General features: G+C 44.2%; 44 protein-coding genes (1 of these 44 running past the window's edge). 32 read left to right on the forward strand and 12 right to left on the reverse strand.

From position 1 onward, the window contains the following. Positions 1-215 precede the first annotated feature (215 nt). A complete protein-coding gene (locus tag AC6CIF_RS11410; protein ID WP_498199704.1) occupies positions 216-2,534 on the forward strand; it encodes a glycoside hydrolase family 95 protein in 2,319 nt (772 codons plus the stop codon). Between the two features lie 117 nt (positions 2,535-2,651). Here the strand turns inward: AC6CIF_RS11410 and AC6CIF_RS11415 are convergent, their stop codons facing one another. Next, positions 2,652-3,503, reverse strand: a complete 852-nt coding sequence (locus AC6CIF_RS11415; RefSeq protein ID WP_498199705.1) for a helix-turn-helix domain-containing protein — start codon at positions 3,501-3,503, stop codon at positions 2,652-2,654. Between the two features lie 159 nt (positions 3,504-3,662). Here AC6CIF_RS11415 and AC6CIF_RS11420 point away from each other — a divergent pair, with 159 nt between their 5' ends. The 8 genes from AC6CIF_RS11420 to AC6CIF_RS11455 all read left to right on the forward strand — a co-directional run bounded on the left by AC6CIF_RS11420 (position 3,663) and on the right by AC6CIF_RS11455 (position 17,112). Next, positions 3,663-5,645 (forward strand): hypothetical protein, encoded by a 1,983-nt coding sequence (locus AC6CIF_RS11420; RefSeq protein WP_498199706.1) that lies wholly within the window; start codon positions 3,663-3,665, stop codon positions 5,643-5,645. A 101-nt stretch (positions 5,646-5,746) separates the two neighbouring features. Continuing rightward, positions 5,747-7,333, forward strand: a complete 1,587-nt coding sequence (locus AC6CIF_RS11425) for a response regulator (protein ID WP_498199707.1) — start codon at positions 5,747-5,749, stop codon at positions 7,331-7,333. Continuing rightward, positions 7,315-9,054, forward strand: a complete 1,740-nt coding sequence (locus tag AC6CIF_RS11430; RefSeq protein WP_498199708.1) for a sensor histidine kinase — start codon at positions 7,315-7,317, stop codon at positions 9,052-9,054. The genes AC6CIF_RS11425 and AC6CIF_RS11430 overlap by 19 nt, the downstream gene beginning before the upstream one ends. Before the next feature lie 121 nt (positions 9,055-9,175). Next, the gene (locus AC6CIF_RS11435; protein WP_498199709.1) at positions 9,176-10,837 is read left to right on the forward strand and encodes an ABC transporter substrate-binding protein; all 1,662 of its coding nucleotides are present in this window, start codon (positions 9,176-9,178) and stop codon (positions 10,835-10,837) included. A 42-nt stretch (positions 10,838-10,879) separates the two neighbouring features. Next, entirely contained in the window at positions 10,880-12,556 is a 1,677-nt protein-coding gene (locus AC6CIF_RS11440; RefSeq protein WP_036671156.1) for an ABC transporter substrate-binding protein, read from the forward strand. Between the two features lie 321 nt (positions 12,557-12,877). After that, positions 12,878-13,819, forward strand: a complete 942-nt coding sequence (locus AC6CIF_RS11445) for an ABC transporter permease (RefSeq protein ID WP_051153902.1) — start codon at positions 12,878-12,880, stop codon at positions 13,817-13,819. A gap of 15 nt (positions 13,820-13,834) precedes the next feature. Further along, complete coding sequence (locus AC6CIF_RS11450) at positions 13,835-14,755, forward strand: carbohydrate ABC transporter permease (protein WP_340935975.1); 921 nt, start codon at positions 13,835-13,837, stop codon at positions 14,753-14,755. 95 nt (positions 14,756-14,850) lie between these two features. Further along, positions 14,851-17,112, forward strand: coding sequence for a glycoside hydrolase family 3 N-terminal domain-containing protein (locus AC6CIF_RS11455; protein WP_498199710.1), 2,262 nt, complete (start codon positions 14,851-14,853; stop codon positions 17,110-17,112). Between the two features lie 91 nt (positions 17,113-17,203). Here the strand turns inward: AC6CIF_RS11455 and AC6CIF_RS11460 are convergent, their stop codons facing one another. Continuing rightward, positions 17,204-17,848 (reverse strand): TetR/AcrR family transcriptional regulator, encoded by a 645-nt coding sequence (locus AC6CIF_RS11460; protein ID WP_498199711.1) that lies wholly within the window; start codon positions 17,846-17,848, stop codon positions 17,204-17,206. Beyond that, on the reverse strand, positions 17,841-19,043 hold the full coding sequence (locus AC6CIF_RS11465; protein WP_498199712.1) for an MFS transporter: 1,203 nt from the start codon (positions 19,041-19,043) through the stop codon (positions 17,841-17,843). Before AC6CIF_RS11465 ends, AC6CIF_RS11460 begins: the two co-directional genes overlap by 8 nt. 137 nt (positions 19,044-19,180) lie before the next feature. On the opposite strand from AC6CIF_RS11465, the gene AC6CIF_RS11470 reads away from it, so the two are divergent. The 4 genes from AC6CIF_RS11470 (at position 19,181) to AC6CIF_RS11485 (ending at position 23,077) form a co-directional block, all read left to right on the forward strand. Then, positions 19,181-19,603, forward strand: a complete 423-nt coding sequence (locus AC6CIF_RS11470) for a DUF3237 domain-containing protein (RefSeq protein ID WP_498199713.1) — start codon at positions 19,181-19,183, stop codon at positions 19,601-19,603. 242 nt (positions 19,604-19,845) lie between these two features. Next, complete coding sequence (locus tag AC6CIF_RS11475) at positions 19,846-21,426, forward strand: histidine-type phosphatase (protein WP_498199714.1); 1,581 nt, start codon at positions 19,846-19,848, stop codon at positions 21,424-21,426. Positions 21,427-21,611: 185 nt separating this feature from the next. Then, entirely contained in the window at positions 21,612-22,103 is a 492-nt protein-coding gene (locus AC6CIF_RS11480; RefSeq protein WP_036615805.1) for an RNA polymerase sigma factor, read from the forward strand. Beyond that, positions 22,103-23,077, forward strand: a complete 975-nt coding sequence (locus AC6CIF_RS11485) for a hypothetical protein (protein WP_498199715.1) — start codon at positions 22,103-22,105, stop codon at positions 23,075-23,077. The genes AC6CIF_RS11480 and AC6CIF_RS11485 overlap by 1 nt, the downstream gene beginning before the upstream one ends. An 88-nt stretch (positions 23,078-23,165) precedes the next feature. On the opposite strand, the gene AC6CIF_RS11490 is transcribed toward AC6CIF_RS11485, so the two are convergent. Together AC6CIF_RS11490 and AC6CIF_RS11495 are read right to left on the reverse strand one after the other, a co-directional pair. Further along, positions 23,166-23,732: a GNAT family N-acetyltransferase gene (locus AC6CIF_RS11490; RefSeq protein ID WP_498199716.1), complete on the reverse strand. Its 567-nt coding sequence runs from the start codon at positions 23,730-23,732 to the stop codon at positions 23,166-23,168. A 30-nt stretch (positions 23,733-23,762) separates the two neighbouring features. Next, positions 23,763-24,638, reverse strand: a complete 876-nt coding sequence (locus tag AC6CIF_RS11495; RefSeq protein ID WP_498199916.1) for a LysR family transcriptional regulator — start codon at positions 24,636-24,638, stop codon at positions 23,763-23,765. Between the two features lie 109 nt (positions 24,639-24,747). On the opposite strand from AC6CIF_RS11495, the gene AC6CIF_RS11500 reads away from it, so the two are divergent. The 10 genes from AC6CIF_RS11500 (at position 24,748) to AC6CIF_RS11545 (ending at position 38,950) form a co-directional block, all read left to right on the forward strand. After that, a complete protein-coding gene (locus AC6CIF_RS11500; RefSeq protein WP_498199717.1) occupies positions 24,748-26,142 on the forward strand; it encodes an MFS transporter in 1,395 nt (464 codons plus the stop codon). Positions 26,143-26,474: 332 nt separating this feature from the next. Continuing rightward, positions 26,475-27,839, forward strand: a complete 1,365-nt coding sequence (locus AC6CIF_RS11505; RefSeq protein WP_498199718.1) for a cytochrome ubiquinol oxidase subunit I — start codon at positions 26,475-26,477, stop codon at positions 27,837-27,839. After that, positions 27,839-28,852, forward strand: a complete 1,014-nt coding sequence (locus AC6CIF_RS11510) for a cytochrome d ubiquinol oxidase subunit II (RefSeq protein ID WP_339170232.1) — start codon at positions 27,839-27,841, stop codon at positions 28,850-28,852. The genes AC6CIF_RS11505 and AC6CIF_RS11510 overlap by 1 nt, the downstream gene beginning before the upstream one ends. A gap of 14 nt (positions 28,853-28,866) precedes the next feature. Continuing rightward, on the forward strand, positions 28,867-30,690 hold the full coding sequence (cydD, locus tag AC6CIF_RS11515) for a thiol reductant ABC exporter subunit CydD (protein WP_498199719.1): 1,824 nt from the start codon (positions 28,867-28,869) through the stop codon (positions 30,688-30,690). Further along, positions 30,687-32,414, forward strand: coding sequence for a thiol reductant ABC exporter subunit CydC (gene cydC / locus AC6CIF_RS11520; protein WP_498199720.1), 1,728 nt, complete (start codon positions 30,687-30,689; stop codon positions 32,412-32,414). Before cydD ends, cydC begins: the two co-directional genes overlap by 4 nt. 167 nt (positions 32,415-32,581) lie before the next feature. Beyond that, positions 32,582-33,205, forward strand: a complete 624-nt coding sequence (locus tag AC6CIF_RS11525; protein WP_498199721.1) for a hypothetical protein — start codon at positions 32,582-32,584, stop codon at positions 33,203-33,205. A 354-nt stretch (positions 33,206-33,559) separates the two neighbouring features. Continuing rightward, on the forward strand, positions 33,560-34,255 hold the full coding sequence (locus tag AC6CIF_RS11530) for a response regulator transcription factor (RefSeq protein WP_498199722.1): 696 nt from the start codon (positions 33,560-33,562) through the stop codon (positions 34,253-34,255). A 2-nt stretch (positions 34,256-34,257) separates the two neighbouring features. After that, a complete protein-coding gene (locus AC6CIF_RS11535) occupies positions 34,258-35,505 on the forward strand; it encodes a HAMP domain-containing sensor histidine kinase (RefSeq protein ID WP_498199723.1) in 1,248 nt (415 codons plus the stop codon). A 105-nt stretch (positions 35,506-35,610) separates the two neighbouring features. Next, positions 35,611-36,300 (forward strand): ABC transporter ATP-binding protein, encoded by a 690-nt coding sequence (locus tag AC6CIF_RS11540; RefSeq protein WP_347387283.1) that lies wholly within the window; start codon positions 35,611-35,613, stop codon positions 36,298-36,300. Continuing rightward, entirely contained in the window at positions 36,293-38,950 is a 2,658-nt protein-coding gene (locus AC6CIF_RS11545) for an FtsX-like permease family protein (RefSeq protein ID WP_498199724.1), read from the forward strand. Before AC6CIF_RS11540 ends, AC6CIF_RS11545 begins: the two co-directional genes overlap by 8 nt. A 197-nt stretch (positions 38,951-39,147) precedes the next feature. Here the strand turns inward: AC6CIF_RS11545 and AC6CIF_RS11550 are convergent, their stop codons facing one another. Beyond that, positions 39,148-39,426, reverse strand: a complete 279-nt coding sequence (locus AC6CIF_RS11550) for a hypothetical protein (RefSeq protein WP_498199725.1) — start codon at positions 39,424-39,426, stop codon at positions 39,148-39,150. Positions 39,427-39,610: 184 nt separating this feature from the next. On the opposite strand from AC6CIF_RS11550, the gene AC6CIF_RS11555 reads away from it, so the two are divergent. Both AC6CIF_RS11555 and AC6CIF_RS11560 read left to right on the forward strand, forming a co-directional pair. Then, positions 39,611-41,227, forward strand: a complete 1,617-nt coding sequence (locus AC6CIF_RS11555) for a helix-turn-helix domain-containing protein (protein WP_498199726.1) — start codon at positions 39,611-39,613, stop codon at positions 41,225-41,227. 28 nt (positions 41,228-41,255) lie between these two features. Continuing rightward, complete coding sequence (locus tag AC6CIF_RS11560; protein WP_498199727.1) at positions 41,256-43,001, forward strand: cache domain-containing sensor histidine kinase; 1,746 nt, start codon at positions 41,256-41,258, stop codon at positions 42,999-43,001. Between the two features lie 104 nt (positions 43,002-43,105). Here the strand turns inward: AC6CIF_RS11560 and AC6CIF_RS11565 are convergent, their stop codons facing one another. From AC6CIF_RS11565 to AC6CIF_RS11580, 4 genes are all read right to left on the reverse strand, one after another. After that, complete coding sequence (locus AC6CIF_RS11565; RefSeq protein WP_100526293.1) at positions 43,106-43,996, reverse strand: carbohydrate ABC transporter permease; 891 nt, start codon at positions 43,994-43,996, stop codon at positions 43,106-43,108. A gap of 18 nt (positions 43,997-44,014) precedes the next feature. Continuing rightward, entirely contained in the window at positions 44,015-44,905 is an 891-nt protein-coding gene (locus AC6CIF_RS11570; protein ID WP_221821140.1) for an ABC transporter permease, read from the reverse strand. Positions 44,906-44,995: 90 nt separating this feature from the next. Then, positions 44,996-46,600: a type 2 periplasmic-binding domain-containing protein gene (locus AC6CIF_RS11575; protein ID WP_498199728.1), complete on the reverse strand. Its 1,605-nt coding sequence runs from the start codon at positions 46,598-46,600 to the stop codon at positions 44,996-44,998. Between the two features lie 186 nt (positions 46,601-46,786). Next, positions 46,787-47,797 carry an alpha/beta fold hydrolase gene (locus tag AC6CIF_RS11580; RefSeq protein WP_498199729.1) on the reverse strand — a complete coding sequence of 337 codons (1,011 nt, stop codon included), beginning with the start codon at positions 47,795-47,797 and terminating at the stop codon, positions 46,787-46,789. Positions 47,798-47,921: 124 nt separating this feature from the next. Between AC6CIF_RS11580 and AC6CIF_RS11585 the strand changes: the two genes are divergently transcribed. After that, positions 47,922-48,806 carry a LysR family transcriptional regulator gene (locus AC6CIF_RS11585; protein ID WP_498199730.1) on the forward strand — a complete coding sequence of 295 codons (885 nt, stop codon included), beginning with the start codon at positions 47,922-47,924 and terminating at the stop codon, positions 48,804-48,806. A gap of 111 nt (positions 48,807-48,917) precedes the next feature. Continuing rightward, a complete protein-coding gene (locus AC6CIF_RS11590; RefSeq protein WP_165980276.1) occupies positions 48,918-49,382 on the forward strand; it encodes an NUDIX domain-containing protein in 465 nt (154 codons plus the stop codon). A gap of 170 nt (positions 49,383-49,552) precedes the next feature. Here the strand turns inward: AC6CIF_RS11590 and AC6CIF_RS11595 are convergent, their stop codons facing one another. After that, complete coding sequence (locus AC6CIF_RS11595; protein ID WP_498199731.1) at positions 49,553-49,900, reverse strand: winged helix-turn-helix transcriptional regulator; 348 nt, start codon at positions 49,898-49,900, stop codon at positions 49,553-49,555. Positions 49,901-50,032: 132 nt separating this feature from the next. Between AC6CIF_RS11595 and AC6CIF_RS11600 the strand changes: the two genes are divergently transcribed. Both AC6CIF_RS11600 and AC6CIF_RS11605 read left to right on the forward strand, forming a co-directional pair. Continuing rightward, complete coding sequence (locus AC6CIF_RS11600) at positions 50,033-50,947, forward strand: DsbA family oxidoreductase (RefSeq protein WP_498199732.1); 915 nt, start codon at positions 50,033-50,035, stop codon at positions 50,945-50,947. Positions 50,948-51,063: 116 nt separating this feature from the next. Then, a complete protein-coding gene (locus tag AC6CIF_RS11605) occupies positions 51,064-51,636 on the forward strand; it encodes a hypothetical protein (protein ID WP_498199733.1) in 573 nt (190 codons plus the stop codon). A 613-nt stretch (positions 51,637-52,249) separates the two neighbouring features. On the opposite strand, the gene arfA is transcribed toward AC6CIF_RS11605, so the two are convergent. Continuing rightward, positions 52,250-53,758 (reverse strand): arabinosylfuranosidase ArfA, encoded by a 1,509-nt coding sequence (gene arfA, locus AC6CIF_RS11610; RefSeq protein WP_127548598.1) that lies wholly within the window; start codon positions 53,756-53,758, stop codon positions 52,250-52,252. 207 nt (positions 53,759-53,965) lie between these two features. Between arfA and AC6CIF_RS11615 the strand changes: the two genes are divergently transcribed. The 3 genes from AC6CIF_RS11615 to AC6CIF_RS11625 all read left to right on the forward strand — a co-directional run. After that, on the forward strand, positions 53,966-54,898 hold the full coding sequence (locus AC6CIF_RS11615; protein ID WP_076210729.1) for an ArsR/SmtB family transcription factor: 933 nt from the start codon (positions 53,966-53,968) through the stop codon (positions 54,896-54,898). A gap of 232 nt (positions 54,899-55,130) precedes the next feature. Further along, entirely contained in the window at positions 55,131-55,979 is an 849-nt protein-coding gene (gene licT, locus AC6CIF_RS11620) for a BglG family transcription antiterminator LicT (protein WP_498199734.1), read from the forward strand. 158 nt (positions 55,980-56,137) lie between these two features. Continuing rightward, positions 56,138-57,671: the 5' portion of a beta-glucoside-specific PTS transporter subunit IIABC gene (locus AC6CIF_RS11625; RefSeq protein ID WP_498199735.1), read on the forward strand. Its footprint extends 404 nt past the window's final position; only the first 1,534 of its 1,938 coding nucleotides appear in the window; it begins with the start codon at positions 56,138-56,140; the stop codon falls past the right edge of the window.

Here is a 57,671-nt window from a genome sequence, read left to right on the forward strand (position 1 = left end):
GCCAATAGATATGCATCCTTGCCCAGAACAAGAATTTGTACTGTCCGTTTCCGAATTTACGATTATACCTCTAATGCTGGGATAAGATTGTGATAATTCAAGTTAATTTTGTTCATTTAGATGTTGAAGAGATTACAGTACACTGAAAGAACATACAAACGGAACACACTTAACATGAAAAATGTGAGGAATTATAATTCGTTGGAGGTTTTAACGTGAAGACCAAAAATATCTGGTTTAATCAACCTGCTGGAACATGGGAAGAGGCATTACCTATCGGAAATGGAACTCTTGGAGGCATGATTTTTGGGAAAACACAGATCGAGAGAATTCAGCTTAATGAAGATAGTCTGTGGTATGGTGGTCCGATGCAGCGGAATAATCCTCAAGCACTTGAATCTTTATCTCAGATCAGAAGCCTGATTTTTGACGGTAAGATTAGGGAAGCAGAAGAACTCGCAGCAGATACTCTGGTAGGTGTTCCCGACGGGCAAAGACATTATGAGCCATTAGGGGACTTCTATATCGCTATGGATCACAGTGAACATGAACCAAATGAATATCAAAGACATCTCGATCTGGAACAGGGCAAGGTAAACGTGAATTATACCGCAGATCAATCCATTTACAGCCGAGAATATTTTGCCAGCTACCCGGATCAAGTGCTCGTTGTTCATCTCAAATCTAGCGTGCCTGGAAAGTTATCTTTCTCCACTGTTTTTGGCAGGGGAACCGTTCTGGAATCAACATCCTATTCAGATATTCTTAATCATCCTGTTGGTTTCCAATCCTATCTGGACCGGATCGAGAAGCGTGGAACGAATAACTTGATCATTCGGGGAAAAAGTGGGGGAGAAGAAGGAATCCGATTTTGTTGTGCGATTCGCCTTATATCTGAAGGGGGGCAGGTTCATTATTCAAGCGGTCAGCTTTCTCTGAAGCATGGTAATTCAGCGACTATTCTAATCACGGCTTGCACGGATTTCCGAGTACCCAAGGAACAACTCGAAGTGGAGTGCCTCCGCAGAATTGATGCTGCTTCCGCAAAACCATATAGCGAACTGCTCGCCGATCATGTCTCGGACTATCAATCCTTATTCGAAAAGATGGATATACATCTCGAAGATGAAAATAAAGATGTTGTATATTCCGAACTTCCAATCGATCAGCGCCTTGAGCGGCTTAGAGCTGGCAAGCATGATCCGGAACTGATGAGTCTATACTTTCAATTTGGTCGTTATCTGCTTATCTCAAGCAGTCGTCCAGGTTCTTTACCGGCAAACCTTCAAGGGATATGGAACAAAGACATGCTTCCTGTATGGGATAGCAAATATACGATTAATATTAATACACAGATGAACTACTGGCCTGCAGAAAGCTGCAATCTGTCTGAATGTCACGTTCCATTGTTTGATTTTATAGATCGACTGCAAGTCCGGGGAAAGGAAACCGCTAGAACCATGTATGGATGCAAGGGGTTCGTTGCTCATCACAATTCGGATATCTGGGCAGACGCTGCTCCGCAGGATGTATGCATGACATCGACGTTTTGGACCATGGGAGGAGCATGGCTTTCATTACATCTATGGGACCACTACGAATACAATAAAGATGTTCAATTTCTCAAAAAAGCTTACGCCACGATGAAAGATGCGGCTATGTTTATTCTGGATTATCTAATCGAGGATCCTTCCGGCAATTGGGTGATATGTCCTTCGTCCTCACCGGAAAATCGCTATATATTAGATAATGGAGAGTCGGGGGCTTTATGTTTTGGTGCTTCAATGGACAATCAGATTATTAGAGAACTCTTCACGCGTTGCATTGAAAGTACCCGAATATTGCAAGAAGATCAGGAATTTGGAGAATTACTTCGTAGTGCTTTAACCAAAATACCGGAGACCTCCATTGGCAAACATGGCCAGATCCAAGAGTGGAGTAACGATTATGATGAATTGGAACCTGGTCACAGACATATTTCCCATTTATTCGCTTTGCATCCTGGAACGCAAATTACGTTGCAATCAACGCCTGACCTGGCCAAGGCAGCTCGAGTAACACTCGACAGAAGACTGGAACACGGTGGTGGACACACAGGATGGAGCAGGGCGTGGATTCTCAACATGTGGGCACGATTAGAGGAGTCGGAACTTGCACACGATAACATCGTGGAACTTCTACGATCCTCCACGTTACCCAATCTGTTTTGTGACCATCCTCCATTTCAAATTGATGGGAACTTTGGAGGTACTGCAGGTATAGCAGAGATGCTTCTCCAGAGCCATAACGAAGTAATCAGATTGTTACCTGCTTTGCCGGCAGCGTGGCCAAAAGGATATATTCGTGGTATTCGGGCTCGGGGCGGATTTGAAATAGATCTGGAATGGGAAAATGGTCGTCTGTTAAATACCAGAATTCGTTCTATTGAAGAAACAAGAGTAACCGTGTCCTATCTGGACCAAAAAATAGAATTAACCTTTCCTGGCCCCAATGCTATGATTGAACTAAAAGGATACGACTGGAATAATCAATAAGAATTTACCGATTACCTGAGCGAATACCGGCTGACAAAATTGCCGGGTAAATTCGCTCTTTTTTTTGCTGAAATAAGATATAGGCAAAAGTTGGCGTGTTTTTGCTCAATGCAATGTTTAAAGAAGACTTCTATATTTAACAAATTTACCAGGTGAAGTGCCGACCTGCTTGGTGAAGCTGCGAATAAAATTGGCATAATCTCCAAAACCGGATTGATAACAGGCCTCTGTAATACTTAAACCTTCGATTAAATAAGATTTCGACAGCTCTATACGGCGACTAAGAATGTATGCTCGAATCGTGAGTCCGGTATGCTTTTTGAATTGTCGACTAATATAGCTGCTATTCGTGAACATAGCCTCTGACAATTGTTCGAGCGTCAGTTGCCTCGTCAGATTACATTCAATGTAATCCATCGTGTTTCGAACTAGTTCAGGCATAATATCCGTTGCAACAAAATCCGTATTTTGAAAAGTTAGATTCGTTAGAAGAAGTAGCTGTGTAATCAAAATATTCCCCAGAATATCCGCTCCATAGTCACTTGATGAGAGACACTGTTCAAGCTCGCCAGTTAATTGCAGCACTCGTTGAAGCTCTTCCTCTTCAAGATGTACGATATTACCCTTACCCTTGGGACGGTAGTCGAAACATGCGGATAAGTTGGTGCTTGAAGTAGACAAACGGTTCAGATATGACTTTTTCAGATTTATGGTAATTCTCTCATATTCGTTTTTGTCCAAGGCAAAGGAACGGTGCATCTCCTCCGGGCTAAGAACGAGCAGATCGCCACGTTGCAAATGGTAACAACGGTTCTCAATATAGAAGTTTACATTGCCACGAAGAAATATGTAAAGTTCATATGCATTATGCCGATGATAAAACGTTCCCATATTATACGTGGTGGTGCGATGAAGGTACAACAGCTCATTCTGGATTGGATCAAACAGGTATTCTGAATTCTCATTCATATCAGATATATGACCTCCTTGTCGTTTCGCGCAATAAATATAGCCGTTTGTGCAATGAAATTGCAGACGTGAACCTATAAAATGTAACCATCCTAGCATGATGGATACATAATTGCAAGCGTTTCCACTCAGGTGTGTACAACGCGATTGGAGGAAAAGATGGATCTGATTTTCACGGCTAGAAGTAGAGTGCAGGACAACGTAGAGTACACGGCATTGGACAAGCATGCTCTCAAGGCTGACGTAAAAGTGACAAGCGGGAACGGCAGTGCAGAAGACCCATGGCAAGCCGACATTCAGATTTACAACGAGGGCCAGAATGCCTGGGCAGGGGTTATTCATGTGGAAATGCCGTTGGACAAACAGAATCCGAGGTTTTTTTTGCCTGCATTTATGTATGGCCGCAACCGGGGCGAAGCACCTCAGAATGTTCCAAATGAGTTCCCCAGACTAAGGGAGGGGAGATCTTCTCGCCCTTCATCACCCTGGTGGATGGTAAGAAGTGATCGTCTGTCTCATCCAGCTGCACTTATCTATGATGAAGGTCGGATTGTTGGTCTAAGCGCAAGCCCCTACTGGATCAATACAGGAAACCAGAAGCAGCAATGGTATCCAGGAATGGAAGGAAACTTTGTGCAATATGGGGGATTCACATGTTCTATTGAAAAGGGTACGGTCGGATATACGTTGGGATATGAGAATGCTCCGTTGTTATTTATCAAATCCAGACTTGTTCATGAGCGAGCTGCCCTTGGAGAAAATTGTTTTGAACTTGCGGAAGGTGAATCGGTTCGGCTGACTCTTGAACTATATAACTACGAGTCTGAATCAGAACTGGGCATCAATTCTGCACTGGAAACAATCTATAAGAGGTATCACGAAAAACCAAGAGAAGGAAGTGACATTCAGACAACGGTAACGGATTTGTCCAATGCCATCTATGAGTATGCCTGGCTTCCGGAGGATCGTCATTATTCCACATTTGTATATGAAGATGCTGCTGAAACCAGTGGCTACCGATACAACAAAATTATCTCAATCAGTTGGACCAATGGTATGACCATCGCTGCACCAATGCTTATGGCCGCACTGCGCCTGAATAATGAGCCCATGCGACAGCAGGCGTTATCCTGCATTACCAATATTATCGAGAATGCGATGAATCCCGAATCCGGACTTCCGTATGACGCCTATCAGGATGGGATCTGGAGTGTTAAAGGCTGGTGGTTCGACGGCATGCGTACCCCAGGACATTCCTCTTACCTTGTAGCTCAAGCGATGTTCTACATTCTGAAAAGCTACGATTATGAGAAGCGCATTCGAAATGTGAGACACGATGATTGGCTTGCTTACGTCAAGCAAGTACTTGATCGTCTGGAGTGCACGAAAAATACGGATGGAGAATATCCCACTATTTTGTCAGAGCGGACAGGAGCGGGTCTTGAATATGATGCTTTTAGTGGGGTCTGGTGTCTTACTGCCAAGGCATATTACTGTTGGTTAACCCATGATGAATCTTCTCTGGAAGAGCTCAGACGAAGTGAATCCCACTATTATAATACCTATGTGCAACACATGGAATGTTACGGTGCTCCGTTGGATGCGGATAAAGCTGTTGATTCGGAAGGTATTCTGGCTTACATCAAAGCTGTTCGGTTTCTACACGCGTTGACTGGCGACGAGCTGTTTCTAGATCACATGAGAGATGCAATCAGCTATGAATTCAGTTTCAAATTTTGTTACAACTCACCTGTTAAGATTCCGCCGCTCAGTACACTAGGCTGGTCCAGTTCCGGGGGAAGTGTCACTTCAGTAGCTAATCCGCATATTCACCCCATGTCCAGCAATCTAGTGGATGAGCTGTTGTATTATGTTGGACAGCGGGAAGAGAATTATGTTCGTCAACGTATGATGGATACCATCGGGTGGGGGTGTCAGACCTATAATCGCTATGATCAAGAATTCGGCTATGGCAAAAAAGGGTGGATGTCTGAACGCTTCTGTCATTCGGAAGGACTAGTCACTGAAAAATATGCGGATGGTACACCAGCCAGCACCTGGTTTTGCCTGATGCCATGGGCCAGTGGATCGATCATTGAAGGCCTCGTTGGCGACTATTGGGATTATGCACGCCATGAATGAATTTATGTTGCACTAACTACAACAGTCACCATATTAGATGCCGCCGATAGGGAGACATGCTACCGGCGGTTTATTTTCGTTGGAGGAAAGGGGACACACGGATGTTAAAAGTATTACTGGTAGATGACGAGATGTATGTACGAAAGGGGCTGTATGAACTCATAAGCTGGATTGAACTTGATATGGAGATCATCGGAGAGGCAGAGAATGGTGTAGAGGCACTGAATCTGATTGAACGCCTGCAACCAGACGTGATTATTACAGATATCCGTATGCCAATCCTGGATGGCCTGGAACTGATACGTGCCGTAGAGAAAATGCCACATCTGGAACCTGTGTTCATTATCATCAGTGGTTATCATGACTTCAAATATGCACAGCAGGCAATCAGGTACGGTGTTCATGACTATATCCTGAAGCCTATTGATGATGAAGAACTGACGGCGACGTTGCAGAAGTCAGCTAATCTGATTTGCAATAAAAGAAAACATATTCTTTTGGCTGAGGGACAGGCCAGTAACATCATGCTGGAGGATGTGATCAAAGGCCATGTACAGAAGGAGGATGAACATCGATATGCCGAGATGCTTGGGATCAATCGTAACTCCAGTCTGCTCATGACTTTGATTGAACTTCAGACCGGATTAGATGCAATTAAAATTACGATTGAACAGCTACGTGAAGCAGTACATTCTCTGGAGAGTAATTTATGCAAAATGTTCATAAGTGAGCAACAACGCGGCACGTTTGCTTTATTACTGTTGTGGCCTGATCATCATCAAGGAGGCTCGGCGTTACAGGATAACCTGCATAATATTCATATAACACTGAGCAAAAGGTTCAACCTGGATATCGGTCTTTACGCAGGAACACTCGTCAAAGAAATTGGTGATGTCACACAATCCCTTATGGCGGCTGAAGAAGCAACCAAGCATAAATATGCTGAAACTGGTGGTGTCGTAAGTTATACGGAGATCAAGGACAAACCGCTGTTTGTTTTCAATGTATACCAGGACGAGGTGGATCAATTAATTTTGAGCCTGGAAGAGGGGAATAGACCTGCTTACCACAAGATTGTAGAAGAGAAATTCAAATTGTTTCATATGAATCGATTTTCTCCTCAAGCTGTATCGGGTTCTCTTTTGCGTTATATAACGGGTATTCTTGCTGTAGTCCACGAAATGGATGGTAATGATGAAGGGTTACAGCAACTGAAGGAGCTGGCACAACAAAGTCATGAAGGTTGGAATTTACGACTATTGAAAAATGCATTTCTCATCGCCTTGGAGGAAGCCGAGGATTATGTCTCTCATCTGCGGATGGAGCGATCCAAAGGAGATATCAGCAAGATCAAACGATATATTGATGCAAATTATACCGAGAACATCAATCTCAAAAGCATTGCTGCGCTCTTCTATATGAATCCCGTTTATCTTGGGCGGTTATTCCGCAAAAGCTACAATCAATACTTCAATGACTATCTGCTGAACCTGCGGATTCATGAAGCGAAGAAGTTATTGCGCCAGACGGATCTGAGAATGTACGAGGTTGCTGCACGCGTAGGATTTCAGAATGCGGATTATTTTGTAACCCAGTTTGAGAAATTGGTTAAGTTATCGCCTACAGAGTATCGCAATCTCCTTATGGCAAATGAGGAGCGAGGTGCACAATGCCAAGATGGAACCTGAATTACATGAAGCTTCGAGATAAGTTACTGCTCATGTATGTCTTATCTGTGTTTATTCCCATCGTTGTTACCAATGTGGTGTTCTACAATGTCACATCCGCCAATATTCGCAGTCAGAAAACGCGTGATGCCGGCATGGCCTTGAACAATCTGAAGAACGACCTGCGGGTAACCATTGATCAGGGCGTCGGCCTCTCTTATTCGTTATATACTGACCCTGTATTCAATGACACCATCTCCCGTTCATTTCAAAGTCATTTTGAGTATATTGACGCTTATAATTCCTATCTAAAAGGGCAATTCTCCGGTCAAATGAATCAGGGAATTCGCTGGTATCAAGTGTATACCGATAACTCTACCATTTTATCTTCCGGTTATATTGATCGTTTAACTGACGATGTCCGCAACTCGGACTGGTACGTTCAATTTCAGGCATACTCCGCCCCTTATCCGGCATTAATCTCATCGGATCAGATGTTAAGTCTGGTTCAAAGGCTCGACAATCTGGACACTGGGGGGAGAGAGCAGTTACTTAAAATTGACCTGAATATGGATATGATCAAGCAGTATTTCCACAACAGCGGATTTGATGGAAAAGTGTATCTTCTTGATCCGGGGGGACACATCCAATTTTCAAATGATCCTACAGCAGAAGAAGCTCAGATAGGGAAACGTTACAGCGATATCCAGTTTCCGAACAAAATGATTCCCTTTGAACTTACGTATACAGGTATTAACTATCTGGAAGGGTGGTCCCTACATGGAGTGATGGATGAAGAAATTGTGTTGAAGGAGGTGCGAAAGTCCCGTTCCTTCGTCGTATGGCTGGCTTGCATTAATTTTGTCCTGCCTTCTATTATCATCGCGGCGATGTCCAGATCCATCCATGTCAGGCTGGTGCGCATTCTGAAACATATGAAAAAAGTAAAAACACAAAATTTCCAGACGATTCCCCCTGAAGATGCAAGAGATGAAATAGGTCAACTCACGATGGAATTTAATCGAATGACCGAGACGATCCATAACCTGATTCATGAGGTATATCTCGCCGACATCCAAAAGAAAGACTTGGAGTTAAAGCAGCAGCAAGCACAGCTTCATGCGCTCCATAGTCAGATCAACCCACATTTTTTGTTTAATACGCTGGAGTCGGTACGTATGCGGAGCCTCATCAAAGGCGAGAAAGAGACTGCCAAAATCGTGCATAACATGGCCAAGATGTTTCGCAAGTCGATTAGTTGGAATCAGAATGATGTGACAGTGAAGGAAGAATTGGAACTCATTGAGAGTTTTTTGCAAATTCAAAAATACCGCTTTGGAGAAAAACTCCAATATACCATTGAGGCAGATCCTGCGGTACTGATGTACCGAATCCCCAAGATGGTTATCCTTCCCTTTGTTGAAAATGCAAGTATTCATGGAATTGAGTCATCTCCGGGTGTAGGCATCATTCAACTCTTTGTTTCAATGGAAAATGACCAGCTCCATATCAGACTAACGGATAACGGTATAGGGATGTCTCAAGCAAAATTGGAAGAGTTGTTAAGTTACCTGGATCATAACACCGATATGGGAGAGCATGTTGGCATGAAAAATGCGTATAGTCGCTTAAAACTTTGTTATAAAAATCACTTTACATTCGACATCCAGACATGGGAAGGAGAAGGTACGCGTATCCAAATTAAGCTTCCACTTGATCCATCAGCCATGCCGTGCGACTAAATACGAGGGATATACTTTTCAAAGTAGGAGGTACACTTTCATGGGTAACTTTGAAAGCGCTATCTTGGTATATTGAGAAGGCTTAAAGACACAAACAATACTTCAAGGGGGCATTTGCTACATGTTTAGAAAAAGAAACATTATAACAGGTCTGGCCATTTTACTGGCTGTAACCCTGGCAGGGTGTAATAAAGCCAGCCCGGAAGCCTCTTATCCTGACAGTAATGACAACACCCCGGTCACCTTTAAATATTTCACGTTTGGGGGTGGCAAGAAGGACATTCTGGCAAGCAGCACGACCATTGGCAAGAAGCTACAGGAACAAACAGGTGTTGACTGGAAGATGGAATATCTGGTCGGAGACGGTGCAACCAAGGCAGGAGTGATGATTGCGAGTGGGGATTACCCCGACATCATCGACTCCAGTGGTGAAATGGCCAAGTTGATGGATGCAGGATCTTTTATCCCGCTGGATGAACTGATCGATCAATACGGGCCTAACATCAAGCGGGTATACGGGCCTTATATGGACAAATTCAGACAGGAGGATGGAAAGATCTATTTCTTGCCATACACTGCCAACATCGGTTATGTGTCAGAGCCTAATTTTCAGACCGGCTTTTATATTCAGCGTGCTGTGTTAAAAGAGTTTAACTATCCCAAGATCAAAACACTGGACGAATATTTTGACTTGATTGAGCAATACAAGCAAAAGCATCCGCAGATCGATGGAAAAGAAACCATCGGCTTCGCCACACTTGCGGGTGAGTCGGGCAGCTTCTTCACCCTGCTAAATCCGGCTATGCATCTGGCAGGTTATCCAAACGATGGCAGTGTGATGGTGGATATGCAGAGTCATGAAGCCAAACTGGTAGCCGGATCAGATTATCAGAAACAATGGATTCAGAAGCTGAGCGAGGTTAACACACAGGGGATGTTTGATCCTGAATCCTTCACAATGAACCAGGATCAGTATCTCGCCAAGTTGACATCCGGTCGGGTGCTGGGATATTTCAGTTACTCCTGGCAGGTTGGAGACGCAACGAACAACCTCAAGAAGGCTGGTATTGACGATAAACGATACGTATCTCTACCAATCGTATTTGATGACAGTGTCAAAGACCAGTATGTGGACCCGCCAGGTTTTGTGAACAACTACGGTGTCGGAATTACCGTAAATGCCAAAGATCCTGTGCGAATTATTAAATATTTTGATAATTTGCTCAAGGAAGAAAACCAGATTCTGGTTCAATGGGGAATTGAGAACGAGACGTATAGTGTGAATGATGAGGGCCGCTTTTACTTTAAAAATGATGACCAACGCAAAGCACATGAAGATCCGGAATTAAGTCGTAAATTCGGCTTTGACTATTTTAATTACAGCTGGCCTCGTTACGGGAATAACTCCGTGCTGGAGGATGGCAACGCCTATGGACCGGGCAACCAACCAGAAGTGGCTACCTTTAGTTACACGGACGGTGACAAGCTGTTGTTAGAGGAATATGGTGTGGAGACATTCACAGAACTATTCAGCACACCGGATGAGCGTCCTTGGTCTCCTGCTTGGTCTATTGCACTGGAGCAGGGCTCTCCTGAACAGATTTTTATCACCAAGGCAGAAGACCTCCAGAAGAAATATTTACCCAAAATGATTATGGATTCGCCTTCCACTTTCGAGAACACATGGAATGAATATATGAGTCAATTGAATCAACTCGACAAGAAAACATACGAAGCTACGATAACACAGGCCGTTAAGGATCGTGTAGCTGGCAAATGGTGAGTGTAATCCATAAGAGAAAACACGGAACGGGGGAATATTCACATGTTAAAACCAAAATTTAGAACAGCAGGTTTAGCTGTATTACTAACAGCTTTGCTGGCTGGGTGCAGTCAGAACAGTTCGTCATCAGCGCCTTCAGCCACAGGTGATGATGAGAACAGTCCAGTCACGTTCTCGTATTACATGTTCTCTCCAGGCAAGAAGGATGTTCTGGCAAGCGAAACAACCATTGGTAAAGCGTTGCAAGAGCAGACGGGTGTGGACTGGAAGATGGAATATCTGGTAGGTGATAGTGCTACAAAAGCCGGTGTCATGATTGCCAGTGGAGACTATCCTGATGTCATTAGCTCCAGTGGTGAGATGTCCAAGTTGCTGGATGCCGGTGCCTATATTCCGCTGGATGATCTGATTGAGGAATACGGCCCTAATATCAAAAGGGTGTATGGACCATATTTCGATAAAATGAAAAATGCCGAAGACGGAAAAATCTATGCCCTGCCTTATACGGCTAATCAGGGTGAGTATTCAGGTAGTCCAAATGTTGGCGGAGGAGCTTTCTGGATTCAACGATCTGTACTCAAAGAGTTTGATTATCCCAAGATCACTACACTGGATGAATATTTTGATCTGATTCAGGATTACAAGGAAAAACATCCAACTGTCGACGGTGCAGAGACAATCGGATTTGTGTCACTTGCGGGTGTGGCTAATAACTTCTTCACACTGCAAAATCCAGCGATGCATCTTGCCGGTTATCCGAACGATGGCAGTGTCATGGTGGACATGACTACCCATGAAGCAAAAGTTGTCGCCGGAACAGATGCCCAGAAAAAATGGATTCAGAAGTTAAATGAGATCAATGCTCAAGGCATGCTTGATCCGGAATCCTTTACGATGAACAAAGACCAGTATTTGGCCAAGCTGACTTCGGGTCGTGTGTTAGGATACTTCAATTATGGCTGGCAGATTGGAGATGCTTCGAAAAACCTGCTCTCGGCAGGCATTGATGAGAAACGTTATGCACCACTTCCGATTGTGTTTGATGAAGGAATTAAGGATCAGTATGTTGATCCTCCGGGCTTTGTCAACAACTATGCAACAGGTATCTCGGTGAATGCCAAAGACCCTGTTCGTATCATCAAATATTTTGATAATTTGCTGAAGGAAGAGAATCAGGTTCTGGTGCAATGGGGAATCAAGGACGAAACGTACAGTGTGGATGAAAAGGGCCGATTCTATTATGCAAATGAAGATCAACGCAAGGCTCATGATGATCTGGAGCTCAGCCGTAAATTCGGGTTCACCTACTTTGGGACAGACTGGCCGAAATATGGCGGTGAATCTACACTAACCGATGGTAACGCTTATAGCCCTGGCAACCAGCCGGAAGTGGCCGCTGCATCTTACACCGAGGGAGACAAGAAGTTCCTCGAAGCCTACGGTATCCAAACCTTTAGTGAATTATTTAACAAACCGGAAGAGCGGCCATGGTTCCCCGCATGGTCCATCGCTCTTGAGCAAGGATCACCTGAACAGATCTTCACCACCAAATCGGATGATCTGCAACGTAAATACTTACCGGAAATGATCTTGGGAGCACCATCGAATTTTGATAAGCTGTGGGATGCCTACATGGCTGAATTGAACAAATTGGACAAAGCTGGTTATGAAGCGACCATTACCAAAGTTGTGAAGGATCGTGTTGCAGGAAAATGGTAACACAAACACTTTAAATGCGTGTTCAATAAGACCGGTTTTCAGTACCAAGAAGATGGGATGAAGCTAGAAATGGAGTAGCGGAGCGTAGGGAAAACTACGTGAGCAACGGACATTTCGGCTAAATTCCATATTCGATGCTGATGATGCCGCAAGGCGTCTTTCGTAATCAAAAGCGGACTTTTTGAACAACCTCTTTAAAATAAACTGTTACATGCGCAGGAGAAGATGACAGAGCATAAACTCTGGTTTCTCCTCGCATGAATAACAGCACAGGAAGGGAGCAGGTTCACCGTGGAGAAACCTAATGTCTCCCTTAACTCGATGCCTCCAGCCTCGAGTCCGAAGGGAACCAGAGCACACTCGTTCTTTAAGCGACTTGTGCAGCAACGAACGCTTGCCTGGATGTGTATTCCTTTTGTCATCTGGGCTTTTATCTTCAAGTACCTGCCGTTATGGGGATGGACCATGGCTTTTCAGAATTTCAAACCGGCGAGGTCCTTCTCCGATCAGCAGTGGGTCGGCTGGCATCATTTTAGTATCTTGTTTGAGGACAATACCTTCTACCGGGTGCTGCGAAACACACTCGTTATGAGTTCCATCAAACTGGTGTTGGGATTTGTGACAGCAATTACACTGGCCCTCTTGTTGAATGAGCTGAAGAATGTCATATTTAAACGTTTTGTGCAAACCGTCAGTTATCTGCCTCACTTTATCTCGTGGGTTGTTGCTTCCAGCATTGTATTAACAGTCCTGTCACCAGATGGAATTATCAATCTGCTGCTGATGAAGCTTCACCTGATTGACAGTCCTGTACTATGGATGGGGAAAGGTGAATACTTCTGGGGTATTCTGGGGGCAACTGAGGTCTGGAAAGATGTCGGTTGGAACACCATTATTTATCTGGCAGCAATTACGGCAATTGATCCGGCGCAATATGAGGCTGCCGAGATTGATGGAGCCAGTCGCTTCAAACGGATGTTATATATCACCCTGCCTGGCTTGAAACCGGTTATTGTCATCTTGTTGATCATGAACATGGGAAGTATTCTTGAATCCGGATTCGAACCACAATATCTGCTGGGTAACGGGATGAATATGGACTATTCGGAGAATCTGGACATCTTTGTACTGAAATATGGATTAGGGATGGGGAACTTTTCCTTAGGTACAGCAGCCGGCATATTCAAAACTGTGGTCAGCTTCATCTTCCTTTTCTCCGCGAACTATATAGCGAAAAAAATGGGAGAGAGCAGACTATTCTAAAAGGAGGCCTATGCCATGCGAAAAGGAAACACATCCCGCTTGCGGAATAGCAGCACCGGGGATCGAGCGTTTGACACCTTTAACATCATCTTCATGGTATGTCTGATGATTGTGACGATCTATCCCTTTGTTAATATGATTGCCGTATCCTTCAATAATGCAAACGATGCCATACGGGGTGGAATATATCTATGGCCTCGTGTATGGACACTGGACAACTACAAATACATTTTTGGCGAATCCGATATATATCACGCAACTCTGATCTCGGCGCTGCGTACGGTCATTGGAACCGTGGTGTCCGTCTTCTGTACAGCCATGCTCGCGTATACGGTTAGTCGTCAGGAATTTGTGCTGCGCAAGTTTGTTACGATGTTTTTTGTATTCACCATGTACTTTAGCGGAGGTTTGATCCCCGGTTATCTGCTGATTCGAGACCTTGGATTGATCGGTTCCTTCTGGGTATATATCATTCCGGGTGTAATCGGTGTCTTCAATATGATTGTCATTCGTTCTTTTATTGAAGGTCTTCCTGAAGGTATTCTGGAGTCAGCCCGTATTGACGGGGCAGGGGAGTTCACGACATTTATCCGCGTTGTCCTGCCGCTAACGATTCCCGCAATGGCAACCGTATCACTCTTTGTAGCTGTGGGACAATGGAATTCCTGGTTCGATGTATTCCTGTACAACTCTTCCAATAAAGAATTAAGCACATTGCAATATGAGTTGATGAAGATTCTGCAAACTTCGACAACCTCAGCGACTTCATCAGCGAGTGATGCTTATCAGTCTGCCGAGAGCAATGCAACGGCGGTCACACCAACCTCGATTCGAGCGACCATGACCATTATTGCAAGTGTTCCTATTCTGATGGTGTATCCGTTCTTACAAAAATACTTTGTACAGGGTATGACGATTGGCGGTGTGAAGGGTTAGTCATGACCTGAATAATTTCATAGAAGTATGAAAACGCAACAAACGGTACCGTAGTAACGTCTATTCATCCATAGAACACAACAGGAGTGAAACAAATGCATGTAAAATGGATGACAATTATTGGTGCCGTTGTTGGCTCTATGCTTATAGGGGTGGGAACGGCAGCTGCGGAAGAAACGTTTGTTGATCTAAAGTATTCAAAGTGGGCAGAGGATGGCATCACGTATATGGCGAAACGGGGAACAGTAGCCGGATACGGCAATGGGATCTTCAAGCCAGAGGCACTTGTGACAAGGGCACAAGCTGTCACTTTTATGGTGCGCGAGCTCTATTCAGATCAGCTTCAAAGAGCAGTGGAAGGCACAACTTATTCCGATGTTCCAACTACACATCCTTTCCATCGAGAAATCATGATAGCTGCTAAAAATGGACTTGCGAGTGGTTTTCCTAACGGAACCTTCCGTCCGGACGCACCACTTAGCCGCGCAGAGACTGCGGCCTTCCTTACACGGGCTTATTCACTAGCGGAAGGTAAGAATTCTGCAAAATGGATAGATACGGACAGGCATTGGGCAGCGGCACCCATTCTTATTATGAGTTCAAACGGCTTGGTCGGTGGTTATTCAGATGCCACCTTCCGTCCAAATCAAGCTGTCACGCGTGCTGAATATGCCGTATTTATGGCGAGAGTAATTCGCTTCGAACGTGAAGCGGCCATTCGGACACAAGATTGGGATAAGCTGATATCCTATATGACGGTGAGCGAGCAAGTTGGTCAGATGCTTATGCCTGACATTAGGCAATGGAATGGTAAAGCGACAACGACCGTTAATGAGGGGCTGAAACGCACGATCCATGATCAGGACTTGGGCGGACTTATTCTTTTTGACAAAAATATTGTAGACATGACGCAGCTTACAACGTTCACACATGATATACAAAGAGAAGCAGGTGAAATTCCTCTATTTCTTAGCATCGACCAAGAAGGTGGCGTTATTAAGCGAATACCAGGCGGTACGAACCTGCCAGGTCAGATGGCGCTTGGTGCAACTGGAGATGCAAGACTAGCCGAAGCAGCTGGTCAGCTGACAGGGGAGGAGCTGAAGGCACTGGGATTGCAGATCAATTTTGCGCCAGTGCTGGACATCAACAGCAATCCAGATAACCCCATCATCGGTATACGGTCGTTTGGCTCGGATGCGGATTTGGTGACACGGCTTGGTCTGGCAACGATAAAAGGGCTACAGCAATCAGGGGTGATGGCGGCAGTTAAGCATTTTCCGGGACATGGAGATACAACGGTAGATTCCCATCTTGGTATGCCTGTGCTTGCCCATAACCGAGAACGGCTTGATGCGGTAGAATTAAAACCGTTTCGGGCTGCAATCAAAGATGGTGTAGAGATGATTATGACCGCACATATTGCTTTTCCTGCTATAGACAACGAACATGTCACTTCGCTCAAAGACGGTGAACGAGTGCCGATTCCTGCTACCTTATCAAAAAAAGTACTGACAGGACTTCTTCGCGGAGAGCTGGGATACGAAGGACTCATCGTGTCGGATGCCTTTACCATGAATGCAATTGCGGAGCATTTTGGGGAGAATCAATCGGTAGAACGCGCCGTTTCCGCAGGTGTTGATATCATCCTTATGCCAAAAGATTCAGCAGCGGCCCATCAAACGCTGGTGAACGCGGTGAACAATGGAACGATCAAGGATGAGACCATACATGCATCCGTGAAACGAATCTTGAAGATGAAAGCGAAATATGGTTTATTTGAACGCAGTCAAACTCTTGCGCAAAAGCTAACTCAGCTTAACGGTATCATCGGATCGAAGGCGCACCGAGCAGTGGAGCAGACAATCGCAGAGCGAGCGGTCACTGTACTCAGCAGTCGCGCAGGTGTGCTTCCTGATCCAATGAAGCAAGGCGACCGGGTTGTTATTGTTGCAGCCGAGCAGGAACAGGCAAAACAGCTTGAGAAACAATTGTTGCAAGCCGTTAATAATCTGTCGCTAAAGACTGAAATATCACTTGTTGGACAAGGAAAAATGAATGAAACGCTCCAGGCGATTGGCAAGGCGAATTATGTCATTCTTGCTTCTTACCAATTCCGCAATGTGGCCAGCCAGTTCGGATGGAGTGATTATCAAACCTTGATTGATGCGATGAACAAAAGTAATCAGCGATACACGCTATTGTCACTTGGTAACCCTTACGAGATGATCTATCTTCAGAACGTGCGCTCAGGGCTTGCTGTGTATGGTAAGCAGGAGCCAAATACGTCTGCCGGGATCAAAGTATTGCTTGGTCAACTGAAAGCTGGAGGACAATTGCCCGTACTAAAGGATTAACGCTTAATTAATGAAGAAAAAAACGGATTCCAGCATACGGAATCCGTTTTTTATTTCAAACTTTTGTTTTATCGATCCATCTACCATGCCATTACTCGGGTATTTCTTCGCTACAAACAAAATGAAGCAGCATCTTCACAAATTGCTCCGTCATCCGCATATCCAATGAATTATCATGAGCAGCACGAATAGTTACCATGCGTTGGAGCATGCCCATCATCGTTGTGAAGATAAACTGAGCCAGATCCAGCGGAGGAGATGGGTTCTTAATACTGCCGTCAACAGCGCCTTGGGATAAAGCGTCCATCAGGAAATGATTTTCTTTCCCGTTCTGGTTGAACTTATCATACTCTTCTCTTAATTCAGGGCTAAAATCATACATCTCATAGTTGATATCAAACAATTGAATAAACCGGATGTAGTCTGGATGATTCTCGGCATAAACAACCCATGCATTCAACATAACCGTGAGTTGTTCCCGCCCGTTCAAGTCCTTCGTTGAAGCACGGCTAACCTCATCCGTTAAATGTTCGATCAGTTGCATTTGAATGGCTAGAAGAAGCTCATCCATAGACTGAAAATGTTTATAAAAGGTCACTCTGCTAAGTTCAGCTTTCGTACATACATCCTTAATCTTCACCTGGAGCAATCCATATTTCAAAAAAAGCTCCTTACCTGCTGCAATCAAATCATCACGATGTTTATTTCCCAATTGTTGATGCCAGTTTTCATTCACTTGTATACAATTGTCCTTTCTTCGAACGAAATGCGTTCAAGGTCAGTCCGAGAGAAGCGAGCAGCATAATTGCACCAAAAATATACGGGAAGTTTATGTTTTTGTCAAACAATAGTCCTGCGATCAGCGGGCCAATCACCGTTCCGAGACTGGAAAAAGTAGTATTCAGACCGGATGCATAACCTTGCCGATCTCCTGCATTTTTGGATATTAACGTGCTGACCGAAGGTCGCAAAAACGAATTGAATGCAAAGAATAACGCAGAAGCGAACAACAGAAACACAAGGTTGACCTTAATTAACATTAACAATAAAGCTATGGGTGTGACTATTAAAGATAGACGTATCAACTTAACTTCACCGATTCTCTGTACGAACCAATCCAAAAGCCAGATCTGCACAACGATACCGATAATCGCGCCCAAAGTAATAATGATGGAGATTGTTGCAGCGTCGAATCCGTATTTTTGCTCTGCGAAAAGCGCGAATACTGTCTCATAACTCATGAGACCAAAGGTCAGGACAAGCAACACAATCAAGTATTTGAAATAGGGGACTTTAAAAGAACTCCAGATTTTCTTGCCCAAGTGATCTCCTTTTTGAAGACGGATGGAGACCGTTCTTTTCTCCGAGGGAAGTGTCTCAGGCAATAGCAACGTCATTAGGGCCGCAATCAGTCCCAGCCCCGCTGCGAAGAAATAGGGCATGCGAATGCCCATCTCGGCGATGAGACCGCCCAGACCAGGTCCCAGAACCATCCCCAAGTTCATAGCTGCGCCGAAATAGCCCATGCCTTTTGCACGTGTCTCTGGCGTTGTAATATCAGCGACATATGCGAGGTTGGCAGGAACCATTAAACCAAGACTGATTCCACCGATAAACCGTGCGACATAGAGGAACGGCAATGACGTCGACAGCGCAAATATGATATCTGAAATGACAGACAGAAACATACCTGCGATGATCAACTTTTTGCGTCCAAATCGATCAGACAGTTGCCCCCCAAGAGGTGAAAAGAAGAATTGAGCGGCACCAAAGGCGGCAACTAAAAATCCTGCTACTGTGCCTCCCGCATGAAAAAGCTTCAAATACTCCGGCAATATGGGGATGATCATCCCTTGCCCCAATAAAGCGATAAACAGATTTAACATCAGAATGAACAGTGGAAAGCGAACTGATTTTGGTAATGTACTCATGTACGTCATTAACTCCTTCATTTACAACTTGTTAACCTTTACATCGTGTAAACCATATTAAATGATTTAAAGGAAATATGTAAATCTTTTTTTTAGTGAGTAGAGTTATAATTGAATTCATATGGAGGTGGGAACACGTGATATTAGAGGAATTGTTTACGGTACATGTGAACATCGAAGAATCATTTGATTTGCAGAATAGCGAAGATGATTCGGTTGTTATGATTACTTTTACAGGCAGCGTAACCGGAAAGTACTTTGAAGGAATCGTGCTGGGTGGAGGAGTGGATACGCAGATCATCGGGAAGAATGGTGGTCCGCATACTCTATCGGCAAGATACATGCTCCAAGGAACCGACAACGCAGGTCATTCCTGCAAAATTTATATCGAAAATAACGGAAATATTGATAAAACGCTGAAAACTGCTTTATTTCGTACTTCCCCCAAAATGATTACAGACAGCAAAGCCTTATCCTTCTTGAACCGTGAGACACTTGTTGGAGAAGGTCATCCGACGGAGTCAGGGATTGATATAAAAATATATAGAAAACCGCTGTAACGCGGGGCAAATAGCAATTATCTTTTTATTGTATGGCAGAGAAGATAGCTTTTTTATAATGAAAAGTCAGAGTCGCTAAATAAAGCGGCTCTTTTTGTCGTATGAGACTTTACGTCAATATTTATATGTACTCTTTTACAATTAATTAACATAGGATGGATACGGCGCAGACACTTCTCACCTATAGTATGATGAGCGAAAATAAACCAATATCAGGCGGAATAAGGAGAAAACTAATCAATATGATGATCAAAAAAATCGGGATTTCAGTAGCATCACTCGCCATCTTAACGTCTGTAAGTGTGTTAGACGTATATGGCGCAGGCTCCAAACGCATGATCGAAGTTTCTGAACAATCGGCTAACGTGGTTGTGAACGGTCAAAGGGTGGAGGGCGAATCGTTTCTCTACAATGGAGTCACTTATGTACCTGCAAGAGCGATTGGGGAAGCCTTGGGGCAAGAGGTAGACTGGGATAACAACACCCAATCGGTGTTTGTTGGACAAAAAATGAACGATCAGCAGGGATACCGCGGTACCAAAACGCCATATCCTTTTAAGGAAACAAGTTATACAAAAGCTCCTAGTGGATATGAACCCATATTTATTAACTACATAGGGAGACATGGTTCCAGACATCTATCCAGTTCCAAGTACGACAAGACGTTATTTGAACTGCTCGACATCGCTGAAAAGGACGGGCAGATCACTAATCTGGGCAAAGAGCTGAAGAAGGAAATTGGCAATCTGATGAAGGTTGAAAAAGATCATTATGGATTGTTATCCACTACGGGTGGAGAAGAACTGAAAGGAATAGGGGCCAGAGTTGGGCAGAATTTCAAAGAACTATTTACATCGGATAAAAAAGTGATTGCTCAGGCAACCTTCAAAGATCGAACGCCACAGAGCAGAGATCAGTTTATTGACGGGTTAAAGGAAAGCTTGGGAGATAATAAGGTAGACATTCTGGCTTCAGCCTTTGAAGAAGGGAAAGACCCCTATCTACGGCCCTACGACTTGGCTACGAAGTATAACGAGTACGTAGAAGATGGGGACTGGGTTAAGTTATACGAGGATTATGTCACACAGAGCACTGGAACGCGTTATGCAAAAGAGGTCCTTCTGCAATTTTTCTCTGAAGACTTCTATCAGAGATTGAATTCTGGAGAGTTTGAATTGAAGGATGAGAAAGGAAAAGTGAAGCTCAGCAACCCAACCGAGGCTGCTTCTAATCTATATGAACTCTACATCATTTCTTCGAATATAAAAGGAGAAGGTGACTTCGAATTCGGGCGGTATTTCACGGCTAATCAGTTGAAATGGTACGAGAGCATTGACAATATCAATGATTTCTATGAAAAAGGTCCATCTTTAACGTCAACGGATCTGCCGCAGAATATCATTGCACCTCTGGTCAAAGAGTTGATCGTGTCTTCCGAACAGTCCATTCAGCAGAAAGACACGGCTGGTGTATTTCGTTTTGCTCATGCAGAAACCATTATTCCACTATCTTCATTCCTTGATATCGCCGGAGCTAATGTGAGTATCGACAAACCGCAGGATGTAACCAAAAACTGGAACGGCTCGGTCATCTCACCGATGGGAGCAAATATTCAATGGATTCTGTATTCCAATGGTAAGGATGTTCTCGTGAAAATGCTTAGAAATGAAGAAGAGATCGCGTTCCCGATTGAAACAAAGACCTATCCGTACTATAAATGGGAAGATGTAAAAGCATATTACCAAAACAAACTGCAGAAGGTAGGCGTAAGTTTGGACAGCAGTTTGGAAGACAATATCGAGCTTTTACAGAAGAATTTCTAGTTGGGGATACGATATGCATTTTATATGAAAATAAAGACGAAGATGAAGAAAGCAACTCCTCTCCATGGAGCTGCTTTCTTTTTTTGCATTTTGAATGAAATGGATCAATAAAAAAATCCTAAAACAAAATGTGACCAAATGCCGTCCGTAAGAGTGTTAGAGGTATAAAGGAGGGCATAACAACCATGCAGCGATCAGTGCCCCAGCTGGGCGATCATGTGATGAAAGTTTATGAGACATACGCAGATACGCTGTTCCGGATTGCCATGGTGCACCTCGGCAGACGGGAAGACGCGGAGGAAGCCACTCAGGATACCTTCATCAAACTAATAGAAAAAGCCCCTACGTTCAACGATGCGGAGCACCAGAAAGCATGGTTGATTCGGGTCATCACCAATCATTGCAAATCCTTATTAGGCAGAGGCTGGCGCAAACGGGAGGTCAAGCTGGAGGGAGTCGATCCTCTGACAACAGACAACCCTGAAGATCACGCGCTGATTGAACTTGTGCTGTCACTGCCCGTCAAGTATAGATCGGTGGTTCATCTGTATTATTACGAAGATTATCCGATCCGAGAAATCAGCGAGATCCTGGAGATTAGCGAATCAGCAGTGAAAATGAGATTAAAACGAGGAAGACAGCTGTTAAAACTGGAGCTGGAAGGAGAGGAACTGTAATGAACGAAGAACAATTCAAACAAAACTACAAGAAAGCGGTGGATCATATGAAAACAAACGAGCAAATGAAAAAACGGGTAGAGCAATCCTTAAACACGCAACATCAGGGACCAAAACGTCAACGTAAACCACTATACATTGCAGCAAGTGTTGTTATCGCTGCCAGCATTGGATTGGCTGCGCCAAGTGTATGGCAACAATTCAATGGGCCAGCCGAACCAACACCACAGGTGGCAGCGGTGACTCCAGGCGCGTCGGTTGACCCGATCGTGATTCCGAAGATGGAGTTGCCGAGTTCACAGGGCAAAGGCGCGATGGCTGATATGATGCAACTGGTTGTATATGGAGGAAGCGTATATACACAGTCCCCAACATTGCTTGAAGGTGCAAATGCACTCAGCCTGCGGGGGGATAAACTGGGTACCACCACTGGCGGCATTGATGAGCTGAGCGGCCAGGATAAATATACGGGGCTTGCTTCCAACATTGGCGAAGCTGACATCTATGCGGTTAATGGCTACGATAAGGACTTCCGCATCATGTCCTACACCGAGATTGATGGTCAGGTGTATGCTCAGTTATTCGACAAGAACAACGAGATCACTATTGGTACTGGTGCCGACCTGATCGGCAAGCTTCATATAGAAGGCAACATCGCCTCGGCGCAATGGGAGACGTTCGACAGCTGGAACAACGGATTGCAGCAGCTTCAGCCGTTAGCAGCAACGGACGGATCGCTGGATAGCTTTATCTCATCGCTGAACGCTGCCAAACCGATCGCAACGAGCCCGGAGTTGGAAGAGAGCCTCTACGGCAAGGAAGATCGCAAGATCATCTATCTCACGCTGGAAGACAAAACGCAGGTCCCACTGGTTCTGTTCGGTGAAGGTCTGGTTCGTTATGGTAATGTTCCGGCATTCCTGGAAGTGGAGAAAGGCGCGTTCCAATCATTCTGGGACAGCTTGGGCGAGTAAGGCGAAGACAGTAATATGGCTGTACCAAGAAGAGCGAACAGGGCACGCAAGTGCTTTGTTCGCTTTTTTAATTATCGGTGAGATTAGATTAATTAGAATTTTTGTAATACACCAAGTGATCGGTCCATTCATTATTTTCGTGTATAAACCCTTTACGTAGACATTCAAATTCCATACCAACACTCTCTGCTAGTTTCATGGAAGGGGTGTTATCCACATTAATATGAGCTTCTATGCGGTGAAATTTCAGATGTTCGAATGCAATATGAAGTGCTCCATTCACTGCTTCTTTCCCATAACCTTTTCGCCAATACTGATTATGGATCGTGTATCCGAAACTTCCCCATTGAAAATCATCTCTTGCCAAGGTAGCAATATCAATCATACCCAGATGTGTACCATCTTGCTTTCTAAACACACCAAATACATAAACCGCATCTGTACGCGCTAACTCCTGGTGTCGATCTACCAGATCATGAAACCAATCCAGCGTACATTCACTCATATCCATTTTCCCTTTATCATGGCGGTGTTGGGAGGGCAAGCGGTTTTCAAACTCATTCAACCAATTTTCATAGTCGTCTTTCTGTAATGGTCGGATGACTAGCCGTTCTGTCTCTGAAATATGATCAAATTTTTCTGCTTTTAATATCAAAATGACATCTCCTTTGGATTGAATTTATGCTCATGGCATAGCACTGAAATAGTCCATAACCACGCTGCGAAACTCTAAAGCGGCTTTGGAAATATACCTGTTTTTGTGCGAAAGTAGAGCGATTTCCCGAACGAGTCTGTGTTCCTCTACCTGAAGATATCTAATGCGCTCATGCGGGTTTCTGGCTGTGCTAGGTATAAATGCTAGACCGATCTCCGCTTCAACAAGGGCTGTTAATCTTGCAGGCTCATCACCTTCATACACATACTTCGGTAGGAAACCAGCGGATTGACATACGGAATCTACCATATCACGAACCCCATACCCTTGCTTCACCCCAACAAACCGCTCGTCCTTAAGCTCGGTTAATTGAATGCTGCTTTGGTCTGCATATTGATGACCCATAGGAACAGCGACTACAATCGGGTCGTCATATAGTATCTGACATTCGATATCGTCACCTTCAATCGGAGGGGAGGAGAGACAAAAGTCCACCTCGCCCCGATGTAGGAGTCTGGACATGTTTTCTAACGAAACCATTTGCACATGGAACTGAATATCCGGCTTGTTTTTCCGGAATTCCCGCAGTATATCTGGCAATGTGCTCGCCGTAGTCACCGCCAATTGCAGTGTACCCTGATCCGGATTGGAGAGGTCAGCAATTTCCCGCTTTCCTTGTTCCAATTCAAATAAGGCTTTTTCAGTTCGCTGAAGAAATGTTCTTCCAAAGTCGTTTAATCGCAGCTTTCTCCCGATTCGATCAAATAAAGGGACTCCCAGGTCGTCCTCTAATCGTTGTATCGTTTTGCTCAGGGAGGATTGCGTGACATGCAGCTTTCCCGCAGCTTCCGTAACATGTTCGCATCGGGCCACCGTTAGGAAATATTTTAGTTGAAGAAGCTCCATTTGCACCATTCCTTCATTCCTTCTAGTTCATCAAATCATAACATATAATGCGTTGGAATAAATGAATAGGTTCAAGTAAGATAACAGCAGAAGAGAGAGAGGTGCACCAATGAACGTTCGAAATAAAGGATTGATGTTAGCTGTTGGACTTGGAATTATGTTGAATCCGTTGAATTCCTCCATGATTTCGGTGGCAATCTCCAGGCTACAACAAGTGTATCAACTTAATTTTACAGCCGTTTCGTGGATTATTTTATCATTTTACATTGCCAGTGCTGTCGCTCAACCCGTTATGGGCAAGTGTAGTGATTTGTTTGGCCGCAGGAAGATCTTCCTCATGGGTCTTGTTATTGTTTTTGTATCGTCCATGCTAGCTCCGTGGTCTCCCAGTTTTTCGTGGCTCATCGTATTCCGGATCGTTCAATCGATTGGCACAAGCATGATGGTGGCCGTTGGAATGGCGATTGTCAGAATGAACGTGACTGAAAAACAAGCCTCCGCCTTGTCCACCTTGGCTATATTCCTTTCAGGAGCGGCTGCAGTTGGACCTTTTATTGGTGGAGTATTGATTCATTGGTGGGACTGGCAGAGCATATTCTTCGTTAATATTCCGTTTGTCATGGCAAGCTTTTGGTTCGCCTGGAAAACAATCCCGAAGGAAGAGCAATCTCCGTCTATCTCTGGTCACAAGTCCATTCGGCAAGGGCTTGCGTTAATTGACGCACCAGGTATCCTGATGTTTACGGTAGCTTTGGTGACTCTGCTCATCGGTTTACTTTCAGTAAGTTCCACAGGAGATATTTCAACATGGCATCTGCTGACAGGGGGGATCGGGTTAATCACACTCGTCATGTTCATCCGACATGAACTAAAAGCAGCCACGCCTTTTATCCCTCTGCGAACGTTTGCCTCATATCCCGAGATGACTTGGGTGAATGTGCAATACATGCTGGTGAACATCCTGTTTTACGCACTTTTTTTTGGAGTTCCTACGTTTTTGAAGCAGGTACGACATCTCAACGAAGTTCATACAGGAATAAGCATGTTAGCTTTGGGGTTATGTTCAGTCATTATTGCTCCGATCGCAGGGCGCTGGATTGACAAATCAGGATCACGGCCAGCTCTGATTGTATCCGCTTCTTTAATGACATTTGGCTCTATATTGATCGTTATTATGAACGAAACTTCTCCAATCTTCATTGTCATTGTTGCCTTAGCTTTATTTGGAATAGGTAACGGCCTAAACGCGGTCGGCATGCAAGCTGCTCTGTTCAAAAGCACACCCAAAGAAATGATCGGAGTCGCATCGGGTATTTTTAATACATCACGCTACCTGGGGACCATTTTATCGTCGTTATTGATTGGTATTGTTATGGGAGATACATTCAATGTGACAGGATTTCAGATGCTTGGAATCATCCTTACGGTATTAGCTGCATCACTGATCATCATGAGCGTACGTCGTGAGGCAGGTGCGGTGAGTCCGGAGCAAGTAAGCAAGTAAAATAGCGAATCTGCCGTGCAATAACACGTTTACACCCAATGAATCAATAGCTCCATTGGGTGTATTTTTTGTTTTTCACCAAGTTGTCAGAAAGAGTTGATCCTTTCTTGAACGTTTAGGGTAGAAGACGTGTCTTTGATTGAATTAGGTAAAAATAAAGATATAATAATTTTGATTAATAGGCTTGGTTAGTACTTTAAGTGCATCAAGGTGTGGCAAGATATCGTCATACCTAACTTTGTGAAATTTTTCGCAACTCTGCATTGAGCTTGGCCAAAGCTGATATTGAATGTTTCTAAATTGAACAGAGTTTGAAGGAGGCAACACAAAGAATGGCTATTGATACGGTTTTATGGAGCAGGCTAGTGACTGGTTTGACGCTCGGGTTCCACGTGATTTTTGCAACGCTTGGTGTCGGCGTACCTTTGATGATTGCTATTGCAGAGTTCATCGGCATTCGGAAGAAGGATCACCATTACATACTTATGGCAAAGAGGTGGTCCAGAGGGTTCGTCATATCTGTGGCTGTTGGTGTTGTGACAGGTACAGCGATATCACTGCAGTTGGCCTTGGTATGGCCGAATTTTATGAAACTGGCCGGGAATGTCATTGCACTGCCACTATTTATGGAAGTATTTGCATTCTTTTTTGAAGCTATCTTCCTGGGAATTTACTTGTACACGTGGGATCGGTTCAAAAATCCGTATATCCACTGGTTGCTAACTATTCCGATTGTCGCCGGGGCAGGCATGTCTGCTGTTTTTATTACAACAGTGAACGGATTCATGAACCAGCCTGAAGGTTTTGTCATGGAAGCAGGTCAATTCATGGCAGTGAACCCCGTGCAAGCGATGCTGAATACGGCGACGTTCTCCAAAGTGTTCCATGTATTAAGCTCGGCTTATCTGACAGGAGCTGCCCTGTTAGCAGGAATAGCAGCCTTTGCGATGCTGAGAAAAGGAGTGTCAGCCTACCACAAAAAAGGCTTGAATCTCATGATGGCCGTTGTGCTGGTATTCAGTTTATTAAATTCCTTAGCTGGAGACGTATCTGCCAAGTTTTTGGCTGAGCATCAGCCGGAGAAGCTCGCAGCTGCCGAGTGGCATTTCGAGACGGAAAGCGGCGCGGATTTGATTTTTTTGGGATGGCTGAATGCAGAACATGAAATTATAGGCGCTCTTCATTTGCCGAAACTGCTCAGTTTCCTTGCCTTTGGAGACTTTAACGCCGAGGTAACCGGGCTGAACGAATTTCCACCAGATGAACACCCGCCCTTACTTGTGCATTATTTGTTTGATCTAATGGCTGGTATTGGATTCGCTCTGCTTGGTATATCAAGTCTGTACTTCCTGTTTGTATTCTGGAAGAAACGTAATCAGTTTAACAAGTGGATGCTTCGTATGGTTGCACTCAGTGCACCGCTTGCTTTTCTGGCCGTTGAGATGGGCTGGTTCTATGCAGAGATCGGGCGGCAGCCATGGATCATCCGAGGTTATATGCGAGTGGAAGAGGCAGCTACTTCTTCACCGAGTGTGAGAATTTTATTTTTCGTGTTCTTGCTTCTATACATCGTGCTCGGCGTCATCTGTGTTCTCGTATTGAGACGTCTGTTCAATAATAATCCTGCTGAGCTTGAGATGGAGAAATGGTTGAAAGAGAAGCATGATCAATCAGCCAAGAAAGGGGATCAGGCCTGATGAGTTATGAATTGATTGGTATATCCGTACTCTGGCTGTTCTTGTATGGCTATCTTATTGTAGCTTCCATTGATTTTGGAGCAGGTTTCTTCGCCTTTTATGCACGCCTGACAAAGCAGGATCACCTGATTAATCGTCTGATCTCCCGTTATCTATCACCTGTCTGGGAGATCACCAATGTATTTTTTGTCTTTTTCTATATTGGCATCGTTGGATTCTTTCCGGATACTGCTTACTATTATGGCTCCGCGCTGCTTGTTCCGGGAAGTATTGCCGTCATTTTACTTGCCATTCGTGGTTCATTCTATGCTTTCGAAAATTATGGTTCCAAAAAAAGTATCGTGTATTTGTTCTTATACGGAGCTACCGGGTTGCTTATTCCAGCCTCATTGTCAGTGGCACTGACCCTGTCTGAAGGTGGCTTTATTTTGAAGCAGGGAGATACCGTTTCTCTAGATTACTGGGCACTATTTACGAATCCATTATCGTGGAGCATCGTTGGTCTAGCCATCGTGTCCGTATTGTTCATTAGCGGTTCATTTCTCACATTTTACGCTTCTCGGGCAGAGGATCATTCGGCATTAAAGCTAATGCGGAACTATGCTTTGTTCTGGAGCACACCGACCATTATTCTCGCGCTGACTGCATTTATATATTTAGGTCAACACAATGAGCGTCATTTTCAAAATATGATGGATTTATGGTGGCTGCTGGCGCTTTCCGTTGCATTTTTCATGATTGCCATGTGGCTTTTATATAACGGACGCCGTTACGGTTTAGCTTTTATATGTATCATGCTGCAATTTTTCACAGCCTTTTTCGCCTACGGAATTGGTCAATATCCTTACATTCTTGATCCATACATCACCATTCAGAGCAGCGCCACATCACCTGCAATGGGCTTTGCACTCGTCGTTGTGTTTATCGGTGGACTGTGCCTGTTAATTCCTTCTCTGATTCTGGTCTTCAAACTGTTCCTGTTTGATGCGGATTATGTGAAAGGGAAAAAATAAAGGAGGAGCGTTCAATGAAAAGGAGAGCCAAATCCAATCTGATCTCGCAGCAAATGTCTTTACAACGAAAAAACAGGCTTCTCCTTGCGATCATATCGCTGGCGCTTGGTGTAGCTATAATAAGCCAGGCCACCTTGGTGGCTGAAGCAGTCCAGCGAATCTTTGTAGAGAAAGCTTCCTTTTCATCCGTGGTTCTGTTACTGGGCCTATTGCTGGCTGTCATGGCTGTACGTGCACTATTGTCGTATGGAAACGGGAAAGTGGGCTTGCATATGGCAGCACGCGCCAAGACGAATATGCGAGCATCTGTATTGCAGAAGCTGACCCGCGCTTCCATGCCTTCAACCCTGAGTGGACAGACGGGAGGAAAGGTCAGTGTTGCTTTGGATGCTGTGGATGAAGCCGACAGTTATTTCAGTCAATATATGCCTCGAATGATGGAAGCCGCGATGATCCCGATTCTGATTCTGGTTGTTACATTTACGCAGCACGCCAACACAGGCTGGATTATGCTATTCACGGCACCGTTTATCCCGCTGTTCATGATTTTGGTTGGGCTCCAGACAAAGAACAAATCAGAAGAAAAATATGCGCAACTTGCCGAGTTTTCCGGTACGTTTCTTGATTCGCTTCAAGGGCTGGTTACGTTGAAAATATTCGGACGGGCTAAACGTCAGCAGCAGGAGATTGAACGCAGCAGTCTGGGGTATCGTGATGCCACCATGGGCATTTTGAAAATTGCCTTTACAAATACGTTTATACTGGAATCGATCGTGATGTTGAGCATTGGTATTGTTGCGCTTGAACTGGCTATTCAGTTACTTGTGTTCAAATCGATGAGCTTTCATACGGCCTTTCTTGTGTTGTTACTCGTGCCCGAGTTCTACAGTCTGTTGAAGAATACGGGAACGGCTTTTCACAGCGGTCGAACCAGTATGGGGGCGATTCGCAAGGTGGAACAGATGCTTGCGGACACTAGTGTCAAGAGCACACAAACGAAGCCTGAAGAAGGACCAGATCAAAGCGAATTAACCGATGTCGATGCAATTGCACAGACAGAAGAGCTTCGTACAGCTCGTGCCGAGTTGATAACAATGCCACCAACCATTGAACTGAATGATGTCCGATTCCAGTACACACCTGATTCCTTTGGACTTGAGACAGGACAGATCTCAATTGGACCAGGAGAACAGATTGCTATTGTAGGCAAAAGTGGCTCAGGTAAAACCACACTGCTTCATCTCATTGCTGGTTTGCTGAAACCAGATTCGGGAGCGGTTCTGGTTAACGGAAGCCAGCTTTCGCAACATGATGAGACTGCATGGTTCGAACGTGTTAGCTACATTACACAGCATCCGTATATTTTTGCAGGTACATTTGCCGAAAATATCGCGATTGGCGCGGGTCGGAACGTCTCCAGAGTTGAAATTGAGCAGGCAGCAGAGGAAGCAGGACTTGCTGGCGTTGTTGCACAATTGGAGCAGGGACTGGACACGTTTGTTGGTGAAGGTGGCCGGGGGTTGTCTGGTGGGGAAAAGCAAAGACTTGCCTTGGCACGTGCTTTTCTGAAGCGACCAGCCGTCATTCTGTTCGATGAACCCACCGTAGGTCTGGATTTGCACACCGAGCGGGTACTGCAACAATCCATTGCGGCATTAGCCAAAACGGCAACGATGATTACCGTGGCACACCGTTTATATACAATTCAACATGCAGACAACATTTTGTTTATGGACAATGGGGTGTTGGTGGATTCAGGACATCATAAAGCGCTTCTGGCGCGCCTGCCTCAATATGCGGAGATGGTGAATGTACAACGGAAAGGAGGGTTAGCATGAATGAGCTGACGATTCTGTCAAAAGCGATGATTCAGGAGCGCAAGGATATCTTGCTTTCGATATTGGGCGGATTTATCGCCGGCATAGCAGGTGTAGCTCTCTTTTCCGCGAGTGGCTATATGATATCGCAAACGGTATTTGCGCCACCGCTGTACACCTTAATTGTACTCACTTCCATGGTCAAACTACTTGGTTTCCTTCGAGCGGCAAGTCGTTACGGAGAACGCTTGTATTCCCACAGGGCGACATTCTCCATGCTGAGCCGCTTGCGGACGTCCTTTTTTGCCAAACTGATCCCGGTAACGCCAGGTATATTGAACAAAAACCGAAGCGGGGATCTGCTTGCACGGATTGTAGGTGATGTGGAAAGCTTGCAAAATTACTTTTTGCGGGTCGCGTATCCACCCATCATGGTTGTTATGGTGTTTTTGGCTACCATGCTGTTCACTTCGGCCTTTTCGATCTGGATTGCGTGTTTGTTAGTACTAGGTATGCTGATCACAGCATTTGTTGTACCGGGTATTGTCTTGTTGGGTCAGCGAAAAATACATGGACGTGTTCGTCAGCAACGGGCTGTACTGTCCACGGAAGTAACCGAAGTGTTGTATGGTTTCAGGGATTTGAAAGTATACGGCCAATTGGAACAGCGCGAGCAGCAGCTTCAGCAGGCTTCCGCTGCATTGGCAACGGAACAGAAACAAGCCGCTTCGCACCTGCTACGCGGGCAATCTATGCACGTTTTTGTGACGTATCTTGTTACATGGGGTGTGTTAGCACTCAGCGCCTTTTTAATTGTGAATGGAGCGTTTGCCGGTGTATTCCTCGCCATGCTGATCCTTGCCACGCAGACCGTGTTCGAAGAAGCTGCCGCAATGGCTATATTGCCTCTATATAAGCAGGACAGCGAACACGCCGCTCAGCGACTGGTGGAAACAGTGCCAACCTCCGATGTACAACTTGTACAGTCAAGCGGTGAAGTGTCAGCCGATCAGGCGGTTTCGATTGACCTATCCGGTGTTAACTTCCAATATGAAGGGGAATGGAGACCGGCGCTGAGGGAACTATCCCTGCAACTTGAAGCAGGCTCCAAAACAGCGATTGTCGGGCCGAGCGGGTCAGGCAAGTCAACGATTATCGATTTGTTAATCAAGCTACGTGCACCAACGTCTGGCGATATACGATTAAACGATGTTCCAGTGCAGGAACTGAATGAAGAGAGCATATGGCAAAGGGCAAATGTTGTGTTGCAGCAAAGTCATTTTTTCCGGGGAACCATCCGGGACAACCTGTTGCTGAATGGAGAAGGACATTCAGATGAACAACTGTTGGCTGTGCTGGATAAAGTCCAACTGCCGAATAAGTTGTTGACCGACATGGTGTATGAAAAAGGGGAAAACCTGTCGGATGGCGAGAAGCAGCGGCTGGCTCTCGCACGGGCCATGCTGCGCAAAGGACGGTTATGGCTTCTGGACGAACCGACGTCTTCACTGGATTACGTCACAGAACAACGTGTATTGCAGCATCTTCTGGCACAGGCATCCGAAGATACACTTCTCCTGATCTGCCATCGGCTGACGGGATTGGAAGAGATGGATCGGATTGTGGTCATGGACCAAGGCAAGATTGTAGAATCAGGTTCCTTCTCCGAGCTGATGGAGCAAAAAGGTTATTTTTATGAAATGAAACAAATTGAACGACAAATGATTGGAGACGTCGGGGCGTGAGAATCTAGTCTATTGAGTAGGCAGTCCTGCCGGTTGTCGTTAATGAAGAAAATTTCAATAAATCAATTTTTATAAATTTAACTAAACCCCAGAGGATGCAGTGCATAGACTCCTTGGGGTTTGTTTTGATATAATAGTTTTTTTTGTGTCTATGAAGGAGGTGGATGATGGGAAAATATAAGTGGGATATTGTTTTTTATTTGGCCATATTTTTAATTGTTGTGTACATGAAGATGAATGACCAATCTCTGTTTTGGATACTTGGGGTTGTTCTCACCGCTACTCTGATCATGTTAACCATTCGTATTTTTTATCCTCTGGGTTGGGAAACACGCATGGACCGCGTCGAGGCTTTTCTACGCAGACAGGAGAATACCCCAAAGCTTTATATCTATTACGCTCTTGCAAACAGACTTGATGATGAATTGGAACACACAATAGAGCGCATCAGAAATGAGGACACAAATAAAAGGACACAAGCAGTATATAATGCAGCTTACGGCTCCTATCGCAACGACGTGGTAGCTGTTCGTACGGCGGTGCAGAATATGCGTAGATCGGATTATCGTACATATTATGAAACGTATTTGCTTATGGAAGAAGGAAGAAGTGAGCAGGCGAGGGAACACTTGAAATCCATTAACAAGGTCTGGATGAGATCTTCGCTTCTTGCAGCGATCGAACTAAAAGCGGGACAACGCGAAACTGCGATTCAGCTATTACAAGAAGCAATGCATGCTGTCAGAGGTGTCCATCGTTATATGATATTTAAGGAATCAGAGAGATACTAAACGGTGAACAACAATCTTTCTTGGCATATAGTACAACTGACACGGATAAAAGCTTGTTCCACATAGGAGCAGGCTTTTATCTTTGGTATTAAAGGAAGGACAGGAAGGACAAGAGTATACTGAGGCGCTAAACTGTTCGGCTGAACGGAGAACACCCGAATTAAAATGTACCCTAACCAGTTAGCCTGTTTAAGGAAAATCTTAAACTTGTATACTGGTGAAGATAGCCTCATTGAACATCCAATTAATCATAATGTTATAGCGTAGAAACTCGAATGATGTATAATGACGCAGGAACTCTATAATCAAATTGAAATAAATACAAATTCAAAATAGCATGAGCTGAGGTGTACGATGAATCGCTTATTACTTGTCGAAGATGATGAAAATCTGGTGTTTGGTATGCAGTATACACTGTCCAATGAAGGATATGAGGTTGTGGTGGCGGGTAGCTTGGAAGAAGCCAGACAGGCACTGCAGGCAAAGTCGATCGATCTGATTCTGTTGGATGTCACTTTGCCTGATGGATCGGGATATCAACTATGCAGTGAGATTCGGGTAACGTCGCAAGTGCCCATTATCTTTTTGACAGCTTTGGATGAGGAAGCAAACGTAGTCGCAGGGCTTGATCTCGGAGCAGATGACTATGTAACCAAGCCTGTTCGAACCAAAGAACTTATTTCACGAATTAAAGCTGTATTACGACGTAACAACAAGGGAAAACAAGAAGTAAGCTTATGGATATCCGATAACATCCAGGTGCGTATTTTAGAAGGAACTGTACTCAAAAACAATAGTGAAATTACACTGACGGCGCTTGAATATCGACTACTATTGATGTTGATCTCTCATCCGAAGCAGATATGCAGCAGAAGTTCGATTCTGAATCATCTCTGGGATCTCTCGGGCGACTTCATTGATGATAATACGCTCTCTGTCCATATCCGCAGGTTAAGAGAGAAAGTCGAAGATATTCCTGCAGCACCACAATATATCGTAACTGTTCGGGGGATCGGATATAAATGGAACGTGGAAGTTATAGGGAAATGAACATGATCGAAGTTTTGCGAAATCCAGAGTGGAAATCCATCGCCATTAAAGTCCTTGCTATGCAAGTTCTTTTGTCGTTTTTGATGTTTTTATACATGCACCATCAAGTTGATAGCATCAACACAACTATAGTGAATCAGAATAGCGCCCTGATCGGACATCTGTTGATGAAAGATCCCCAGTTGGAGAATGAGGTGATTCACTTTGTTACCCAAGGTGCCCAGGCCGATGAACTTGCTGAGGGGCAACGTATCCTTGCACAATACGGATATCAGGCGGGTATGTCTTTAGAAGATCAGCCGGCTCTTTCAGGACTAGCATTACCCTTAAAAACAGCGACTCAAGTATTGTTGTTCCTGATCCCACTCATGGTGTTGCTTCTGTGGGAGTATCGTAAATTTTTTGTAAAAATCAGAACGATTTCTCATGCAGCGGAGCAGGTTGTGGAACAGCAATTCGATAAAAAACTGCCTGAGACGGAGGATGGAGACTTCGGCTCACTTGGCCGGAGCTTCAATGCGATGGCTGGAAGACTAACTAACAGCCTGGAGCTACTCCAGCAGGAAAAAACCTTTCTGCGCAATCTGTTATCCGACATTTCCCACCAGCTCAAAACACCCCTGTCTTCGCTGATTGTGTTCAATGAAAATCTGCTGAATGATTCCGGGATGAAAGAAGAAATGAGAATGACGTTTCTGGAACGAAGTCGGCAACAGCTTGATCGAATGGAATGGCTCATCATCAGCCTGCTGAAGCTGGCACGGGTCGAAGCGGGAGCTATTGGATTTCGAAAAGAAAGGATCGAGCTAAGGGAGATGGTGGAGAGCGCTGTCTATTCACTTCGAACGGTAGCAGACCAGAAACGGCAGACGATCTCCATCCTCGGTAGTGAAAATGCGTTTGTACAAGCAGATGAAGAATGGCTTAAGGAAGCTGTCATGAATTTGATAAAAAATGCACTGGAACACACCCCACCAGAGGGGGAGGTTCGAATCCATTTGGAGGAAAATGCACTGTTTGATACAATTATTATTCAGGACAACGGCGAAGGTATTCATCCCGATGATATGCCTCACATTTTCAAGCGATTCTATAAAGGCAAGAACCATAACAAGCCCAACAGTATCGGCATTGGTCTGGCTTTGACCAAATCGATCATTGAGGAACAACACGGGATCATAACGGTGGAGAGTGTGCCTCAAGAAGGGACAACATTCAGAATTTCGTTTTTCAAAAAAGAGTGGACTTAAGAAGAAGCTTACGATAATGTAAGCTTCTTCTTCACTTCAACGTAAGCTTCCACACCTATAATAATAATCAAGCAATGCTAATCATACAACTGGAGGTACAACAGGGTGGAAATTTTGAAGACCGATCATTTATGGAAAATATACGGAAGTGCTGAGGCTAAGGTGGAAGCATTGAGAGATGTTAATCTGTCCGTCAATCAAGGAGAATTCGTTGCGATCGTGGGCGCCAGCGGATCTGGTAAAAGCTCATTGCTGCATCTGCTCGGGGGAGTGGATCAACCGACAAGTGGCCAAGTCATTATTGACGGTATGGACCTGTATTCTCAAAGTGAAAATGAACTGGCTGTGTTCAGAAGACGCAAAATCGGTTTTATTTTCCAATCATACAATCTGATCCCGGTGTTAACTGCGGAAGAGAACATTAAATTGCCGATGCTGCTTGAGAATAAACATGTGGACGAGGGTTATCTTGAGGAATTATTGAGCGTGCTGGGACTCAGCGATCGAAGGCAGCACCTTCCGTCCCAACTATCAGGCGGGCAACAGCAGCGGACTGCAATTGGACGCGCATTGATTAATAAACCATCGATTATTCTGGCGGATGAACCAACCGGCAATCTGGATAGCAAGAACAGTAAAGAAATCGTGGATCTTCTTACCTTCTCCGTCAGAAAGTACAATCAAACCTTGATTATGATCACACATGATTTGAATGTGGCCCAGCGAGCGGACCGTGTTGTAAATATAAAAGATGGCACACTCTTGCAGCAAACAGGGGTGAAAGATCGTGAATAGGTATACTAGTCTTACCCAAAAATATTTGCTAGGGCAGAAAAAAAGATCAATACTAACGATCGTTGGCATTATTTTGTCTGTGACTCTACTTACAGCCATGGGAACCATTGGCCTCAGCTTCAGAGACAAGGTGGTTCGGCAAACCGTTCAAGAGTACGGTGATTACCATGTTTCTTTTAACGGATTACCCGGAGAAGCCATCTCTAAAGTTGTCAATAATGCATCTGTGGAGAGTGCCGGAATTATTAGTAGGGAAGGATATTCAGTCCTTAGTAAAACGAGTGAGAAAGAGAAGCGAGAAAATCCATTTGCTGCGCCTTATCGGTATTTGAATCTCAAAAATTATAACATCGATGCAATGAGCAAACTCCAGATTCAATTGGATGCGGGCAGACTTCCCAAGAATTCTCACGAAATTATCCTACCTACGTTGAGTCTGGATAGCTTTCCAACGAAACCGAAACTGGGTGATTCGATTAAGTTAAATCTGGGAGATCGGATTGTTGCATCAACAGGGGAAATGAAAAAAATTAATGGTTTGGGAGATCTCGGCTGGGATCAGGATGAGGATTTTCGCCCCCAAACAGAGAGGGAATTTACCGTCGTCGGGTTTAGTAACCCAGGCACTAAGGGTTCCTGGTCGGCTAACTTCATATTACCGGCCATCACTTATGATGATAACCAAACGATCAAACCGGATAAAAAATACTTCATTTACGTCAAAATGAAATCGATGGATCAAATCGAGCCAAAGACAAAAGCTATCATATCATCATTAAATGTTGAGAAAGTGGATCAAGGTTCTGCCGTAAAACTAGATAGGGCTATCGACATTAAAAATGTTCGGATTGATTACAATAATGAACTGCTCAAGTTATATGGCAAAAGCACCTACGAAGGTGTAAACCATAGCCTACTATACGCATTCGCTGCAATCATCATCATTATTATGGGTTGTACGAGTGCGGTAATTTATAACACGTTTCATATTTCTGTTTTGGAGCGCACTTCCCAATTCGGTATGCTGCGTTGCATAGGAGCAACCCCATCACAAATACGCAAATTAGTTCTCAAAGAGGCGACAATTCTCAGTCTGATTGGCATTCCCGTAGGACTATTCACGGGAACGGTCTTTATGAAGCTTCTGTTTTACAACATTAGCTTTTTGGCACTAGGTTTTCTGAATGATATGCAAATGGTCATTTCCCTACCGATTCTGATTATTGCTGGTGTACTTGGACTGCTGACTGTGTATCTTTCTGCCATCGGACCGGCTAGACTGGCAGCGAAAGTATCCCCACTTGAAGCAATAAATGGCTCGGGAAGTACAAAGGTGGACAACGTAACGTCCATCCGAAAATCAATGCTGGTGAAAAAGCTGTTTGGTATGGAAGGCCAGTTTGCTAGTCGAAACATACGACGAAATAAAAAACGCTTCCGCATCACAGCCTTTTCCATGGTTGTCAGTATCCTTTTATTTATTGTCTTTAGCGGCTTGGCCGGATTCTTAGGACAGACGTCTCAATCGGGGATCGAGTATTCCTATTCAGTTCAATATGAAGGGGATTCCAAGCAGATCGATGATTCCGTATATTCAGACATTGTCAAAATTGACGCAGTAGAACATGCTTATAAGTTATATAGCCATCAAGTGATGGCAATTCTTCCGAAGGATAAAGTCAATCCCAAATATTATGAACTCAGGAAGGGAATGTATTCTGTTGAAGAAGGAGAGGGGTATCGAACAGACAACAATTTCCTCGAATCCTACGGACATAACGGACTCGATGCTCTGAAATCCAAACTAACGGCGGGTACGATCGACAAAGATAAGATGAACCAGGAGAATGGCGTCATTCTCAATCAGAAGATACGAATTATAACGACGGAGGAAGGCAAACAGATTATCATCGACCAAACCCAGTTTAAGGTTGGGGATCACATCCAAGTACGTACTTTAGAGGGGGGGAATCAAAAATACAAGACACTGACGGTGACGGGGATCGTTGAACAAGGGGTGTTATCGAAAGATTATAATGAGAGCGCGATGCTTGAACTCATTACGACACCTGAAGTCATAGAGAAAGTTACAGGTAACGATGCATATTCAAGGATCTTTATTCTTGCGAAAACCGATATATCAAACAAACCGATCACGGATTACCTCAAGTCCCTAACCGAAAAAGATGCTGGTTACAGCTATATGGACAATGTGATGGCGCAAGCAAAGGCCAAAAACGACGCCACCACAGCAAGCATCTTTTTGTATGGTTTTATCGGTGTAATTGTCCTTATTGCATTCCTGAATATACTGAACACCGTCAGCACCAATCTCATTCTACGCACCAAAGAATTTGCGGTGCTCAAAGCTATCGGCATGACACAGCGTAATGTTGGGAAAATGATCCTATTAGAAGGTGTTTTATACGGCCTGTACGCTGCATTATACGGTAGTATACTCGGAACAATACTGAGCTATGGGATACATCATCTCTTCAAAGGTGCTCTCGATGTAGGTTGGGCCATTCCATGGTCTAGTATTGTTCTTGCTTGTGCAGGCGCCATAGCAACAACACTCGTTGCTACAGCTTGGCCGATGTATCGATTAAACCAAACGAGCATCGTTGAGGCATTGAGAAAGGAAACATAGAGAAACTGGAGAACTATAAAATAGAATATTCCTTGAAAAAGTCGCATAAATAGAGTGCGACTTTTTTTGTTTTAAGAAGCTTGGTACTTATGCGGTACATCAGAAGAAAACCTCATAATTGTAATTAACATGAAAATCAAACAACGATTGAATGTGTTCCGGTTCACTTGTCTTTTCTTACATCTTGTAAAACACCTTTACATAACAGCAGATGATTCAGCCGATTTATTTTTCTTCGCAAGCGGCTTTTTCTTTAGTGTCCTATCATACAAATATGGCTTTCCGTGATAATCCCGTGCATGCTTTTGTTTCTGCTTTTTATGTATATCAACCTTGATCTCCAGATTGGCAACGTTATTCTGGAATTCAGAAGCAACTCGTTTGCACCATTTCAATCCACTTTCTTCAGATGCACTGAAATGCACGCGTAATAGATATCCGTTCACCGTTAATTCAAACTTGTATAAATTCATCATATGTATCCTTTCCAGACGGGCATGTTATGCTACACCAAATACGATAATCTGATTATAACAGGAACATACGTTCTGTAAAAGTGTTATTTATGATACCCGCAATGTAATAAGGTTCGCCAGACATCTTTGCAAGAGTTCGTTTAATGGTAAAATATCTAAAAATGGTTCATGTTGGGGGATACGCATGTATAAACTGATGATCGTAGATGATGAATTGCTCATGCGGGTTGGAATTCGTTCCATGCTGAATTGGGAAGAGTACAATTTCTATGTTGTTGGTGAAGCGGGAAATGGAAAAGAGGCATTAAGCCTTGCGCTTGAAGTGATGCCTGATCTAATCATTACAGATATTAAGATGCCAATTATGGATGGGCTGCAGCTTATACAAGAGGCCTCCTGCGTACTGAAAACCTGTAAGTATGTCATCCTGAGTAATTTTGACGAGTTTCATTATGTGAAAGAGGCGCTAAAACTTGGTGCTTCAGATTACTTGATTAAAAGCGAGATCACCGAATCCTCCCTTATTGACCTCCTGAGCACGGTTGGACAGAAACTGCAAAGTGAACATGTTCACCCAACCAACACACCCTCTATAACACAGGACTATTCCAAGAGCCTGAGATATCTAAAGGATAGTTTCTTCCAAGATATTGTAAGCGGATTCATCGGTGAGGAAGATATCGTCACCAAAGCGGAAGAATTACATTTTCGTTTACGTTCGGACCAGTTGGTTGTCATTAAGTTCATCGTGAATTATTACGAGGATGCAAAGCGGAAATATGTAGAGAAGGGGGAAAAGCTGCTCCGATTTTCAATTCTTAATATTATGGAAGAGATCATTCCTTCGAAATGGGAGAAAGAAATTTTTGTTGAAAGTTCCTCTGAATATTGGGTGATCGTCAATGTACTTCCTGAGAGCCAATCTGTACACGCCGACTTGAATAAACTATGTAATAAATTGCTGTCTTCGATCAAGGATTTTATGAATCTGTCGCTCACGGCTGGGGTAAGTAGAATGACTTCCGGTTTCCCTCACATCAGGAAGGCCTGCCAAGAGGCGGAAATGGCTCTACAACAAGGTTTCTTTACAGGTAGCAACCAGGTATTGTATTACGAGCATATGGTTCAATCCCCAGATCGACATGAAGTTAAGGGGGCTTTGAGCCCGCAACAAGAACGAGATTTGTTGAAGTTGTGGGTAAGCAAAGACAACCAAAAGGCGGAAGAGTTCCTGGAAGGAATCCGATCCAATCTGGAACAGTTACGAGCAGATGAGAATAGCATTCGCAAGCAATATATCATGGTGATGGAAACGATACATTCCCATCTATCCCGCGCTTCGGAAAGAGGTGCCCCTTCTTTAACAGAAAAATCGCCCTATGAAATCGTTCTCAAGGGGGAGTATTGGGAGGATATCCACCAAGATATGCTTGCTCATATTGCGTATTACTTCCAAACCGATTCCCAAATCAAACAGGAAAGCACTTACACCGATCTCGCTACTGAATTGATCGATAAGTATTATGCGGAAGATATCTCATTGCAAAGTATTGCTAGCCAAATCAGTGTGAATCCGTCATATCTCAGCCGCGTGTTCAAACAGGAACGAGGAGAGAACTTTATTACGTACTTGACCCGAGTTCGAATTGAACATGCCAAGGCGTATCTATTGAGCAGAGGAATGAGAGTGTATGAAATCGCAGAAAAGGTGGGCTACCATAATTACACGTACTTCAGCAAGATTTTCAAAAAATCGGTAGGTGTCACTCCTGAGGAATATCGAGAATTACAGCAGGGATGAATGTAATCGGTGAATAGAGGTGCAGCATATGAAGCATGTTCGGCCCTTCCGAATCAAGTACAAAATTATGGTGATCTGTATGACGGTCATTATCCTGCCGGTATTGGTGATGACAATCAATTCCTATTACTCCTCAGAGCGTTTGTTGGCACAGAACTATACAACGTTGCTAAACGATCTGGCCAAACAAACGAATATTCGCATTGACGAGTTCCTCAAGGAGATTGAGAAAATTTCGTTGCTAGCCAGCAATGGGCTTAGTGACAATCTGTCTGCGACTCATGAAGGGAGTTTCCCGATCCAGGATTTCCTGCGAGAGGGTGATGAACAACATGAGATTGCCGCATACAATATTCTGATGAATTATATCATGATGAAAGATCGCGTATTCTCCATCTATCTCTACAATATGAACGGGGGACAAGACCTTTTTGTCAGTCCACATCAACCCATTGATCCAAATTTCAAAGTAGCGAACGAATTGTGGTTTAAAAAGTTCATGCATGATAAGGATCGAACCATTACCCTCACAACACGAATCGACGAGCAATTGGAGAATAAAATACTGGCAGTGTCACACGCTCGCAAAATTCATGATGTGACTAGTGGAAAACTGCTTGGCGTGATTGTTGTCAGCATTGATATCAAATTCATTGAAATCGTCAACCGCAACTTGCAGGAAGGGCTGCGCTCCAGATTCATGATCGTTGATGAGGATGACAAGATCGTATATAACGTGAACGAACGATTAATCGGGACACTGTTTCGAGATAACGTTCGTCCGCCTGAATCACTAAATGTCGTGGTGACCAGTCCCCTTAGTCAGCAAAAATGGACAACTTACTTATATATGCCTTTGGATGAGCTGACTGCTGATGGCAAAATATTGGGCCGTAATCTGGTGACGCTTGCCATTGTCATTGTTCTTTTTGCTGCCGTCATATCCATCTTTTTATCTCACGTGATCACAACTCCCATTAAAAAACTGCTACGGAATATTGCTTTAGTCGAGAAAGGTCAGTTTGAACAAGTTGAACCTATTGGCTCCAGAGATGAGATTGGACATTTATCCATTCGATTCAACAGAATGTCACACGAATTGAAGCGGTTGGTCGAACGGATGCAGCAGGAAGAAATAGAGAAAGCCAAGGCCGAGATGCGTGCGCTCCATGATCAGATCAAGCCTCATTTTCTGTATAACACCCTTGGGTCGGTGAAATGGATTGCCTCAATGCAGCAGGCTGATAAAATCGTGGAAATGACCGATGCACTAATCTCGATGCTCCGCTATGCAACAAAATCTGATGGAACCCTCGTAACCATTCGTGAGGAACTTGATAATATAACGAATTACGTAACGATCCAGAATGTCAGGTACTACGATTGTATTCAGATGAGATACGAGATTGAGGATAGACTGCTGAATTATCGCATGCCCAAAATGATCCTGCAGCCGATTGTGGAGAATGCGATTTTTCATGGTCTGGCCGAACTGGAAGAAGACGGAATCATCACCATTCGGATTCAATCACAGCTGGATGAAGTTGTGATCGAGGTCTGCGATAATGGCGTGGGTATGGATCATCATACGATGCAGAATCTATTGGAAGAGAAGCCCGGTGCAAGTACGGGAACGAATGGGATTGGATTGCATAATGTGCAACGGCGGATTCAACTTCATTTTGGGAAACCCTATGGAATACAGGTGGAGAGTAAAATAGGTGAAGGTACCATTTTCTCCATTCTGCTGCCTGCCATCATAGAAGCCAAATAGTCATAGATGCTTTCATTTATGTATCTCATAATGCGATACAGCGATCATAAAAATAAGTTTAGATATAAACAAAGGGCTCGCAGTATGGACTGCAAGCCCTTTGTTTACCCTTTGACGCTACCTAACACCAAACCTTTGGTGAAATATTTCTGTAAGAATGGATACACGAGCAAAATCGGAATGGCACCCAGGAACATCTGAGCGGCGCGCCCCGTTCTGGCGTTCATCATGGACAACAGCTGTGTATAATCTGACCCGGATTTCAGCATGATTTGCTCAAAACTTTGCAGGAGGGTCTGGAGGTAACTTTGTAATGGATAATTGTCTGGATTGTTCATATAGATAATGCCATCGAACCACGAATTCCAGTGGGCAACGATACTGAACAAACCAACCGTAGCGAGAGCGGGCTTGAGAAGTGGGAGTAGAATACGAAGCAATACCTGTACAGGCCCAGCCCCATCGATAATTGCTGATTCTTCAATCTCCTCGGGCAGCCCCCGAATGAAATTCATGAGGATAATCATGCTGAATACGGGGAGGGCCCCAGGCAGGATCAGAGACCAGATGGAATCGATCAGTCCCATTTTGACGACCACGAGATAGGTTGGAATTAGCCCTCCACTGAATAACATGGTTATTATGAAAAATCCCATATAGATATTACGCCCCATCAATTTTTGTTTGGATTTGGAGAGGGGATAAGCCGTGAGTACGATCAGAACCAGATTCACCACCGTTCCGATAACGGTTCGTTGAATGGCTACCCAGAGAGAGGAGAAAAATGATCCTCCCGTTAATGCAAATTCATAGGCTTTTGTTGTAAATTCCACAGGCCAGAACGTAACACTCCCCGCAGATACAGCCGCGCTGCTGCTGAATGAAACAGCCAGCAGGTTGATAAACGGCAGAATACAGAGGAGAGAGATTAGAAGCAATATGGTGTAGTTTATGATAAGAAAAACACGCCTGCTCATACTTTTATCATAGATCATAATGTGAGTTCCTCCTTCTTAGAAGATACGATAGCCAGCCACTCTGTAAGCCAGGATGTACGATACAGCAACGAGAACACTGGAAATGATCGATTTGAATAACCCGACAGCGGTACCAATTGAATACTGTGCTTGTTGAATTCCTAAACGGTAGACATAGGTATCAATAATATCACCGGTCTGATAAACAACAGGGGAGTAGAGATTATAGATTTGGTCAAAGCCAGCATTGAGTACGTTCCCAAGTGAAAGTACGGTCATTAAAACAATGGTTGGCATGAGGAGAGGCAACGTGATGTAGACGGTCTGCTTCCACCGTTTCGCTCCGTCGATCACTGCGGCCTCATAAAGTCCCGGATCAATACTGGTCAGAGCTGCCAAATAAACAACCGTGCCAAATCCGAAGCCTTTCCATATGTCACTCACAATCATCGTCCAAGGAAAAATAGAGGGTGTGCCAAGAAAGGAGATCGGTGCAATCCCAAATACACTTAGAAATGTATTGATAATGCCGTCGGAGCTAAGGATATCCAGCATGATGCCGGCCATAATGACCCAAGAGAGGAAGTTCGGAATGTAGACAAGGGTTTGAAATGTACGTTTAATTCCACTGTGTAGTACCTCGTTAAGCAATAATGCGAAAATTACGGGTACGATTATACCACCGATAATCTTAAAGACAGACATGTACAATGTATTCCAGATCGTTCTTACGAAGTTCGGCTGATTAAATATGTGGGTAAAATTATCCCACCCTACCCATGGCGAGTTGAAGCCGAGGCCCGGATTGTACTTCTGAAACGCAATAATAAGTCCGTAGAAAGGGATGTAACAAAAGATGAAGACCAAGACCAGGCTTGGAATCAACATGAGATGGTAAGGACTCTGCTGCTTCCATTTTCTCAACATTCATATTCCTCCGTTCCTTGTACGCCAAATGTAATCGCTATCAAATAAAGGGGAGAGATGGCCCTCATCCCCTCTTTGTGACAAACGAGATTATTTCTTCCCGTAGGCTTCATTAACTGCCTGGGTTGCGTTATCGCCCCCGGCTGCACGCCAATTCTGGACAATAACATCGAAATAATCGATACTTTCGCTACCCATAATGATCTTGGTGAAACCTTCGGTCAGGATATCATCCAAGGTTGTGCCGTAGCTTGAAAGTATTTCTGGCGTAACACCCCATAAGGCCGTCTTTGTATAGTTCTCGCTGTCCAGTACTTTCTTGGCAAGACCATACGCGTTCTTTGGAGCCCCTTGTTGCAAATAATCACCAACTGCTCCTGGGGTTGCATTCTCTATGAATTCCACACTGTTGTTATATTTTTGCCACATACCCGAAGTCGTGAGTCCACTGGTATCCTTGGATTGAAGGGCAGCGGAGACCGCCTCAAATTGCTCGTAATCGGAATTCGGATTAAGTACACGGAACGCTCCAACAACATGGGCAATATCGTTGTCCAGCAAGGCGGATAACGTTTCTGTGGATTCCTTGCCATTGCCTTCATCCACAATATAAGCATAGTCGTTCAAAATTTTGATCACTTCTTCAGGACTTTTAAATCCCTTTTTCATGACGATATAATTGTTGTTAGCGAAAAAGATGGATTGTTTGGCTTCTTTCCCATCAACGGTAGGGATGATATAAGGGTAGAAGATGGCGTCCTTACCCAGATTGGATACCGTATCGACACCCGGATTATAACCCCACCATTGGTAATAAGGCTGCATTCCCACTTTGCCGGCTACGATATCCGCGTTCATCGCATTAAAGTCTTTGATTGCAAATTCCGGATCAATGATGCCTCGCTTGTACCATTCTGACCACTCAGCCAGCGCATTTTTCATCTCAGGCTGCACTGAGCCGTACACGAGTTTTCCAGTGCTATCCTCCATCCACATATCCGGATGCGCATTCCATGCAATGGCGAGCAGGTTGAGGTAATCCAACGATTGGTCTACCGCTATACCATAACCACCGTGCTTTTCCATGAATTTTAGTGCGATATTTTTGATGTCTTCCACAGATTTCGGATCTTGGACTCCCAATTCTTCTTTCCAGTCGTTCCGAATCCAGATGAAGTCTGGTTGTTCAATTAATCCCCAGTGCATCTGTGGTATCCCGTATAGCTTACCGTCTTTCTTTCCAGATTCGTAACTGTCTGCATCTGCTTCCATGTAACCTTTGAGACGATCTGAAGCGTGTTGATCAAATACCTCGGTAAGGTCCATGACCATATCTGCTTCGACTAACTGTCTCAGTTGTGATGGATTAACTCTGAATACGTCAGGAAGATCGTTCGATGCGATAGCCAAATTGAGTTTTGTATCGTACTCATCGCTAACCCAGTCTGTTTTGACGTTGATATTAAACTTCTCTTTGTATCGCTTAATCCATACATTGTTGGTGATATCGTCGCCCTTTGGATATTTTGCAGAAGAGTATTCTGATGTTACGGTATGAATGGTTGTTGTTCCAGCCTCGTTGGAATCCGTGTCCGTCGTTGAACCTTTATCAGCACCGCTTCCATTGCTACAGGCTGCGAGTAATAAGGTTGACATGCACACAGACAAGACTAAGGCTTTCGTTTTCTTGTTCATTTCTTTTCCCCCTTATCAGTCGTATTTCAATAACGCTTACTTGAAAATATTCTAAACGAGAAAGGGGGAATGTGATATAAAGGTTATTGACGAGAACCCGTATCTTTTTTTACTTTTGAGTTATAGCGAAGAAAAGAGAAATGAGCTTTGTGCACTTTTTTTACTTTGTACTCCTTCTTTTTTTACTCATGTCTCCAAAAATTGCTTTAGATGACGATCGATAACGAGTGAATCCTCTTCGTTTGCTCCGATTCCAAAGCAGTGTCCCCACTTGGACTCTACAGGTTGATACACCGCGTTTGGCATATGCTGAGCATCATACGAACTGTCTTCTGGCGTGAAGAACAAGTCACTTGATCCTGGCATAACGAGTGCAGGAGCAGTGATCTTGCTTAACGCCTGTTCGAAGTTGCCGTCATCTACGGGATTATCGCTAATGTCACCATATATTCCTGTACGCAGCATGGTAATCAAGTCGTTAGCATCGAAGGGAAGAAATACCTGATCCCAGTAATCTTCTACATAAGATTTCAAGGAGTCGTAACCCTCAGATTGATACAATTTCTCCAAATAGTACGCCTGTGAGAACCCCCATGGAGCATAAGCTCTTCCCATCGCTGCGAGACCGGCAACCGGAGGGCGCTCATATCTACCATTTTTATAATTTGAATCTGCCTGTAACGCCGCGATCATTGCTTCAAATACCAACTGTGTATGGGGTCTGCTCTTTGCCGTTCCGCCAAAGGGGGCAATACGCTCGACCATCTCAGGATAACTGGTTCCCCATTGATAAACCTGCATGGCTCCTAGAGACCAGCCCACAACAAGTTTGATTTTGGAGATACCGAATTTTTGAGTGATGAGTTGATGTTGGGCACGCACATTGTCATACATGGAGATGAGGGGAAAGTTGTCCTTATCGTATGGGGCAAGGGTATTACTTGGAGAGGACGATAATCCGTTACCCAACATATTGGGCACAACGATAAAATGACGACTGGGGTCCAGTGCCTTGTCTGTTCCAATTAACCATTCATTATCTGTGTGAATTCCAGCAAACCATGTTGGGACAACAATAACATTGTCCTTTGCCGCATTTAAGTTTCCATAGGTCTTGTAAGCGATAAAGGCTTGAGGGAGCTGTTGTCCCGATTGAAGTAATGTATCTCCAAGGTTATATGTTTCATAATCGTTCATAGATTGATTCTCCTTATAAAATAGTAATAACTTGATTTCACTCTACAATACGTCTATTATCAATTCAACGAAACGTTATCGAACATATCATTCATTTATTTTGAACTTAGGAGGTGCCTGACTCATGGAAATACGCCAGCTAAAAACCTTTTGGACACTTGCATCGACCTGCAGCTTTAGTCAAACTGCTGAATTATTGAGCTATGTACCCTCTACCATAACCATGCAAATCAAATCGCTGGAAGAAGAGCTTGGTGTGAAATTGCTGGATCGATTAGGCAAAAAGGTCGTGTTAACGGATGCTGGCCAACAGTTTCTACCTTACGCCACTAAGATTTTAAACGATGTAGAGGAAGCAAAGTGTATATCCAGTCAGCACGGAGAATTGGCGGGAACGGTTGTGATCGGAGCAGACGAAGTGCTGTGTGCATATCTTCTTCCAGCCTTGTTCAAACGCTTCCGAACGGACTATCCTGGTGTGCGGTTATTGTTCCGCCCCTTGTCTGGGCAAGAGCTTAAATCGAGTCTGAGAGAAGGGCATGCCGATGTCGTTTTTGTATTGGATGAGCCAATTAATTCCAAAGACCTTCAGTCAGAGTTTTTAAAGGATGAGACCTTTCAAATGGTGGTTTCTCCCGATCATATGTTAGCATCGCGTTCCGTGTTGGTCATTGATGACTTCCACAAACAGCATTTTCTACTGACCGAAAAGAACTGTTCGTATCGCACTCATTTTGACCAATCCATAACGAAGAAAGGTGTGGATGCTCTGACAGAGCTGGAGTTTCATAGTGTAGAAGCCATTAAACAATGTGTTGTGGCTGGTCTAGGGATCGCTTTATTACCTGAAATGGCTTTGAAGAAAGAGTTGAGCGATGGGGAAGTGGTTGCTCTGCCGTGGGATTTATCAGATGTATCCTTTTCTGCGCAAATGCTCTGGCATCGGGAAAAATGGATCTCTCCGTCCATGGCTGCTTTCATGGAGGTCGCCAAGAGTGAGTTAATTTGATTGTTCAGAATTTGTTTAGATGTATGTGTTAAAATATTCTTCATGGAGATCGTGAGGTTAAATGGAATCAACCTTCAACAACATGATACAGATATATATGGGGGATTAGCAATGGAGAGAAAGATTAGAAATTCTGCAAAAGCATTGATCATTAAAGACGGGAGAATGCTTGCAATGAAGCAGGATGATAATGATGAAGTCATCTACATCCTGCCTGGTGGGAGCCAGAATGCAGGTGAAACCCTGACGGATGCTGTGAAGCGTGAAGTTGCGGAAGAAATCGGAATAGATGTAGAACCGTTATCACTGGAATTTGTCATTGAAGGTGTATACGGTGAAGCTCTTCATCGTGTAGATTTTGTTTTTTTATGCGAGTACATAGGTTTGATGGACCAAGATAGTTCTATTCTGCCAAGTGACGAAAATCAAGTGGAATATGAATGGCTCGAAATTAAAAATATAAACGAACTACCTTTATTTCCTTCAAAATTACGAAAGCAGATCATTAGATTGGTTGAGGGAGAAAAAACGGTTATGTATTTAGGAAATGAGGAAGATGACGACCTGAATAGTTAGATGTGCACACGTCGTAAACAAGCGACCGTCTTGTATTTATAAAGGAAAGGCTATTTCAAAGGACATGATGGTCCAGTGAAATAGCCTTTTTGCCGTTGAACAAAGTGTACAGAGCGATTCGAAAATGAACATCTATGCTAAGGGGTTACATGGTTACATTAGGCCAGGAGTTATATATCTTGTTCCTTCACACCTGCTGTCATATTTTTCTGGCCCCACAGTACCATGGATTCAATTAAGGGAACCAATTCCTTACCCGATTCTGTGAGCGAATACTCCACTCTCGGTGGCACCTCGTTATATTGCTCCCGATGCACGATGCCGGAATGAATCAAATCCTTCAAACAGTTCGTTAGCATCGTTCCGGTAATGCCAGGAAGTCTTCTTTTTAATTCATTGTAACGTATACAGTCATTTTCACTAAGGATTGCCAGGATCGGAAGATTCCACTTGCCTCCAATGACCTGAAATGCATAAGTCGCTGGACATAACTGATCGAAATTAAAGTCGTATTTCACTTGATACCCTCCAATAGTATACTTTTGATACTAAGTCAGAAAAAGAATCGTACTTGTTCAGAAGATTGTAGACATTATAATCAAACTAACACAAGAAAATCAATTCATAAGACAATATAAAGGCGGGATAACGTGAGTAACGAATCTATGATGTGTGATCTGGAAACAGGCATATGTGGTGTGAGCGAAGAAGAGGCGATGCAAGAAATCAATCTGAATCACGTTGAGAAAAGGATAACTCTATATTACGCAACAGATCCGATCTGCTCTCACTGCTGGGCACTTGAGCCTGTGCTTCATCGGTTTATTGAGGAATACGGCCATTATTTTACGCTACAAATCAAAATGGGTGGGCTATTGGCTAACTGGAATGGTTTCTCAGATGGCGCTAACGGGATTCAGAAACCTTCGGACGTTGCAGCGCATTGGAAGGAAGTGGGTGAACATTCACGCATGCCCATCGAGGGTTCCTTATGGCACGAGAATCCAATACTTTCTTCCTATCCGCCATCTCGCGTATTTAAGGTCATTCAGAGTACACATCCTGGGAAAGAGCAGGACTTCTTAAGACGTGCGCGTGAAGCCGTGTTTGCATTTAATCGAAATATTGGAGAAGATGATGTGCTGACGGATATCGTAAATCAATTGGGCTTGAATGGAAAAGAAGTGGTTGAGGCGGCTGCACAGCAATCAGCACAAGAGTTATTAGAGGAAGACTTTGAGAGTGTCGCTAGTTTGGGAGTTAGAGGTTTCCCATCAATTATCATTGTGAATGAAGAGAACCAGGGTATAAAAATTGTCGGAGCCCGTTCTCTTGAAACATATGTGCAAGCACTTCAGCAGGTGCTTGGTGGTGATCTGAAACCCAAACAGATAAACTCGTTGGAGCAGAAAATCAATGAGGGACACCTTCTTTTTTCTAAAGAAATTGAGGTCTTGTACAGTATCGAAAAGAGTGATATTGAATCATATGTGAAATCTGAATTGGCAGAGCACACATATCGTATGGGTCATATTTTGAATGAGATGTATATTGAGCATATCTGAGGCAGGAGCCATGTCAGAATCTTCCTGCTTTCGGCACACGGATGTGTTATTCGCACAGGCAAGTCGTCCACCCATTGCGTAGACTGAAGTAGATCAAGTCAAGTGAGGTGAATTCCATGGCTAAAACCAATGAAATACACGTCCGGGTGAAACGGCTCAAGGATCGCCCAGTCTGCGTGACTCTTCATAATGGCGAGACGTATGTCGGGTACATCTCTGGTGTTAACAGCGAAGGCGTAGTGCTTACCGGGGGCGGAAAGCTTACACAGGCCGCAATCACAGCACCCTCATCTGAAGGCAGTGCTCGCAAAACCAAACCTAAAGCAGGGGCTACGAGAAAAACAACATCCTCTCGAAACCGTAAACGGGTGAACAGCACACGTAAGTCGCAAGTACGATCCCGGTCGATGTCTCGCTCAACGTCTAGGCAAGCCCAGGTATCATCTTTCATGCCTATGCTAGGCTCATTGTTAGGTGGCTTTGGCGGTGCAGGCTCGATTGGAGGGATGTTAGGCGGTGGTATGCGGTTGTTTGGCATGATCCAGCGGTTTACACCTGTGGTCAAAATGGGGTATGGCATGATTAAGCAGATTCAGCCATTTATGGGGGCAGTTCAAGGGCTGATGACTCCAGCAAGCCAAGCAGCTCAGGCTGAAACCGAAGGTGAAGAGGAAGCACAACAAGGATAATACTTGAAATGAAAATCGTGAAATAGAACACAACCTTCGTTGCATTTGGGAAGGAAGGATTGCTAGTATGTTGGGTGATCTGATTTCTTTCTGATCTGGTCTGTTCCTTATCTTCTCCGCTAGATGCTTAACTGCAAGCTGCTCTCCGTATGCCAAACGGAGGGTGGCTTATTTGCTTATGCTGTATATGAGGTTCGAACCAGCTCGATTTCGCATGCTTGCTCAGTGCTAACGAACCTCAGAAACCTTATTCGGGTCAATATCAAGCCATTAAAATGCTAACAAACATGGCAAACCCTATTCGCTGCAAAATGTAAGATATAGTGTGAAAAAGGGGCTGATTCTGCAGCATAGCTCCACCTGTGTTCGTTAGAATTAGAATCCGCCCTAAACGGGTTAAATAAGACTCCCTGTGTTTGTTAAATTCGTTCGTTGCGAGGAATAAAAACTGAGGTTTCAAATACGCGTCTAAAATCTAACTTTGATACCATGTACTTCGACCGACCACTGTAATACAGCAAAAAGCACCGCGCGCAGGGAGCTGCACGCGGTGCGGAAAACAATGCTGATGTTGCAGAGTAGAAACTGATTCTATTCCGCTGTTATTAAGCCTCTATGCCTGTTTGGTTTTGAGGCGAATCACGTTCCATGATGCTTTGTTCAAGACTGCTTGCACTTTACCCTGGTCAACCGTTGTATATCCGCCGTTGTGAGGAACAACGTTACGTGGGTTTTCTTTGGTATTGGTGGCTTTCAAGTCGTTGTTCTCCAATACGATATGCTCCACAAATGTGGTTTCTCCGAAGGAACGCAGATCCACATTCAGTTCCAACTTCTCATCCAGATGTCTGTTCACCGCAAAGATTGTGATCGTGCCGTTTTCTTCATCATGCACACTGATCGCTTCGAGATAAGGCACATCTGTAAAGTCTTTGGAATCATATTTAGGTGAAGAGGTAATGGATCGCAACACCGTACCACGACCGAAGTTGGATGCGTGCATGAATGGGAAATACGTCGTCTGGAACCAGATTGCTCCGTTATTTTCCGTCATGATTGGTGCAATGGTGTTAATCAACTGAGCAAGGCAAGCCATTTTTACACGGTCGGCGTGCTTGAGTATGGTAATCAGATAACAGCCCACGGCCAGTGCATCTTCATGTGTATACACATCTTCAAACTCTGGAGGCGCAATCTGCCAGCGTTCTTCCATACGGCTTGTGCCGATGGATTTCCAGACATTCCATTCATCCAGAGACAGCATTAATTTCTTTTTGCTGCGTTTCTTGGCTTGTACAAAATCACAGATTGAAGCCACACTATCAATAAATTGATCCAGATCCAGCGATGTCGCCAGGAAGTCATACGTGTTGTCTTTATTATTGTTGTAATACTGATGCAGGGACAAGTAGTCCACATTTTCATAGGTGAGATCCAGCACGGTTGCTTCCCAATCTGCAAATGTACTCATGTCACGGCTGGAACTGCCGCAAGCAACAAGCTCGATATCCGGGTCTACCCATTTCATCGCTTTAGCGGTCTCATTGGCAATACGGCCATATTCATATGCAGTCATTGCACCAATCTGCCAAGGGCCGTCCATTTCGTTGCCTAGACACCAGGTTTTGAATTTATGCGGGTCTTTGTAACCGTGAGAGATACGCAGATCACTCCAGTATGTGCCAGATGGGTGGTTGCAGTATTCGATCAGGTTTCTGGCCGCATCAATGCCGCGAGTACCCAGATTTACAGCCATCATGACTTCGGTTCCAACCAGTTTGGCCCAATCTGCAAATTCGTTTGTTCCTACCGCATTTGTTTCAATCGTCCACCAAGCGAGTTCAAGTCTGCGTTTACGCTCCGATACCGGACCAACGCCGTCCTCCCAATTGTAACCGGATACGAAATTGCCGCCCGGATAACGAACAATTGGCACATTCAAAGCTTTAATCGCTTCAATGGCATCCTGACGGAAACCTTGAGCATCTGCCGTAGGATGACCTGGATCATAAATACCGCCGTATACGGCCCGTCCCAGATGTTCTATAAATGAACCATAGACACGCGGATCTACTTCAGCAATCTGAAAGTCTTTATCGATAAGCATTTTGGATGTAAGCATGGTATGTACCTCCATTGGATGAATTCATATTTTTAAAAGAATTAACAGTGGTATTGAATTCGCTTAAAAGCAAAATCAAATCATTGATTTGTTATCTAATATGTATCATAATGCTTATATATTGAGCAAGTTCATTTTTATGAGTTCGCTAAATAACGAATCCTGAGATTGAAATAGATCGTTTTACTCAAAAAGGAAGTGAACATCATGATGCTTGGGACAGATGCAGCTTCACTGCTAATTTACGAGGCACTGGCAAGTGAAGCCCGATTAAACATTGTGCGCCTGCTACTACAAAACAGAGAAATGCATATCAATGCGCTTGCCCAAGAGCTTTTTCTGAGCAAAGCTATTGTAAGTACACATGTCAGCAAGCTGCAAAAAGCCGGAATTGTCGGTAGCCGAATGAAACGGGAGAACGGCGGAACTTATAAGTACTGTTTTATCGTACGAGAGTTCATGACTATTAACCTGTCACCAGAGCCTGTTGACGCTCCTTACCATGAAATATCCATACCGGTAGGTCAATATACAGATTATGAAGCATGGCCGACCTGCGGGATTGCGACAACTACGCAGATGATTGGACAGTACGACACGCCTGCCTGCTTTATGGACCCGGATCGGGTGAACGCGGGAATCCTTTGGATGGCACGAGGTTTTCTTGAATATAAGATTCCCAATTATCTGTATAATGATCAGCATCTTCGAGAGATTGAAATTTCCCTTGAACTAAGCTCGGAAGCGCCAAAGGTAAACGAAAACTGGCCGTCTGATATTCGCTTTACCCTTAACGGCAGTGATCTCGGTACTTGGACAAGCCCTGGCGATTTCGGGGATCGGAAAGGTAAACATACGCCACAATGGTGGAAGCTGGATGTCAATCAGTATGGTGTATTGAAAATGCTGCGTATTAACGGGGAAGGCACGTTTATGGATGGTCAGCGCATCTCGGACGTGCGCGTTCAAGACCTGAATCTGGGTGCATCCACCTATTGGACCTTTGGATTGAAGCCGGAAGAGGGAGTAGATGGCCGAGGCGGGCTTACCCTGTTTGGCAAAGGTTTTGGCAACTATGATCAGGATATTCTGATTCGATACTATTATGATGCTCAGGAAAATAAAACTCCAGACGAATAGGATTTTCGTTTTGATGTCAGTTTATAGAGGGAAAGTTCCACGATGAACCACCTGCAGAACAATTCCAGAGTAATGGTATTGACAACGATTACATAGCTGATATAAGATACAGCTATATAAGGAGTGTCACTGATTCGATCAGGCACCACCAGAGTCTGGATTCCACAAGTTTGTTTATTACTTGTGAATTGGACATTGGTGGTGCTTTTTGCATACTGGGGGTGATTGCATCATGAGGTTTAAAAAATCGTTAAATAACAACATCGCACTGGCGGAAGACGCCGAAGGCTGCGAAGTCATTGTCATCGGAACGGGTGTTGGCTTCAAAAAAGTAAAAGGACAGCCGATTGAGCAGAGCCAGATCCAGAAAATGTTCCGAATTGGCTCGAATGATAAATATCAGCGAGTCGAGCAGTTTCTCAGCGATATCCCTCTGCAAGTCATCGATATTACGGATCAGATTATTGAAGAAGGCAAGACGATGATCGGAAAAAAGCTGAATGACTCGATCCTGTTAACACTTGCGGACCATATTCATTTTGCGCTGGATCGTTTCAAAAAAGGCGTGGATGTGCAAAATCCGCTTCATTGGGACATTCGCCATCTATATCCTGCCGAATACCGTGCCGGAGAATGGGCAGTTCGAAAAATCAATGATGCTTTTCAAGTCTCGTTGCCATCTGGTGAATCAAGCTCTATTGCCCTTCATTTCATGAACTCACAATTCGACTCGGGCAGTATGAACCAAACGATTAAAATTACACAGATGATTAATGAGATTTTAGGTATCATGACAGAACATTTTGGAATGGCACTGAATCAGGAATCTGCTGATTTTTCCAGGTTCATCACCCATCTGAGATACTTCATTGTTCGTCAGTTGAACCGGGAAGTGCTCTCGTTTAAAGATCAGCAATTTCTATATGATGTATTGTCGGAGCGATATCCTGTCAGCTTCCAATGCGCACTCAAAATAAAGGAGGCGATGGAGCAGCAACGCGGATTCGTGATTACTCCCGATGAGATGGTATATCTCATGATCCACATCGAGAGAGTGACATCCCGTACCGATACGGATTGATCTCCATACAACCTGTTTGAAGTTATACCATCATCAATATGAATTGAATATGGAGTGTTACTGATTCGATCAGGCACCACCAAATGTTTCCGACTCCGCATCTGCGGCGGGCCGGTATTACATTTGGTTTTTTTTTCGCCAAAAAAGGAGGAAGCAACATGAATCATCGGGAGTTGTCCAAAGAAATTATCCAGTTAACAGGAGGGCAAGAGAATATTACCCAAGCCTGGCATTGCATCACACGGCTTCGTTTCAACGTTCGAGAGCAAAACAAAGTTCAATTGGAACAGATCAAAGCGCTTGATGGTGTGCTCGGCGCACAGTTTCAGAACGATCAGTTTCAGGTGGTCATTGGCAACCAGGTTGCAGCCGTATATGAGCAGATCGAGGATCAGATGAAGCAGAGTGGCATATCGAAGCCCGAAACAGACGCGCCACGCTCTAAAGGGATTAATGCTGTTTTGGATACGATCTCCGGCATTTTCACTCCGATTCTGCCTGCCATCGTAGGTACCGGGATGTTAAAGGGGATTCTGGCATTGCTCGTTACACTTGGAGCGATACAGGAGAAAAGCGGTGAGTATCAAGTTCTGTCTTCCATCGCAAACGCGGCCTTTTATTTCTTGCCTTTTCTTCTGGCTCTATCATCAGCCCGAAAGTTCAAAGTGAATGAATATATCGCCCTGACGCTTGCAGGTACTTTATTGTATCCTACGATGCTGAATGCGTATCTGGCAAACCAGCTTGAACCGATTCGTTTTCTCTCGCTGCCCGTGTCCATTGTGAATTACACCCAGTCCGTTATTCCCATTATTCTGGGCGTGTGGCTTCTGAGTTATGTACATCGCTGGGTGGATCGTTTTATTCCCGGTCCGGTCAAAGTCATCTTTACCTCGATGATTGTACTAGTCATCACGGTGCCGATTCTATTAATTGCGATTGGCCCCCTAGGGAATTACATGGGCATCTATCTGGAAATGGGCACTTCTTGGCTCTTTGCCCATTCGGGTCCGTTAACCGGCATTATTCTTGGCGGCCTCATGCCTCTGATTGTTATGACGGGAATGCATTATGCGTTCTTCCCGGGCACATTGCAGAATCTGAGCAAACTCGGATATGACGTACTTTTGCTGCCGATCAACCTGATAACCAATATGAGTCAGGCTGGTGCAGTCACGGCTGTTTTCCTCAAGACCAAAGATAAAAGAATGAGATCCATTGCTTTATCCAGTGGCATATCTGCCTTGCTTGGCATTACTGAACCTGCACTGTACGGTGTCACCTTGAAGCTGAAAAAACCATTTTACGCTTCACTCATCGGTGGAGCAGCAGGGGGTGGCTTTATTACCGCAGTGGGTCTGAAATGCTTCGGTTTTGCTGTACCAGGATTGCTGTCACTTCCGTTATACATTGGCCCGAATGGTGGCATGTCCAATTTCTGGTATGCATTAATCGGAATTGGCATCAGCTTTAGCGTTTCCTTCGTGGTGACTTTGCTGCTCAAGTGGGATGAGCCAAATGCACACAATTCTGCCATGTCCGACTCAGCACAAACATTAACCGAACAGGAACTGAATACAACTACTGCCTTTTCTCAAGAAACGGTGACACCTGTCACAGTACATTCCATCGAGGAAAAGAAGGGGGAGGTGTTCAGCCCGCTCACTGGTGAATTGGTGCCGCTCTCAGAGC

The sequence above is a fragment of the Paenibacillus sp. GQ49 genome (assembly GCF_059759055.1).

Bases quoted from the DNA above. Each gene is read 5' to 3' on its own strand.
- AC6CIF_RS11415 (WP_498199705.1), bottom strand. From the start codon at position 3,503: ATGAATGAGAATTCAGAATACCTGTTTGATCCAATCCAGAATGAGCTG.
- AC6CIF_RS11420 (WP_498199706.1), top strand. From the start codon at position 3,663: ATGGATCTGATTTTCACGGCTAGAAGTAGAGTGCAGGACAACGTAGAG.
- AC6CIF_RS11425 (WP_498199707.1), top strand. From the start codon at position 5,747: ATGTTAAAAGTATTACTGGTAGATGACGAGATGTATGTACGAAAGGGG.
- AC6CIF_RS11430 (WP_498199708.1), top strand. From the start codon at position 7,315: ATGCCAAGATGGAACCTGAATTACATGAAGCTTCGAGATAAGTTACTG.
- AC6CIF_RS11435 (WP_498199709.1), top strand. From the start codon at position 9,176: ATGTTTAGAAAAAGAAACATTATAACAGGTCTGGCCATTTTACTGGCT.
- AC6CIF_RS11440 (WP_036671156.1), top strand. From the start codon at position 10,880: ATGTTAAAACCAAAATTTAGAACAGCAGGTTTAGCTGTATTACTAACA.
- AC6CIF_RS11445 (WP_051153902.1), top strand. From the start codon at position 12,878: ATGCCTCCAGCCTCGAGTCCGAAGGGAACCAGAGCACACTCGTTCTTT.
- AC6CIF_RS11450 (WP_340935975.1), top strand. From the start codon at position 13,835: ATGCGAAAAGGAAACACATCCCGCTTGCGGAATAGCAGCACCGGGGAT.
- AC6CIF_RS11455 (WP_498199710.1), top strand. From the start codon at position 14,851: ATGCATGTAAAATGGATGACAATTATTGGTGCCGTTGTTGGCTCTATG.
- AC6CIF_RS11465 (WP_498199712.1), bottom strand. From the start codon at position 19,043: ATGAGTACATTACCAAAATCAGTTCGCTTTCCACTGTTCATTCTGATG.
- AC6CIF_RS11475 (WP_498199714.1), top strand. From the start codon at position 19,846: ATGATGATCAAAAAAATCGGGATTTCAGTAGCATCACTCGCCATCTTA.
- AC6CIF_RS11480 (WP_036615805.1), top strand. From the start codon at position 21,612: ATGCAGCGATCAGTGCCCCAGCTGGGCGATCATGTGATGAAAGTTTAT.
- AC6CIF_RS11485 (WP_498199715.1), top strand. From the start codon at position 22,103: ATGAACGAAGAACAATTCAAACAAAACTACAAGAAAGCGGTGGATCAT.
- AC6CIF_RS11495 (WP_498199916.1), bottom strand. From the start codon at position 24,638: ATGGAGCTTCTTCAACTAAAATATTTCCTAACGGTGGCCCGATGCGAA.
- AC6CIF_RS11500 (WP_498199717.1), top strand. From the start codon at position 24,748: ATGAACGTTCGAAATAAAGGATTGATGTTAGCTGTTGGACTTGGAATT.
- AC6CIF_RS11505 (WP_498199718.1), top strand. From the start codon at position 26,475: ATGGCTATTGATACGGTTTTATGGAGCAGGCTAGTGACTGGTTTGACG.
- AC6CIF_RS11510 (WP_339170232.1), top strand. From the start codon at position 27,839: ATGAGTTATGAATTGATTGGTATATCCGTACTCTGGCTGTTCTTGTAT.
- cydD (WP_498199719.1), top strand. From the start codon at position 28,867: ATGAAAAGGAGAGCCAAATCCAATCTGATCTCGCAGCAAATGTCTTTA.
- cydC (WP_498199720.1), top strand. From the start codon at position 30,687: ATGAATGAGCTGACGATTCTGTCAAAAGCGATGATTCAGGAGCGCAAG.
- AC6CIF_RS11525 (WP_498199721.1), top strand. From the start codon at position 32,582: ATGGGAAAATATAAGTGGGATATTGTTTTTTATTTGGCCATATTTTTA.
- AC6CIF_RS11530 (WP_498199722.1), top strand. From the start codon at position 33,560: ATGAATCGCTTATTACTTGTCGAAGATGATGAAAATCTGGTGTTTGGT.
- AC6CIF_RS11535 (WP_498199723.1), top strand. From the start codon at position 34,258: ATGATCGAAGTTTTGCGAAATCCAGAGTGGAAATCCATCGCCATTAAA.
- AC6CIF_RS11550 (WP_498199725.1), bottom strand. From the start codon at position 39,426: ATGATGAATTTATACAAGTTTGAATTAACGGTGAACGGATATCTATTA.
- AC6CIF_RS11555 (WP_498199726.1), top strand. From the start codon at position 39,611: ATGTATAAACTGATGATCGTAGATGATGAATTGCTCATGCGGGTTGGA.
- AC6CIF_RS11560 (WP_498199727.1), top strand. From the start codon at position 41,256: ATGAAGCATGTTCGGCCCTTCCGAATCAAGTACAAAATTATGGTGATC.
- AC6CIF_RS11565 (WP_100526293.1), bottom strand. From the start codon at position 43,996: ATGATCTATGATAAAAGTATGAGCAGGCGTGTTTTTCTTATCATAAAC.
- AC6CIF_RS11570 (WP_221821140.1), bottom strand. From the start codon at position 44,905: ATGTTGAGAAAATGGAAGCAGCAGAGTCCTTACCATCTCATGTTGATT.
- AC6CIF_RS11575 (WP_498199728.1), bottom strand. From the start codon at position 46,600: ATGAACAAGAAAACGAAAGCCTTAGTCTTGTCTGTGTGCATGTCAACC.
- AC6CIF_RS11580 (WP_498199729.1), bottom strand. From the start codon at position 47,797: ATGAACGATTATGAAACATATAACCTTGGAGATACATTACTTCAATCG.
- AC6CIF_RS11585 (WP_498199730.1), top strand. From the start codon at position 47,922: ATGGAAATACGCCAGCTAAAAACCTTTTGGACACTTGCATCGACCTGC.
- AC6CIF_RS11590 (WP_165980276.1), top strand. From the start codon at position 48,918: ATGGAGAGAAAGATTAGAAATTCTGCAAAAGCATTGATCATTAAAGAC.
- AC6CIF_RS11605 (WP_498199733.1), top strand. From the start codon at position 51,064: ATGGCTAAAACCAATGAAATACACGTCCGGGTGAAACGGCTCAAGGAT.
- arfA (WP_127548598.1), bottom strand. From the start codon at position 53,758: ATGCTTACATCCAAAATGCTTATCGATAAAGACTTTCAGATTGCTGAA.
- AC6CIF_RS11615 (WP_076210729.1), top strand. From the start codon at position 53,966: ATGATGCTTGGGACAGATGCAGCTTCACTGCTAATTTACGAGGCACTG.
- licT (WP_498199734.1), top strand. From the start codon at position 55,131: ATGAGGTTTAAAAAATCGTTAAATAACAACATCGCACTGGCGGAAGAC.